The following is a 41757-nucleotide window of genomic DNA, read 5'->3' as shown; positions in this document are numbered from 1 at the left end:
TTCGTGGACGCGGCGCACCAGCGCGGCATGCGCGTGATCATCGACTTCGTCATGAACCACACCAGCGACCAGCACCCGTGGTTCCAGGAGTCCCGGAGAAATCCGGAAGGCCCCTACGGCGACTACTACGTCTGGGCCGACGACGACAAGCAGTTCCAGGACGCGCGGATCATCTTCGTCGACACCGAGGCGTCCAACTGGACCTACGACCCGGTGCGCAAGCAGTACTACTGGCACCGCTTCTTCTCCCACCAGCCGGACCTCAACTACGAGAACCCGGCCGTGCAGGAGGAGATGATCTCCGCGCTGAAGTTCTGGCTGGACCTGGGCATCGACGGATTCCGACTGGACGCGGTGCCGTACCTCTACCAGGAGGAGGGCACCAACTGCGAGAACCTGCCGCGCACGCACGACTTCCTGAAGCGGGTGCGCAAGGAGATCGACGCGCAGTATCCGGACACGGTGGTGCTGGCGGAGGCCAACCAGTGGCCGGAGGACGTCGTCGACTACTTCGGCGACTACGCGGCGGGCGGCGACGAGTGCCACATGGCGTTCCACTTCCCCGTGATGCCGCGCATCTTCATGGCGGTCAGAAGGGAGTCCCGCTACCCGGTCTCGGAAATCCTCGCCAAGACCCCGGCCATCCCGTCGGGCTGCCAGTGGGGCATCTTCCTGCGCAACCACGACGAGCTGACCCTCGAAATGGTCACCGACGAAGAGCGCGACTACATGTACGCGGAGTACGCCAAGGACCCGCGGATGCGCGCCAACATCGGCATCCGGCGGCGGCTGGCCCCGCTCCTCGACAACGACCGCAATCAGATCGAGCTGTTCACGGCCCTGCTGCTGTCCCTGCCCGGCTCGCCGATCCTGTACTACGGCGACGAGATCGGCATGGGCGACAACATCTGGCTCGGCGACCGCGACGCCGTGCGCACGCCCATGCAGTGGACGCCCGACCGGAACGCGGGCTTCTCCTCGTCCGACCCGGGCCGCCTCTTCCTGCCCACGATCATGGACCCCGTCTACGGCTTCCAGGTGACCAACGTCGAGGCGTCCATGGCCTCGCCCTCGTCCCTGCTGCACTGGACCCGGCGCATGATCGAGATCCGCAAGCAGAACCCCGCCTTCGGCCTCGGCACCTACACCGAGCTGCCCTCGTCCAACCCGGCGGTCCTGGCGTTCCTGCGCGAGTACGGGGACGACCTGGTGCTGTGCGTCCACAACTTCTCGCGGTTCGCGCAGCCCACGGAGCTGGACCTCAGTGCCTTCGGCGGACGCCACCCGGTCGAGCTGTTCGGCGGGGTCCGCTTCCCGGCGGTGGGTGACCTGCCGTACCTGCTGACCCTCGGCGGGCACGGCTTCTACTGGTTCCGGCTCCGCAAGGACGCCGTCTAGCCACCGGCCCCGTCCCCGGGCGGGGCGGTTTCCACCGTTCCGCCCGGGGCACGCATCAGTAACCACCCCGAGTCTCCGGGGAAAGGACGCCACGCCATGTCGGAAGCCGTCATACGCACCGTCTCGAGCCCGCCGGGCCTCCTGGCGTCCCTCGACCCACTGCTGCGGGAGTGGCTCCCGCGGCAGCGCTGGTTCGCCGGCAAGGGGCGTCCGGTGACCGGCTTCTCGCTGGTCGCCGCGACCGAACTGCTCCCCGCCGACTCCCGCCTCGGCCTCCACCACGTCCTGGTCCGCGCCCACCAGCAGCAGGCACCGGCCGGGGGCGCGGCCCAGCAGCCCGGCGACTGCTACCAGCTCCTGATCGGCACCCGCGAGGCGCTGCCGCCCCGGCTCGCGCCCGCGCTGATCGGCCACGTGACCGAGGGCCCGGCGGCCGACCGCACCGCCTACGACGCCCTGTACGACACCCGCCCCGCCGAGGTCCTGCTGGAGGCGCTGCGCACCCGGGCCCGCATCGGAGGGCTCCGCTTCGAGCGGGCACCGGACGACGACGCCATCCGCGCGGGGCTGGTGCCGCGGCTGATGACCGCCGAGCAGTCCAACTCGTCGGTCGTGTACGGAGATACGTTCATCCTCAAGGTGCTGCGGCGGATCGTGCCCGGCGTCAATCCCGACCTGGAGCTGCCGCTGGCCCTGGCCCGGGAGGGCTGCCCCCGGGTGCCGGCCCCGGCCGGGTGGATGGCGGCGGACCTGGCCGGCCGGTCCTGGGTGCTGGGCGTGCTCCAGCCCTATCTGCAGGGTGCGACCGACGGCTGGGAGCTGGCGCTGCGCGAACTCGCCAAGGGCGAGGACTTCGTCGCCGAGGCGCGGGCGCTCGGGCGGGCCACCGCCGAGGTGCACACCGCGCTGGCCCGCGCACTGCCGACCGTCACCCTCGGCCACGCCCGGGTGCGGCAGCTCGCCGAGGGCATGACCGGACGGCTGGAGGAGGCCGCGCGGGCCGTGCCCCTGCTCAGGCCGTACGCGCCCGCGCTGCGGACCGCGTTCACGGCGCTGGCCGACCTGGCCGCCGAGGGCACCACCTGGACCGCCCAGCGGGTCCACGGCGACCTGCACCTCGGCCAGTGCCTGCGCTCGCCCGACGGGGAGTGGTCGCTGATCGACTTCGAGGGTGAGCCCGCGAAGCCCCTGGCCGAGCGGCGGCTGCCGCAGCCGGCCGTGCGGGACGTCGCGGGGATGCTGCGCTCCTTCGAATACGCCGCGCACTCGGCCGACGTACGCGTGCCGGGCTGGGCCGAGTCCTGCCGGGCCGCGTACTGCACCGGGTACGCGGAGGCCGCCGGCCACGACCCGCGCACCGACCCGGTGCTGCTGCGCGCCTACGAGACGGACAAGGCGGTCTACGAGGTCCTGTACGAGGCCCGGCACCGTCCCGACTGGCTCGAGGTGCCCCTGGCGGCGGTGCGCCGCCTGTCCGTGCCCGAACCCGCATGACGCCCCCGCCCGCCCCCGTCCCGCCCAGGAGGCTCCTCCCGTGACCCCCCGCCCCTCGTCCAGCGGCCCCGACCCGAAGAAGACGACCGGGAAGAAGAAGACGGCCGGTTCCGGTTCCGGTTCCGGGAAGGGGCCCGCCAAGGCCGCCGCGAAGAAGAAGGCGCCCCGGAAGGTGACCGCCGGCCCCCCCGGGACGGCCGTCGCCGGCTCCCCCGCCCCGGACGCCGCCGACCGGGAGCGGCTGCTCGCCGGCACGCACCACGATCCGCACGCGGTGCTCGGCGCCCACCGGGTGCCCGGCGGGGTCGCGTTCCGGGCGCTGCGGCCGTACGCCCGCGCGGTGACCGTGCTCGCCGGGGAGCTGCGGGTCGAGCTGCACGACGACGGGGACGGGTTCTTCTCCGGGCTCGCGCCGCTGAAGGAGGTCCCGGCCCACCGGCTCCTGGTGGCGTACGACGGGACGGAGCACGAGGTCGAGGACTCGTACCGCTTCCTGCCCACCCTGGGCGAGCTGGACCTGCACCTGATCGGTGAGGGCCGGCACGAGCAGCTGTGGCGGGCGCTCGGCGCGCACCCGACCACGCACGACGGGGTGGCGGGCACCCGGTTCGCGGTGTGGGCGCCGAACGCGCGCGGGGTGCGGGTGGCCGGCGGCTTCAACTTCTGGGACGGCACCGCCCACCCGATGCGCTCCCTCGGCACGACGGGGGTGTGGGAGCTGTTCCTGCCCGGCGTCGGCGCGGGCGAGCTGTACAAGTTCGAGATCACCCGGCCCGACGGTTCGCGCACCTTCCGCGCCGACCCGCTGGCCCGCCGTACGGAGGTCCCGCCGGCCACCTCCTCCGTCGTGCACGCCTCGGACTACGCCTGGGGCGACGCGGAATGGCTGGCCCACCGCGCGGACGCGCCCGCGCACGAGACGCCGATGTCGGTGTACGAGGTCCACCTGCCCTCCTGGCGCCCCGGGCTGACCTACCGCGAGCTGGCGGAGCAGCTCCCGGCCTACGTCGCCGACCTGGGCTTCACGCACGTCGAGCTGATGCCGGTCGCCGAACACCCCTTCGGCGGCTCCTGGGGCTACCAGGTCACCGGTTTCTACGCGCCCACGGCCCGGCTCGGCGCCCCGGACGACTTCAAGTACCTGGTGGACCGGCTGCACCAAGCCGGCATCGGTGTGCTGATGGACTGGGTGCCGGCGCACTTCCCGCGCGACGACTGGGCGCTGGCCGAGTTCGACGGGCGCCCGCTGTACGAGCACTCCGACCCGCTGCGGGCGGCGCATCCGGACTGGGGCACGCTGGAGTTCGACTTCGGGCGCCGGGAGGTGCGCAACTTCCTGGTCGCCAACGCCGTGTACTGGTGCGAGGAGTTCCACATCGACGGGCTGCGCGTGGACGCGGTCGCCTCGATGCTCTACCTGGACTACTCGCGCGAGCCGGGCCGGTGGACGCCGAACGAGCACGGCGGCCGGGAGAACCTGGACGCGGTGGCGTTCCTGCAGGAGATGAACGCGACGGTGTACCGGCGGGTGCCCGGCGTCGTGACCGTGGCGGAGGAGTCGACGGCCTGGGACGGGGTGACGCGGGCCACGCACCACAAGGGCCCGAGCGGCTTCGGCGGGCTGGGCTTCGGCCTGAAGTGGAACATGGGCTGGATGCACGACTCGCTGGAGTACATGGGCCGCGAGCCGGTGCACCGCAAGTACCACCACGGGGAGCTGACCTTCTCCATGGTGTACGCCTACAGCGAGAACTACGTGCTGCCCATCTCGCACGACGAGGTGGTGCACGGCAAGAGGTCCCTGGTCTCCAAGATGCCCGGCGACTGGTGGCAGCAGCGGGCGAACGAGCGCGCGTACCTGGGCTGGATGTGGGCCCACCCCGGCAAGCAACTCCTCTTCATGGGGCAGGAGTTCGCCCAGGGCGCGGAGTGGTCGGAGGCGCACGGCCCGGACTGGTGGCTGCTCGACCCGGAGTACGGCGCGGCGGCGGACCACCGGGGCGTGCGCGACCTGGTCCGGGATCTGAACACCGTCTACCGGGCCACGCCGGCACTGTGGCGGCGCGACACCCACCCCTCCGGCTTCGCGTGGGTGGTCGGCGACGCGGCCGAGGACGACGTCGTCGCGTTCCTGCGCCTCGACGCCGACGGCACCCCGCTGCTGGCGGTGTCGAACTTCGCCCCGGTGGTCCGCTCCGACTACCGCCTCGGCGTCCCCGACGAGGTCCCGGCCTGGCACGAGGTGCTCAACACCGACTCCGCCCGGTACGGCGGCGGCGACGTGGGCAACCCGCACCCGGTCAAGCCGGAACCGCAGGGGTGGCACGGCCGGCCGGCGAGCATCCGGCTGACCCTGCCGCCCCTGGCCACGGTGTGGCTGCGCCCGGCCTGACGGCGGGGTCCCCGGCCGCCAGCGGCGACCGGGGACCCCGCTCCCCCCGTGCGAGGCCCTCCCCCAGGGCCTCCGGCAGGTCAGGAGCCGAAGCCACTGACCACGTCGCTCATGGGATAGCTGAACAGCTCGCGCTCGCAGGAACCGCAGGCGCTCGGCGCGTGCTCGCTCAGCGACCACAGGCGGGGGGCGAAGCCGTCCCCCCTGCCGTGCGCCAGGTACAGGTCCTCCGGACCGATCGCGCTCTGCAGCGTCTTGGGGTTTCCGACCAGTTCCCCACCTGCGGCCGTGGCCTGGAGGAGGCGGCCGTTGCCGTAGGCGTTGCTCCGGTGGAAGTACCACCGCCCCTCGTACCGCAGCGCGCCCTGGATCTTGTGCCACAGCGGCTCGCCGTCGAAGGACCCGCCGGTCGGCAGGCCGTACGCGGCGTCGGCGTCGGCGACCGTGCCCGGCGGGCCCTCGACGGCCGCGACGAGCGCCGCCATGGGGTAGGTGGCGACCCGGCCGTTGCTGTCACCGCCGGCGTTCGTGTTGCAGTACTCGCCCAGCACCATGTGGTCGGTGCCGGTGCGGTCGAGGGAGAGGTAGGACGCCTTGGGGCGCTTGGTCGAGTAGCACTGGTTCTCGGAGACCTCACCGGGGTGCCTGGCCGCCGTGAACTTGAGTGTCGCGACCTGGGGCATGACGTAGCGGTAGCCGTAGGCGTACCAGACGTTGTTCTGCCGACCGCTGCGCTTCTTGTCCGTCAGGTCGCTGGGCAGGCCGTCCTGCATCTCGTCCTGGGTCGCGGAGTCGTTGTCCGGGTTGAGGTCCATGATGCGGCGCAGGTCGAAGACGCGGATGCCGTTGGCGGTGTCGGCCACGTACAGGTAGTTGCCGTACCAGACCATGCCGCCGGCGTGGATGCCGTTCTGCGCGGCGCAGTCCTCGGTCACGACCTCGTAGCAGACGCCCTCGCGCGCGTGCAGGGCGTCGAAGGATATGTGGTCGTAGAAGTTGATGAAAGGCCAGACCAGCAGCACGTGGCGGTACTTCTTGGTTGCCTGGTTGAAGAAGGTGACACGGACACCCTTCTCGTTGCAGGCGTCCGACGCGATCGGGCGTACGCAGCTGTCCCGGCCCGCGCTGTAGTCGCTTCGCCCGGGGTTTTTGTCGTCGTAGGAACCGACCGCGACGGGATCGGAGTCGGAGGTACCCCAGTCCTCGTCCTCCTGCGCGTCGGAGACACCGGTGATCGCCTGGGGGATCCACTCCGTGGAGGTGGCGTCGTCGCTCGCCCAGCACACCCGGTCGGAGAGCGGGAGATCGCTGCCGTGAACGGCGGTCTCACCACAGTCCTCCGCGCCCCGGCCCGAGGTGCGGTTGGCCTGTTCCATCAGTGCGGTCAGCCCTTGCTTGGGCAGTGCCGCGTCCAGTTGTTCCACGAGTCCGGACAGGTCGGAGCCGGCTGCCAGCCGGAAGTCGCCCGGGCGGCCGGCGACCGGGGCGGCCGGGGCGGGGACGGTGGCGGACGAGGTGCCGCCGGGACCTACCGTGTCGTCCTGCTCGCCGGGAGGCTCGTCGTCGAAGCCGTCGCCCGGCACGCCTTGGTGCACCGGCACGGGATCGTCGGCTGCCGGTGCGGCCGCTGGACGACCGGCCGGAAGGACCATGGACATCAGCGCTCCGGTCAGCACGGTGCCGACGGCCAGGCGCAGACGGGGTGATGCTCGCCTCATTCGGAAGCCTCTCGTGGTGCACGCAGGAGGAGCGGACCCGAAGGAGTCTTGACGTGCGGGGCCGCCGCACCAACTGATTCGGGCCGGGGCGAATCCCGGGCGGGGTGAAACGGCCAATCTGACTCATGCATGACAAGGCAGGCGCACGGGAAGCAACCGAACCGGACCACTCCACGCATCAGCCACGGGGGACCATGCCGACGCGACTGCACTTCGACGGGGCCGACTACCTCAACTGCCGGTTCGCCCACTCCGCTCTGTGGGAGGTCCAGGCGGCGGCCCAGATGCTCAAGCGGCCGGACCGCCAGGCCTACCAGCGGCAGTGGCTGCGGCGCACCTACCGGCGGGCGGCCGCGCTGGACCTGACGCCGTTGTGGCTGTTGATGCCGCAGCGTGGTCTGACCCCCGGCTGGCTGTGCCCGCCTCCCACCACCCCGGCGACCACCTTCGAGGACGAGATCTCCCAGGTGCGTGCGACCGAACCACTCACCGCGCGGGAGGACGCCCTCCGCTCACTGGCGGCCACCCCGCGCGCTCTCACCGCCGCCCGGGACCGGGGCTGGCTCCGGGACCCCGCCCGCATGCTGCGCGAGGTCTCCGACGTGCTGGAGCAGATCTGGTCCCGTCTCATCCAGCCGGAGTGGTCCCGGATGCGCGGGCTGCTGGAGGCCGACATCGCCTTTCGCACCCGCCGGCTCGCCGAGAACGGTCTCGGCGAAGTGCTCCCGGAGATAGACGACCGCTGCACCTGGCAGGCCGGCACGCTCACGGTCCGGGGCCGTACCGAACACGAGCGTCATCTGCGCGGGCAGGGCCTCGTGCTCATGCCCAGCGTCTTCGTCTGGCCCCATGTGATCAGCACCTTCGAGGCGCCGTGGCAACCCACACTGGTCTACCCCGCACGCGGCATCGCGAGCCTGTGGAGCGAAGCGGCGACACCGGCGCGGTCCGCCCTCACCCGGCTGCTGGGACGCGGGCGCGCGGCCGTCCTCGCCGCGCTCGACGCGCCGGCCACCACGACCGGGCTGGCCCGGCAGCTGGACCTCGCTCCGTCCTCCGTCTCCTCCCACCTCACCCTGCTGCGGGAGGCGGGCCTGCTCACCGCGCGGCGGCACGGCTACCAGGTCCTCTACGAACGAACCGGTCTGGGCGACGCCCTGACGACGGGAAGCTGACGGAGCGTGCCGCCGGTCCCCGGCGGCACGCTCCTCCCCCACCCACCTAACCGGCCGCGCCCACCAGGCCCTTCGGCAGCGGCTCGCTGTGCAGGACGCCGAGGTGCTGGGTGGCGCGGGTGAGGGCGACGTACAGGTCGCTGGTGCCGTAGCGGCCGGGCTCGACGACCAGGACGGAGTCGAACTCCAGGCCCTTGGACTGGCGCGGGTCGAGCAGGACGACCCGGTGGGTGAGGTCCGGCTCGGCGCCCGCGGTCACGCCGTCGAGCCGGGGTGCGAGCACCCGGTGCAGCTCGCGCGGGGCGATGACCGCGAGGCGGCCCTCCTCGGGGGTCAGCTCGCGGGCGGCTTCGGCGACGGCGGCCGGGAGGTCGGCGGTGGCACGGATCCAGGGCCGTACGCCGGTGGACCGAACCGAACTCGGCGGGGCGAAGGACGGGTCCTCGGCCCGGACCACCGCCGCCGCCAGGTCCATGATCTCGGCCGGCGTGCGGTAGTTGACCCCGAGCCGGGTGTGCTCCCAGCGGTCCTCGACGTACGGGGCGAGGATCTTCGACCAGGAGCCGACGCCGGCCGCCTCGGCGGTCTGCGCCGGGTCGCCGACCAGGGTCATCGAACGGGTCGGGCAGCGGCGCATCAGCAGCCGCCAGGCCATCGGGGACAGCTCCTGCGCCTCGTCCACGATGATGTGCCCGAAGGCCCAGGTGCGGTCGGCCGCGGCGCGTTCGGCGGCGCTGCGGTGGTCGTCCTCCTCCTGGCGTTCGGCGAACCGCTCGGCGTCGATGATGTCGTGGGCGGACAGGACCTCGGCGTCGTCCTCGTCCTTGTCCTCGAACTCGTAGGTCCGGGAGGCGTACGACACGTCGAGCACGCCCTGCGCGTAGGCGATCTGCTGCTCCCGCTCGCGTTCGGCGCGGGTGCGGGCCACCCGGTCGTCCACGCCGAGCAGTTCGGCGGCCTCGTCCAGCAGGGGCACGTCGGCGACGGTCCAGTGCCGGGTGACCGGGCGGCGGACGGCGGCGGCGTCCTCGGCGGGCAGGTAGGCCTCGGGGGCGGCGAGGAGGTCGGCGACCAGGCGGTGCGGGGTGAGCCGGGGCCAGAGCTGGTCGACGGCGGACCAGACCTCGGGGTTCTCGGCGAGTTCGTCGCGGATCTGGGTGATGTCGCTGGGGTCGAGGAGGTTGGTGCCGTCGTAGGGGTCGGTGCCGATGCGTTCGGCGACCATGTCGGTGAGGGTGTTGAGGATGTGGCCCTCGAAGTGCTCGCGGGCCGCGTTGTGCGGGAGCTTCGCGGCGCGGGTGCGCTCGCGGGCGACTGCGACCAGGTCGTCGTCGAGCATGAGGATCTCGCGGTCGTGCTCGATGGCGATCACCGGGTCGGGCAGCGCCTGCCGGTCGCGGACCGCCTCGGCGAGCACGTCGGCCATGTCGGCCCGGCCCTTCACGGCCGCCGCCTGCGGGGTGTCCGTCGCGGTGGCCTTCACGCCGGGGAACAGCTCGCCGACGGTGGCGAGGAGGACGCCGGTCTCGCCGAGCGAGGGCAGCACCTCGCCGATGTAGCCGAGGAAGGCCGGGTTCGGGCCGACGATGAGGACGGCGCGCTTGGCGAGCAGTTCGCGGTGCTCGTAGAGCAGGTAGGCGGCGCGGTGCAGCGCGACGGCCGTCTTGCCGGTGCCGGGGCCGCCCTCGACGACGAGGACGCCGCGGTGCGGGGCGCGGATGATGCGGTCCTGGTCGGCCTGGATGGTCTGCACGATGTCGCCCATGCGGCCGGTACGCGCCGAGTTCAGCGCGGCCAGCAGCACGGCGTCTCCGGAGGGGTCCTCGTGGCCGGTGCGGGTCTCGTCGCCGAGGTCGAGGATCTCGTCGTGCAGCGCGGTGACCGTGCGGCCCTCGCTGGTGATGTGCCGGCGGCGGCGCAGCCCCATCGGGGTGTGGCCGGTGGCCAGGTAGAAGGGGCGGGCGACACCGGCCCGCCAGTCGACGAGGACGGGGGTGCGTTCGGCGTCGTCGGCGCGCAGGCCGATGCGACCGATGTGGTGGCCCTCCCCGGAGGTGAGGTCGATCCGGCCGAAGCACAGGGAGCCGTCCACCGCGTTGAGCGCGGCGAGCAGCCCGGAGCGCTCGGCGACCAGGATGTCCCGTTCCAGCCGGGCCTGCTGGGGGGTGTTGCCCTGCGCGAGCGCCTCGGTCACCGAGACCTCGGCGTCGCCGCGCAGGGCGTCCACGCGCGCGTACAGCCCGTCGATGAATTCCTGCTCGTGCCGCAATTCATCGTCCGGAAATTCGGTGTTTGACAATTCCACTCCCGGCCGCATATACTGTCCCTACTGAACTTCTTCGCGACATCATTCCCGTGAAGTCGCGAATCATCGAATATACGCAGAGAAATCCCCCGAGCGCAATTGCTCAGGGGATTTTTTCGTATGCCGGATCGACCGGTCGGAGCCGCCTCAGACGACCTCGGACAGTTCCTCCAGGAGCCGCCGCTTGGGCCGGGAGCCGACCATCGACTTCACCGGCTCACCCCCGCGGAACACCAGGAACGTCGGCATCGACAACACCTTGTACGCGTTCGTGGTCGCCGGGTTCCGGTCGACGTTCAGCTGCACCACCCGCAGCCGGTCGCCCTCCTCCTCGGCGAGGGCGCCCAGCACCGGCGCCATCTGCCGGCACGGCGGGCACCAGTCGGCGGTGAACTCCACCAGCACGGGCAGGTCCGACCCGATCACCTCCGTCGCGAAATCCGCGTCGGTCACCTCGGGCACCCCGTTGCTCGTCATCCGTGTCCTCCCAGTTCGCACTTGGGCTCCGGACCCCCCGGAACCGCCGCCTCCGCCCGCGTCAGCTGTGCGGCGACCTGCGCGCGCACCGACGAGAGCTGCTCGATCAGCGTGTCCAGCTCCGCCAGCTTGCGCCGGTAGACCACCAGGGACGCCGGGCAGGAGTCGCCCTCGGGGTGCCCGGCGCGCAGGCACTCCACGAAGGGACGGGTCTCCTCCAGGTCGAACCCGAAGTCCTGGAGGGTCCTGATCTGCCGCAGCAGCTTCAGGTCGTCCTCGTCGTAGGTGCGGTAGCCGTTGTCGCCGCGCCGCGCGGGCAGCAGCCCCCGCGACTCGTAGTACCGCAGCGTCCGCGTGGTGGTCCCGGCCCGTGCGGCCAGCTCGCCGATTCGCATGGGGACGAACGTAGGCCTTGACGCGGACGTCAAGGCAAGGAGGGCCCGCGAAGGCGGAAGCCCCGCGCCGGGGGGAGGCGCGGGGCTTCTTCGGGGGACCGGGCGACCGAGCAACGGGGGAGCCCCTCGGCCGCCCGGCGTGTGCGGGCGCCGTACGGCCTCAGGCCCGCGCCAGCTCCTTCTCGCCGCCCTGCTCGGGCAGGTCCGGGGTGTCCTCGGCGTCGCTGTCGGTGGTGCCGTGGGCGTCGTCCAGGAGGGTCTTCTCGTCGAAGGGGATCCGGCCGGCGAGGACGTCGTTCACCCGGTCCTTGTCGATCTCCTTGGTCCAGGTGCCGATCAGGACGGTGGCCACCGCGTTGCCGCCGAAGTTGGTCAGCGCGCGGGCCTCGCTCATGAAGCGGTCGATGCCGACGATCAGACCGATGCCGTCCACCAGGGCGGGCTTGTGCGAGGACAGACCGCCGGCCAGCGTGGCCAGACCGGCACCGGAGACACCGGCGGCGCCCTTGGAGGCCACCAGCAGGAAGAGCAGCAGGGGAATCTGCTCGCCGATCGACATCGGCGTACCCATGGCGTCGGAGATGAACAGCGAGGCCATGGTCATGTAGATCATGGTGCCGTCGAGGTTGAACGAGTAGCCGGTCGGGACGGTGATGCCGACCACGGGCTTGCTGATTCCGAGGTGCTCCATCTTCGCGATGAGGCGCGGCAGCGCCGACTCCGAGGAGGAGGTGGACAGGATCAGCAGGAACTCGCGGCCCAGGTACTTGAAGAGCGAAAGGACGTTGATCCCGGAGACGAGGCGCAGCACCGTGCCGAGCACCAGGAAGAGGAAGATGACACACGTCGCGTAGAAGCCGAGCATCAGCACGGCCAGGCTCTTGAGGGCGTCGACGCCGGCCGAGCCGGTGACGGCGGCGATGGCACCGAAGGCGCCGACCGGCGCCGCCCACATGATCATCGCCAGGACGCGGAAGACCAGCCGCTGGATGTGCTCGACACCGCGCAGGACGGGCTGTCCGGCCTTGCCCATGGCCTGCAGGGCGAAGCCGCAGAGCAGGGCGACCAGCAGGGTCTGCAGGACCTCGCCCGCGGTGAACGCGGAGACCAGCGTCGTCGGGATGATGCCCAGCAGGAAGTCGACGGTGCCCTTGGCCTCCGCGTCGACCTGTGCCTGGCCGGTGTCCTTGACGGCGTCGGTGACGGCGAGGCCCGTGCCCGGGTCCAGGATGTTGCCGACGATCAGGCCGATGGCGAGCGCCACCAGGGACATCACGAAGAAGTAGCCCAGGGCGATACCGCCGACCGCGCCGACCTTGGCGGCCTTGCGGACCGAACCGATGCCCAGCACGATCGTGCAGAAGATGATCGGCGAGATCATCATCTTGATCAGGCTCACGAAGCCGGTGCCGAGCGGCTTCAGCTCGGTGGCGAAGTCCGGCGCGATCAGACCGACGGCGATACCGAGGGCGACCGCGATGATCACGGCGATGTACAGATAGTGCGTGCGGTCCCGCTTGGCTTTGGGTGCGGCCGGTGCGGTAGCGGCGTTGCTGGTCACGGCTGCCCTCCTTGACGACGTCGTCGGAACTCACCGGCGTGCGGCTCACGTCCGGGGTGTGTATCGGGGATGCGGTGACTATCTCCCGGCGTGTGAGCGCGGTCACCCTTGCGTTCATTTAGTTCACAATCCAGCCAAGAGGGAGACTGGCGGCATGCACCTCCGCGTCCCGAGACCCCGCCCGCGCTCGCTGGCCGGGCAGCTCTTCGCCATGCAGGCCGTACTGATAGCGGTCGTCGTGGTCGGGTACGCGCTGTTCACCTACCTCAGCGACCGGGGGCAGGCGGAGGAGGCCGCCGGGCGCCAGGCCAGGGCGGTGTCGCTGGCGATCGCCGACTCGCCGTCCGTGGCGCAGGCGATCCGCACCCCGGACCCGACGGCGCGCCTGCAGCCGTATGCGGTGCGGGTCATGGAGGACACGGACGTGGACTTCGTGACGATCATGGATCCGGAGGGCATCCGCTGGACCCACCCGGACCCGAAGCAAATCGGCCACCTCTTCCAGGGCCACATCGAGCGCGCGCAGCGGGGCCAGACCTTCACCGAGACCTACACGGGCACGCTCGGCCCCTCGGTCCGGGCGGTCACCCCGATCGTGGACGACGGCCGGATCGTCGGTCTGGTCAGCGCGGGGATCAAGGTCGAGGAGATCAGCAAGCGGGCGCAGGAGCAGCTCACGGCCCTGTCGGGGGTGGCGGCCGGGGCGCTGCTGCTCGGCGCGGTCGGCACGTACGTGATCAACGCGCGGCTGCGCCGGCACACGCACGGCATGAACGCGGAACAGCTGAGCCGGATGCACGACTACCATCAGGCCGCGCTGCACGCGGTGCGGGAGGGGCTGCTGATGCTGGACGGGCAGTACCGCGTCGCGCTCATCAACGACGGCGGACGGGAGCTGCTCGGCGTGCACGGTGACGTGATCGGGACCTCGGTGGCGGACCTCGGGCTGCCGTCGCAGCTGACCGGGGCGCTGCTGGCGTCGGAGCAGCGGGTGGACGAGGTGCACCTGGCGGCGGACCGGGTGCTGGTGGTGAACACCTCGCCGGTCTCCGGCGGCGAGCGCCGGGGCACGGTGGTGACGCTGCGGGACGTGACGGAGCTGCAGTCGCTGACGGGCGAGCTGGACTCGGAGCGCGGTTTCACCCAGGCGCTGCGCTCGCAGGCGCACGAGGCGGCGAACCGGCTGCACACGGTCGTCTCGCTGATCGAGCTGGGGCGGGCGGAGGAGGCCGTGGAGTTCGCGACGGCCGAGCTGGAACTGGCGCAGGCGCTCACCGACCAGGTGGTGGCGGCGGTGAGCGAGCCGGTGCTCGCGGCACTGCTGCTGGGCAAGACGGCGCAGGCCAACGAGCGGGGAGTGGAGCTGGTGGTGTCGCAGGACAGCCGACTGGACGACGGACTGCTGCCGCCGTCGCTGCCCGCCCGGGACCTGGTGACGATCCTGGGCAACCTGGTGGACAACGCGGTGGACGCGGCGCAGGGCGCGGTGCCGTCGCGGGTGACGGTGGCGGCGTACACGGAGGCTTCCGGGGACGTCGGCTCCGAGCTGGTGCTGCGCGTGTCGGACACCGGCGCCGGGGTCGATCCCGCCCACGCCGACCTGGTCTTCCAGCGGGGCTTCTCGACCAAGCCGGCCGGTGAGGGCGGGCGCGGGCTGGGCCTCGCCCTGGTCCGGCAGGCGGTGCGGCGGCACGACGGCACCCTGACCGTGACGGAGGCGGAGGGCGGCGGCGCCCGCTTCGAGGCGCGGCTGCCGCTGGGCGACGGAGCGGCACCGGCCGCCGCGGCGGGCAGACCCGGCGTCGGGGGTGCGGTGTGAGCACGGCCGACGCGCAGCCCATCCGGGTCCTGGTCGTCGAGGACGACCCGGTGGCCGCCGACGCGCACGTCATGTACATCGGCCGGGTCCCCGGTTTCGTCGCGGTCGGCAAGGCCCACACGGGCGCGGAGGCCCGACGCCTGCTGGACCGCACGCCGGTCGACCTGCTCCTGCTCGACCTGCACCTGCCGGACGTGCACGGCCTCCAGCTGGCCCGCTCGCTGCGGGCGGCGGGACACCACACCGACGTGATAGCGGTGACGTCGGCACGGGACCTGACGGTCGTACGGGAGGGGGTCTCCCTGGGCGTCGTCCAGTACGTCCTGAAGCCCTTCACCTTCGCCACCCTCCGCGACCGCCTGGTGCGCTACGCGGAGTTCCGGAACGCCGCCGGGGAGGCCAGCGGCCAGGACGAGGTCGACCGCGCCCTGGCCACCCTGCGCGCCCCCGGCCCGGCGGCCCTGCCCAAGGGCCTGAGCGGCCCGACGCTGGAGCGGGTGACGGGCGCCCTGCGCGGCGCGGCCGAGGGCCTCACGGCTGCCGGGGTCGCGGAAGCGGTGGGCATCTCCCGCATCACGGCCCGGCGTTACCTGGAGCACCTGGTGGACGCGGGCCGGGCGGGGCGGAGCCCGCAGTACGGGCAGGTGGGGCGGCCGGAGCTGGTGTACCGGTGGGTGCGGGGCCGGTGAGCCAACGTCGGCTGGTCGCTCACGCGTCCTTCGTGTACCACACGACCAGCGAGGCGAGCGACACGACGGCCAGCGCCTCCAGCACCGAAAGCCCGAGGAGCAGCTCGCCGGCATCGCCGTTCGACCAGAAGACGACCAGCGCCGCCAACGGCACCGCGCAGAACGCCGTCAGGTCGATCACCGTCTGTATCACCTTGCGGGACCGGCGCCGGGCGTCGGTCCGGTGGTACGCCTCCCACCCGAAGGTCGCGAACCAACCTCTGTGCGGGGCGAGTTCGGCCAGCCGGGGCCCCAGGTCGTCCCGGACGTAGAGCCCGATCGCCGAGATCTTCTCGTCGTTGACGAGGTACGTCCACCCGAGGACGACGCACACCGGCGGCAACGCCAGCAGCATCGAGGGCTGCTTCGCCTGCGCCGCGGCGGCGATGACGGCGGCCCCGACGGCCAGCGTCACGTAGAGGAGATTGTCCCGGAAGCCGATCCTCGCCCTCTGCTCACCCTTCACACTCTCGTACTCGGCGAGCAGCAACTGGCCCACGGTGACGTCCTGTTCCGGCACGTGACCTCCTTCTCCCGGCGGTGGCTCCTGACCATGCCGGACGTCCGGCTACCTCATGCCCGGGCTGGCCAAGGAAAGGCCCAGCAAGCTCGCCGTCACGGACATCCGCACGTGACTCAACCGACTCCGCACCACCTTCCAGTACTGCATCCGCCGCATCAACGCCCAGCGCGGCCAGTCCCACTGCTGCGCCGCCGGCCAGTGCTGCCACAAGCTGCTCTCCCTGCTGACGCTCACCTACATCCACTCCGTGCTCGAGTCCGCCCTGGAGCACGCCGTCCGCGAGGAGGAGGTTCCGCGCAACGCCGCCCGCAACGTACGCACCGGCACACCTCGCCCCCGACGCTTCGAACCACTCACCGCCGACGAAGCCCGCCAGCTCCTCGCGGCCACGCGCGGACACCGGTTGCACGCCCTGTTCGAACTCGCCCTCCACACCGGACTCCGCAAAGGCGAACTCCTCGGACTCCGCTGGGAAGACCTCAACCTCGACGCAAGTACCGTCTCACCACGCTGCCCACCAAGACGCGAGCCTCCGAGCGCCGCATCGCCCTCCCCGCCCGCTGCGTCCAGTCGCTGAAGCTCCACCGCGAGCAGCAGCAGCGCGAACGTGAAGCCGCAGGCACGGCGTGGCAGGACAGCGGGCACGTGTTCACCACTGCGCAGGGCAGTGCGATCGACCCCACCAACCTCTCCCGAGCCTTCCTCACGCTCCTTCGCAAGGCTGGCCTCCGCCGCATCCGCTTTCACGCCGTCCACCACTCGACCGCGACGCTGCTCCTGGAGCAGGGAGTCGAACTCGTCGTGATCAAGGAACTCCTCGGCCACGCCCACATCGGCGTCACCGCCACCGTCTACGCCCACGTACGCCTCCCCTTCCAACGCGAAGCCGTGACCGCCCTCGGCGACGCTCTTGAGCGCCCCTGACCCACGCACGGCAACAGCGGCGAACATCCTGGTGTTCGCCGCCGTTGCCATCAACTACTACCGTCAAGGCAGGACGTAATACCCCATACAGGGCACGAAGCGGCCCTGCCTCTTCGCCTGAGCGAAGAGGCAGGGCCACCCCCGTGGAGGGTCAGGCGATTGGCTCGCCCGCCACTCCGCTAAACCCAACGAGACCGTTCCTCTTCGCCATGTTGAGAATCTCTGGGAGATAGTCAAGCTGGCGAACCGAAAGGGTCAGGAGGACGTATTTGGCTGCATCGTCAGGCTCCTCCTCCAGATCAAACTGAGACGGCTCCAGAACGTCAGCCACGTCCGGCCACATAGCCAGCAATTCTTCCCGAAACCGCATCACGTCAGGACTTGCCGCGAGGTCGCTGGTGTCGCCTTCAGCGAGGGCGTCAAAGACTTCCTCGGGGTCCCCGATGCAACGCTTCCAGAAGCCGAAGTCGCTACTCACTGGCCATCCTCCCAGGTTAGGGGTTGCAGATTGGACAATCTGTGCCGCGACGGACTACCGAGGTTTCAAACCCGTACGTCTTCGCTAGCCATTCGTCCTTCCTTCGCTGACCCCTCGTGTAGTTCGATTTATTCACCTTCACCTCATAAAGGTGAAGGTTGCCGTTTGGTTGCATGACTGCGATATCCACTTGACGCTTACCGTAGGGGGTCCAGAGTTCGAGCCCGTTCCCGTAGCTCTCGCTGTAGATATCGGACTTCTTGTAGAACTTCTCGAACGTCGCCGTCATTTCATCAACACCGGCGGCGCCCCGAGCCTTGTCGTGCTTCCGGACACCGCAGTTGCTGTTGTGAACGAGTACCGGCGTCTGTCCTGCCAGCACATAGTACGTGTGCAGGTCTTCGACCGTGAGGTTGTACGTGCGAGCGTGCTTGGTGTACGCCCGGTTGCTGATGACTCGGACGGTGGTGCCGTCAGGGGTCCTGAGGGTGGTGCCGGCGGCAAGGTTGCGGGCCTCGACCCAGGCGCCGATCTCGGGGACCCAGAACGGGTGCTCGTGTGTGGCGGCGAGCTTTTTCGGTCCGTTGGGTGTTTCGATGGTCAGTTCGTTGAAGTGCTTGTCGTCTTCGGCGACGATTAGACGGGTGACTTTACGAAGGCGGGTCTCCCCTGTTTCCGGGTCTGTGGCAACGACCTCGTCGCCGACTTCGATTTTTTCGATTGCCTTGGTCTTGCCCTCGGCCATGAGGACTTCGGTGCCAGCGAGAAAACACTTACATCCCGAGCTGTACTTATTGAGCCACTTCTGGACGGCCTCCTTGCCCTTTTTCACAACGGAATCAGGAACTAGTTTCGCTACCTTCGCGAACGGCAGGTCCGAGACGATGCCGAAGTAGTCCCAGCCGTCGGCCTCTCCGGAAATCGCCTTCTTCCATGACTCCACGTCGGGAATGGCGACGGAGGCTATGAACTTGAAGGCCTTCTTCTGGGCCGACAGGTCGTACGGCTTGATGATGGTCGTTGTGCCCAGCGTCGGATGGTAGCTGCCGGTTCGGGTGACGCTGTGGAGGTCTCCCTCCACGTCATAGACGTAAACAGAGGTTTCGTGACGATAAGACCAGGTGCCGTCACCATTCGAAACCATCCAGTCCCGGTAGGTACTGCCGCCGTCCTGGCAGCCCCTCTCGCAATCGGTGACCGGTCTGAGGCCGTCGGGATCGCTGGTGCTGATGGGGCTGTTCTTGGCGTAGGAGTAGCCGTTCATCTGCAACGGGTCCGTGATGTCCAGGAGCGGATCCGCGCTGATGAAGCGCCCGTTGACCTGGTCGTACTCGCGCGCGCCGATGTGTGTCAGTCCGGTGGCGGTGTCGTCGATGCCGGTGCCCAGGTAGCTGCGGCTGTCCGGCCATGAGGTCGGCTGGGGGCCGCGTGCCTCGCCGAAGGGTTTGAAGGACCGCCTCGTCACGGGCTGGTTGGCGGCCATCTGAATGGTGGTGTTGGCGGTACCCAGGTGGTCGGCCAGTTGGATGTTGCGGGTGTGGCCGGTGCTGGTGCCGTTCGAGGTGCGGACGACTGTCGGGGCACCGGGGTGGACGTAGTTCCGGGTCGCCTTGGTGATCTTCCCGGTGCTGTCGGTGGTGAGTTCGCCGCCGGGAAGGTAAAGGGTGGAGCCTTCGCTGGAGTTCTCGAGGAGGCGTTGGCCGCCCGTGTCGTAGGTGTAGTTGACGGTGGTGGAGCCGGTGGTGACGGTGGCCGGCTTGTTCTCGGTGGTCCAGGTGAAGTTCTGGGTGTCGTTGGCGAGGTCGCGAATCGTGGTGTTGCCGGCGAGGTCGTAGGTGTAGGCGCTGCCGAAACCGGTGGGGGTTGTGGAGACCCAGGCCAGGGTGTGTGGCTGGGTGGTGTCCGGTTCGGTCGTGCCGTTTCCGGCGGTGGTGCCGTAGTTGGAGCGGTAGGTGACGTTCTTGGCCGGGTCGGTGACGTTGTGCTCGGTGAGAGCGGAGCGGTTGCCGATCCAGTCGTAGGTGAATGCCTGGCGGTAGGCGGTGACGGAGGTGGCGACCGTGCCTACGGCCGGAGCGGCTGCGGCGAGGGTGCTGGTCAGCGAGGCATCCGGGCTGGAGGTGTCGCTGGCCGCGTTTGGAGCGTCCGCAACGGGGCCGGACGAGACGGCGTAGTCGGTGCGGTAGCCGAAGGTGGCACCGTTGGCGGTCTTGCAGCCGTTGCCCGAGCCGGTGGGGGCGATGTTGGACGTCCAGGCGTGGACGAGTTCACCGAGGGCGTCGTAGGTGTAGCACTGCGTGTCCCAGGTGGTGCCCGATGCTTCGCTCAGCTTGCGGGCCTGCGAGGTGATGGTGCCGGAGGCGTCGTACGAGTAGTAGCTGTCACTGATGCGGTGCGGTGAAGCGGTCTCGCGGTCGGCGACGGTGCGCTGGAGGCGTCCGGTGTGTGGGTCGATGAAGTTGGTGGTCCACACGCGATAGGGCTGTGAGCCGGAGACGGTGCGGAGGACTTCGCCGAACGGGGAGTAGGTGACGTCAGCGGTGTACCAGCTGGAGCCGGCGGTGGATTCGGGCAGGCCGTCCTCGTTATAGCGGGTGACCACCTTCTCGGAGGCGATTCCCCCCTTCGAAGGGTAGGTAACCGAGAGGGGCTTGCCGGTCGGTGTGTAGCTGTACGTGTACTTGTAGGTACCTGAGAGCCCGGTGGTCTTGGTGTTGGCGGGGATGGTGATGTCCCGCCCGGTGGGCTGGTAGTCGGTGGTGTAGCCGGTGATCCTGGTGACGTAGTCGCCGTCCGGCGTGTGGCGGGTCGAGGCGACCGGCATGCCGAGGGCGCCGACAGCGTCGAAGGTGAAGGACTTGACGGGGTTGGCCGTGGCGGAACCCTCGCGGACAGCTGTCACTCGCCCGAGTGCGTCGTAGCTCGTGTAAAGGGATTTGCCGTTGGCGTCTACGGTGGTGAGGGGGCGGTCGGCACCGTCGTACGCGGTTGTCTTGGTGGTGCCGGTGTCCGGGTCGGTGGCCTCGACCAGGCGGTCGCGTGCGTCGTACTTGTACGTCCACTTGTTGCCGGCCGGGTCGGTGACTTCCGAGCGGTTTCCCCGGACGTCGTAGGCGTAGTGGGTCGACCGGGTGGTCGACTGGTCGGCATCGGTGTACTGCTCGATCTCGATGACCCGGCCGACGGCGTCGGTGGTGGTCCACGTTGCCGGAGAGGTGTTGCCCGGTGGGTCGACGTGCACGGTGTTCGGCCCGTACGAGGTGAAGGCCTCGTACTTGAATTCACCGTCGTGGTAAGTCGCTTGCCGGATCGTGCGACCCATGCCGTCGTACTGGGTCTTCACGTAGCTGGGGATGAGCGTCGTGGACTTGGGTTGGAACAGCGTTGCGGTCGGCTGGCCCGCGGCGAGATAGCCACTGGTGACGATGCTGGTCCGGCCGTGGTCGTCGTAGGAGGTGTCGGTGATGATGCGGCCGGGGCCGTGGGCCTCGCTCTGGGTCTGGACCGGGCGGAGCAGGCCGTCGTAGATGGTGACCGAGGAGGCGTAACTTCCGTCGTCCTTGATCGTCTTGGTGGTGACGGCAGCGGGGCTGGTCCTGGAGGGGGTGGCGGTGGCCTGTTGGTAGCTGATCTGGACGTCAGGGGTCTGACTGCCGCTGGAGCGGATCGGGGACCAGCCCTTGGCCAGGCGGCCGAGGTCGTCGTACTCGTAGCGGGTCACGCGGCCGTTGGGGTCGGTGACCGTGAGCGGCAGGGAGCGACCGGGGTCGAACGTGGTCGTGGTGGCGTGCCCGAGGGCGTTGACGGTCTTGAGGCCGGTGAGCGGGCCGCCTGTGTCGGCTGGTGTGTAGATGTTCTCGGTGGTGCCCTGGTCGGGCCGGGTGACCTTGCGGATGCGGCCGAGCGCATCGTAGGTGGTGGTCGTGACGATGCTGTGTGCGTTGCCCTCGCCGTTGGATTCGGCGACGGCGGTGGGCAGGCCCTTGAGCGGCGTAGCGGCGTAGGCGAGGGTGTCGTAGCTGGTACGGACCGACTTCAACAGGTGCGTGGCGTAGTTCGCGCCGACGTACTGGGCGCAGGGCACGGCGATCGTCCGGCTCTGGGAGATCAGGCCGATCAGGTGCGCGTCGGTGTTGTGGACGTAGGTGTTGCGGGTGCATTCCTGCTCGGAGCGCGCTTCGCCGCCCGTGCTGTCGGGCTTGACGACGAAGCTCTCGATCTCGGTGGCGAGGCCGTAGGTGTCGTCGACCGTGGTGAGGGTCCGCTTGGACTGCCATCCGTCGTCGAGGGACTGGATGTCGTCAGTGCGTTTGATGCCGACGCGGTGGGCGAGGAGCGGTTCCATGGCCGAGCCGTCCTCCGCCTCCCGGGCACGGGAGGCGGTCTGCTTCGACCAGGGGAAGTTCAGGGTGCGCCGGACGAGTTGTTTGTCCGAGTCCTTGTAGGTGAGGGCCTCGGCGACCTGGCCCGCGTACTGGGGGGCATCGTCGCTGACCAGGGTGTAAGTGCCGGTGGTGTCCTTGACCTCGCCGCCGGTACCGAGGAAGTAGCGAGTCTCGGAGTAGGACTGCGATTGCGGGTCGTCGTTGCCTGTCTTGCTCGAGGTGGTCTTGCTGCCCTTGGTCACGGAAACCTGGCGGTATCCCTGCCAGTCGCTGTACGTGCGCAGGGCGGGTCGCTGGAACTCGTCGTCGGACTTGGCCCAGGCCGGGCCCGTGTACTTGTATTTGGTGACGATCGGTACGCCGTGGTTGGTGACCTTGTCGGTCTCTACGACGGAGGCGACGACGTACTTGTTGAACCACGCCTTGGGAGGGGTGCGTTCTTCGCCGTCCGGGGACCAGCGGACGGGGTAGCAGGTCCCGTTCGCCTTCTCCCTGTCCTCGGACGGCGGGGTGGCACAGCCTCCGGTGTATTCGACCTCGATGTCGGCGCCGGCCTCGGTGGCGACGGTACCGATGCGGGGGCGGGTGAAGGCGGGGCGCTGGTCCTTGGGACCGGTGCGGACGAGGTTGGGGAGCTGGAGGTCGCGCAGGCGGGATTGGAGCGGAGAGGAGGAGCCGACGTGGTACTCGGCGAAGCTCACGCCGTCCTTGGACTGCATGGTGCCCGCGGTGTCGCCCGGGCCGTATCCGGTGCGGGTGATCGAGTTGAGCCAGAGTCCTGGGGAGGTGTCGTACCAGTTGTCGGGGAATGACTGGTGAAGGGCGTAGACGTCGACCTTGCCCAGGCCGGTCGCGCCGGGGCGGGCGCCAAGGGTGGTGATGGTGTCCAGGCGCATCTGCGTCCAGAAGGACGGGAAGCCGGGGCAGAGTTTGGACGTTGATTTGCAGTTGAGGTTGCCGGGGGTGTCCCACCAGGGGCGGTAGGCGCCGGGATCGTCGGTCTTGGCGAAGTTCGCCGCGTCACAGGCAGTGGTGGACTTGAGGCACCGCTGTTTGACGCCGAAGCTGACCTGTGCGGCAGGCTTGGACAGGTCGTCCGAACGCATTCCGTAGTCGATGACGGTGGGGTAGGCGAAGCGTTCATAGGCTTCCGGAGTCTTGCGCTTGTCCCGGACGGCGTAGTAGTTCGTCTCCTGCTTCCAATTGACGACCATCACGTTGCCGTGGACGTCGGCAACCTTGTCCAGGCCCCAGCGCCAAGCCTGCTGCTTGCCCGCTCCGCAGCGTGAGTCGGCGAAGGTGGTTGCATGGCAGGGTTCGCCGGGATGGTTGCCGAAGACGGGGACCGTGGAGACCGAGTTCGTGTTGGCGTGGCCGCCGCCGACGTCGTGCCGACCGAAGGTGTACACGGTCCCGTCGGTGGTGGTCACCTCCCAGTATTCGCCGTCGTTGTCACCGTTTGCCGCGTTGGTCTTGAGTGTGACTCGGGTGCCGTCGTCGGACGCGGGTCGGTAGGTGTTGGTGGTGCCGACGCGGACCAGCTCGGTGGTCCGGCCGGCGAGCGACATCACCGCATTGTGCGAGACCCAGCACAGATCGGACGTTTTGTTGGACTTGGCGGTGTTGTTGGGGGCGCCGGCATCAAGGGTCTTCCGGTCGTCCTTGCAGCTGCGGTAGCGACGCTCGATGTGGCCGGGGTCGTAGTCCCAGCCTTCACCGATCCACGAGGCTTGCGGCGAGGAGACGCTGGTGCGGCCGTCCACGGTCTGCGAGTTGTAGGTGAGCGCGATCTTCGGAACGGGGCCGGCCGGGGGCGCCGGGACGGTCAGCGGGTAGGACCAGACGAACGCGCCGGAGCTGCCGGAGTGCGACCAGGAGCCGGTCGAGGCCAGCGGGGTCGCCTTGAACGTGCCGCCGGGACCGGCTCCGGAATCGACCGCTCCTATCACGGTGGAGTCGCTGCTCCCTTCCGCGTTCAGGAGGCGAGAGCCCGCTGACTGCGCGGAGGTGCCTTCAGACGCCGCGGCGACGGTGTCGTCGGCGGCCGGATCCACGGTCGCGGAGACCGTGTTGGTTTCCGGGTCGTTGACCGTCTCCAACTCCGTGTATGCCTGGCACTCCTCGACGTCGGGAGTGGTCAGATAGCACGCAGGGAACTGGACCAACCGCAGGCGAGACCCCCAGTCGGCGCCGTAGAGGTTTTCGAAGGTTCCGTAGTCCAGCGAGAGCGAGACCGGCACCGCCCCCGTGTCCGGCGGATCGACACGAATGACCGCACCGTCCACGCCTTGCATGGTGACGTCGCTGCGGGCATCCACGGTCACTCCCCACACACCGGTGGGGGCTGGCTGCCCCTCGGCCGGTGCGAGCGTGACCGGAGCATCCCCCTGCGACTGGGGCTCGACGGCGGCGGACAAACTCCGTACGGCATCCGATGGGAACGTGACCGTCGCGGTGGATGCGGGAAGTGGTGTGGCGGTGCCGGGTGGCGCCTCTTCCCTGTCCTGCGGAACGTCGGTCTTCAGAGTTTCGACGTCCTGGTTGACCGGGTTGCCGTCGGCTGGGACGACTCTGTCGAGTGACTCGAGACGCAGTGCCTCGCGCCCCGGTCCGTTGACCGGCGGGACCGGCGGCACGGCCACCGATGTGGCCGGCAACAGGCCGACGAGCACTGCGGCGCCGGCTGCTGCAACGACGGCTCTACGGGCGCGCAGGATTCGAGACGAGCGAGTTCGACCGAACACGGGGCCCCCCGGACCACTTGGAGCGGGGTCGGAGAGGGACCTCGCGCAGGACGAAACAGATCGGGCGAATTCTGTGAGAGGTCACCCATGGACCGGAGTTCATCGACAACAAAGCGCAGCTGGCCAAGTACCGCGCCCAACTGGACGCCGCGCAGGATCTCGCACTCGCCCCGCCCGCCTCGCGCGACTTCATTCGCACCCTGACCCGCGACCTGTAGGAGAGCCACCGTGCCTGACATCACCTGGGAAGAACCGTTCTGCGGAGAAGGAGCCAACTGCTTCCGCATAGGCACCGACCCCCAAGGCAACGCCTACATCGCCGTCGCCGGGCAGGAGGACCGTTACCTCACGGACACCCGCGAAGCACTCCGCACCCTGATCCGGGACATCAAGGCAGGCAAGGCCGATCACCTCCTCCAGGGGTAATCCGGCGCACACGCATTGACCTGACCAGACCACCCCTCTTACGTTCGCCGAGCAGCCATCCAGGCCACAGTGTCGTGCGCCCGTAGGAGGTCATGCCCGTGCGCCCCACCGTCCGGTTCACCGCCCTGTTCGCCCTCACCGCGCTCGCCTCCGCCTCGCTCGCCGCCTGCGGGAGCGGCTCCGGCAGTGATCCGGACACGGTGAAGGTCTCCTTCAAGCAGTCGACGGACAACTCCATCAAGGTGATGGACGAGTACCTGGCCGACGTCAAGAAGCAGTTCGAGAAGGCCAACCCCGGCAAGAAGGTCGAGCTGGTGCCGATCAAGGCGCCGGACTCGGAGTACTACACCAAGCTCCAGCAGATGCTCCGCTCCCCCAAGACCGCCCCCGACCTGGTCTACGAGGACACGTTCCTCATCAACTCCGACATCACCAGCGGGTATCTGAAGCCGCTCGACGAGTACCTGGCCGAGTGGAAGGACTGGGACCAGTTCGTCGACACGGCGAAGGCGGCCGCGAAGGGCGAGGACGGCAAGACGTACGGCGTGCCGGACGGGACGGACACGCGGGGGCTGTGGTTCAGCAAGGACGTGTTCGCCAAGGCGGGGCTGCCCGCCGACTGGCAGCCGAAGACCTGGGGCGAGGTCCTCGACGCGGCCCGCACCATCAAGGAGAAGGTCCCCGGCGTCACCCCGCTCAACGTCTACACCGGCAAGCCCGCCGGCGAGGCGGCCACGATGCAGGGCTTCGAGATGCTGCTGTACGGAACGGGGGACGGCGGCGCCGATCCGCTGTACGACAAGGACGGCAAGAAGTGGATCACGGCGGGGCAGGGGTTCGAGGACTCCCTCGCCTTCGTCGAGACCGTGTACAAGGAGAAGCTCGGTCCCGAGGTCTCCGACGCGCTCGACCCCAACTTCGGCACCAAGGTGCGCGGTGAGCTGCTGCCGCAGGGCAAGCTCGGAATCGCGCTCGACGGGTCCTGGCTGCCGCAGGACTGGCTGGAGGGCAGCGGGCACGAGTGGCCCGAGTGGTCGAAGGAGCTGGGGCTGGCCGCCATGCCGACGCAGAACGGGCAGGCCCCGGGGCGCGTGAGCATGTCCGGTGGGTGGACCTGGGCCATTCCGGCCAAGGCGGGCAACCCCGACCTCGCCTTCGAGTTCGTCAAGACGATGCAGACCAAGGCCAACGCCCAGAAGTGGTACATCGCCAACTCCGGCATCGCGGTCCGCGAGGACGTCGCCGCCGACCCCGCCTACGTCGCGGCCCAGCCCGGCATCGAGTTCTTCACCGACCTCGTCTCCGACACCCACTACCGGCCCGCCTACCCGGCGTACCCGAAGGTGTCCGTCGCCGTCCAGGAGGCGATGGAGGGCGTCACGACCGGTGACAAGTCGGTCGAGGAGGCGGCACGCGACTACGACGAGGCGCTCAAGGAGGCCACCGACGACCAGGTGGTGAGCAAGTGACGGCGACCGCGCCGCAGCACGCGGGGCGGGGGGTGCGGAAGACTCCGGCGTCCCCGGCCGCCGGTTCCGGCGGCCGGCCCGGCACCGTCCGCCGGTCCCTCTTCCGGGCCCTGCCCCTCTCCCCCGCCCTCGTCCTGCTGCTGCTCTTCCTCGCCGGCCCGATCGTCTACTGCGTCGTCATCGCCTTCACCGACCTCCAGCTCACCGGGCAGGCCGAGGAGTCCTTCGTCGGCTTCGACAACTTCACCCGCGCCTTCCGGGACGAGGCCTTCCTCAACGCCGTATGGCTGACCCTGGTGTTCACCGTGCTGTCCTCGCTGATCGGGCAGAACACCCTGGGGCTGGCGCTGGCCGCGCTGATGCGGCGGGCGTCGAAGCCGGTCCGCACGCTCACCGGAGGCATCGTTGTCACGGCCTGGGTGCTGCCGGAGGTGGTGGCGGGCTTCCTGCTCTACGCCTTCTTCCGGCGCGAGGGCACCCTGAACGCCATCCTGGACTGGCTCCGCCTCCCCTCCCAGAACTGGTTGTTCACGCTGCCGATCCTGGCGGTGTCCTTCGCCAACGTGTGGCGGGGCACGGCGTTCTCGATGCTGGTGTACTCGGCCGCGCTGAACGAGATTCCCAAGGAGATCACCGAGGCCGCCGAGGTGGACGGTGCGAGCGGCTGGCGCCGGATGTGGCACATCACGCTGCCGATGATCCGGCGCTCCATCGGCACCAACCTCATGCTCAACACGCTGCAGACGCTCTCGGTCTTCGGGCTGATCTGGGTGATGACGCGGGGCGGGCCGAGCGGCAAGAGCCAGACGCTGCCGCTGTTCATGTACGAGCAGGCCTTCCAGAACAGCCTGATCGGGTACGGCACGGCGGTGGCGCTGCTGCTGTTGCTGATCGGCTCGCTGTTCTCGGTGGTGTATCTGCGTCTGCTGCGGACGGAGGTCTGAGAGATGGCATCCACGGTCACGTCCCGTACGGCCCGCACCCCAGCCTCCCGGCGCAACCGGCGCCGTGCGGCCGCCGACGCCGGGCTGCTGGTGGCCGCCGCGGCCTTCGTGCTGCCGTTGGCCTGGGTGGTGCTGTCCGCGCTCGACCCGCACGCGAGCCTCCGCGTCAAGGTCCCCGACGGGGTCACGCTGGAGAACTTCGACGCGATCCTCACCCCGGAGATCACCTTCACCCCGCTGCTCAACAGCCTGCTCCTGTGCGGCGGGGCGACGCTGCTGACGGTGGTGTGCGCAGCGCTCGCGGCGTATCCGCTCTCCCGCTTCCGATCGCGGCTGAACCGGCCTTTCCTGCTCACGATCCTCTTCGCGACCAGCCTCCCCATCACGGCGATCATGGTGCCGGTCTACGCGCTGTTCGTGCGGGTGAACATGATCGACACCATGCAGGGGACGATCTTCTTCTTCGCCGCCTCGCAACTGCCCTTCGCGATCTGGCTCATGAAGAACTTCATGGACGGGGTGCCGAAGGAGCTGGAGGAGGCGGCGTGGACGGACGGGGCGTCGTCGTTCCAGTCGCTGCTGCGGATCGTGCTGCCGCTGATGGGACCGGGCGTGGCGGTGGTGACCGTCTTCTCGTTCGTGATGATGTGGGGGAACTTCTTCGTCCCTTTCATGCTGCTGCTCTCCCCGGACCAGATGCCCGCCTCGGTCAGCATCAACGACTTCTTCGGCAACCGGGGCATGGTGGCGTACGGACAGCTGGCGGCGTTCTCGATCGTCTACTCCACGCCGGTCGTGCTGCTGTACGTGCTGATCTCCCGGCGGCTGGGCGGCGGGTTCGCGCTGGGCGGGGCGGTGAAGGGGTAGGGCGCGAGGACCGTCCAGGAGGGGGCGCGGGGCACCAATCGGGAGGGGGCGCAGGGCACCAATCGGGGGGCGCGGGCGAGTCCGCTTGCGCCCGTGGCTTCCTCGTACGTCCCCCGTACGTTCCTACAATCCGTATCGCTGGCCGAACAGCCCGTAGTCAGCATCGCCCCGTACCTCTACGGTGTGGCGCGTGCGCCGACCCTCACCTCACCCGAGCCATTCGGGCCCTCCGTTCAACGCCCTCGCCGCCCGCCGGCTGCGTGCCGCCCTCAACATGGGGCCCGAGCACGTCGCCCACGGCATACGGGTCTCCTACGGCCTGCCGTACGTCACCCCCGACCTCGTCATCGCCTGGGAGCGGGGGACGGTCTCCCCCGAGGGCCCGGAGCTGACCGCGCTCGCGGGGGTGCTGTGGTGCTCGCCGGGCGAGCTGATCGGACGGCCGCAGTCCCTGCGCGAGCACCGCGTCGCCCGCGGTCTGGCGCCGGAGGACGTGGCCCGTGCGGTCGGGCTCGGGCTCTCCGCATACCGGCGGATGGAGGAGGCGGACGACTGGCGCGGCACCGACCGGCAGTCGGCCCAGCTCGCCGACGTGCTCAGCCTCACGCTGCCCGACTTCGTGACCGTCACCGGGCGCGAGGAGAAGCTGGCCGAGCTGCTGACGAGCGCGGTGACCACCCGCTGGCAGGGGTGTGTGCGCCCGATCGCCAAGCTGGCGCCGCTGGACCGGCGGGTGCTGGAGAACGTCCTCCAGGTGCTGCACCAGGACTACCAGGGGCGGATGGCCGCCACCCTCAGCTGGGGCGGCGGCGCCCCCGGCTCCAGCGCCGGGGGCCGGGACTTCCTCGACCGCATCGTGGACCACTTCTGGTCGGCGGTGGAGAAGCACCCGTAGAAATCCTTCAGCGCGAGGTCCTTCAACGCCTAGAAGACCGACTCCGCCTCGTCCATCCGGTCCTTGGGCACCGTCTTCAGCTCGGTGACGGCCTCGGCCAGCGGCACCATCACGACGTCCGTGCCGCGCAGCGCCGTCATCCGGCCGAAGTCGCCCCGGTGGGCGGCCTCCACCGCGTGCCAGCCGAAGCGGGTGGCGAGGACGCGGTCGTACGCGGTCGGGGTGCCGCCGCGCTGGACGTGGCCGAGGATGACCGGCTTGGCCTCCTTGCCGAGGCGGCGCTCCAACTCGAAGGCGAGCGCGGTGCCGATGCCCTGGAAGCGCTCGTGGCCGAACTTGTCGATGGCGCCCTTGCCGTAGTCCATGGTGCCCTCGGCGGGGTGGGCGCCCTCGGCGACGCAGACGACGGCGAACTTCTTGCCGCGGGAGAAGCGCTCCTCGACCATCTTGACCAGGTCTGCGGGGTCGAAGGGGCGCTCGGGCAGGCAGATGCCGTGGGCGCCGGCGGCCATGCCGGACTCCAGGGCGATCCAGCCGGCGTGCCGGCCCATGACCTCGACGACCATCACGCGCTGGTGGGACTCGGCGGTGGTCTTGAGGCGGTCCATCGCCTCGGTCGCGACGCCGACGGCGGTGTCGAAGCCGAAGGTGCGGTCGGTGGAGGAGATGTCGTTGTCGATGGTCTTCGGCACGCCGACGACGGGGAGGCCGGCGTCCGACAGCATCCGGGCGGCGGTGAGGGTGCCCTCGCCGCCGATCGGGATCAGGGCGTCGATGCCGAAGTTCTGGATCATGTCGCCGGCGTTCTCGCAGGCCTCGCGGAGCCGGTCGCGCTCCAGGCGGGAGGAGCCGAGGATGGTGCCGCCGCGGGCGAGGATGCCGCTGACGGCGTTGAGGTCGAGGGTGCGGTACCGGCCGTCCAGCAGGCCCGCGTAGCCGTCCTCGAAGCCGATGACCTCGTCGCCGTAGTTGTCGACCGCTCGGTGCACGACCGACCGGATCACTGCGTTCAGGCCGGGGCAGTCGCCGCCTGCGGTGAGTACGCCGATACGCATCGTGCTGTGTCTCCTGCTCGCTGTTGACACCGGTGAGCCGGTCCAATTGTTCCACGGCCCGGACGGCGGTGGACGACAGACGGCGGCGGTGGACGCTGACGGGCGCCCTAACCGTCGCCGGAGGTACTGTCAAGAGGATTCCGGCCACCCGCTCGGCCCGACGAAGCAGCCGGCCGAAGTGGCCCGCCACAACAGCCCGACGCAACAGCCCGAGGCAACGCTCACCCCGAGGAAACGGAGTGCCCGCGTGACGCGCAGCGTGTACGTGACCGGTATCGACCGCGGCGACGGCCGCCAGGTCGTCGAGCTGGGGATGATGGAGCTGCTCACCCGGCACGTCGACCGGGTCGGCGTGTTCCGTCCCCTGGTCCACGACGGGCCCGACCGGCTCTTCGAGCTGCTGCGCGCCCGCTACCGGCTCTCGCAGGACCCGGCGACCGTCTACGGCATGGACTACCAGGAGGCCTCCCTCCTCCAGGCCGAGCAGGGCGTGGACGAGCTGGTGTCCGCGCTGGTCGACCGGTTCCACCTGGTGGCGCGGGACTACGACGTCGTCCTCGTCCTGGGCACCGACTACGCCGACACGCAGTTCCCGGACGAGCTGTCGCTGAACGCGCGGCTGGCGAACGAGTTCGGCGCCTCGGTGCTTCCCGTCGTCGGCGGCCGCCGGCAGACCGCGGAGTCGGTGCTGGCCGAGACCCACAACGCCTTCCGCGCCTACGACGGCCTGGGCTGCGACGTGCTGGCCATGGTGACCAACCGGGTCGCACGCGAGGACCGGGACGAGATCGCCGAGCGGCTCGCGCACCGGCTGCCGGTGCCGTGCTGGGTGGTGCCGGACGAGCCCGCCCTGTCCGCGCCGACGGTCTCGCAGATCGCGCACACCCTGGGCGCCCGGGTGGTCCTCGGCGACGACTCCGGGCTCGCCCGCGACGCGCTGGACTTCGTCTTCGGCGGGGCCATGCTGCCCAACCTGCTGGCCGCGCTGACCCCGGGCTGCCTGGTGATCACGCCGGGCGACCGTGCCGACCTGGTGATCGGCACGCTGGCCGCGCACAGCGCCGGCACCCCGCCGATAGCCGGCGTGCTGCTGACCCTGGACGAGGTGCCCGGCGAGGGCATCCTCACCCTCGCCGACCGGCTGGCCCCCGGCACGCCGGTGCTGTCGGTGACGGGCACCAGCTTCCCCACCGCCGAGCAGCTGTTCTCCCTGGAGGGCAAGCTCAACGCGGCCGCCCCGCGCAAGGCGGAGACCGCCCTCGGCCTCTTCGAGCGGTACATCGACACCGCCGAGCTGAACCAGCGGGTCTCCGCGCCCAGCAGCGACCGCGTCACACCGATGATGTTCGAGCACAAGCTGCTCGAGCAGGCCCGTGCCGACCTGCGCCGGGTCGTCCTGCCGGAGGGCACCGAGGAGCGGGTGCTGCACGCGGCGGAGGTGCTGCTGCGCCGGGGCGTGTGCGAGCTGACGCTGCTCGGCCCGGTCGAGCAGATCCGCAAGAAGGCCGCCGACCTCGGCATCGACCTGGCCGGTGCCGAGCTGATCGACCCGGCCGCCAGCGAGCTGCGCGACTCCTTCGCCGAGAAGTACGCGGCCCTGCGCGCCCACAAGGGCGTGACGGTGGAGCTGGCGTACGACGTGGTCTCGGACGTGAACTACTTCGGCACGCTGATGGTGCAGGAAGGGTTCGCCGACGGCATGGTGTCGGGGTCGGTGCACTCGACGGCGGCGACCATCCGCCCGGCCTTCGAGATCATCAAGACCAAGCCGGACGCGGCGATCGTCTCCTCCGTCTTCTTCATGTGCCTTTCCGACAAGGTGCTGGTCTACGGCGACTGCGCGGTCAACCCGGACCCGGACGCTGAGCAGCTCGCCGACATCGCCGCCCAGTCGGCGTCGACGGCGGCGCAGTTCGGGGTGGAGCCGCGGATCGCGATGCTGTCGTACTCGACGGGCACGTCCGGTTCCGGCGCGGACGTCGACAAGGTGCGCGAGGCCACCGAGCTGGTCCGCTCGCGCCGCCCGGACCTCAGCATCGAGGGGCCGATCCAGTACGACGCGGCGGTCGAGCCGTCGGTGGCCGCGACCAAGCTCCCCGGCTCGGCGGTCGCCGGGCAGGCCAGCGTGCTGATCTTCCCCGACCTGAACACCGGCAACAACACGTACAAGGCGGTGCAGCGCTCGGCCGGTGCCATCGCGGTGGGCCCGGTGCTCCAGGGCCTGCGCAAGCCGGTCAACGACCTGTCGCGGGGCGCGCTCGTGCAGGACATCGTCAACACCGTCGCCATCACGGCGATCCAGGCCCAGCAGTCCCCGACCGAGAAGGCGTCCGCCCAGTGAGCCCCACGCGTGTCCTCGTCCTCAACTCCGGCTCCTCGTCGGTGAAGTACCAGCTGATCGACATGCGCGGGGGCGAGCGGCTGGCGGTCGGGCTGGTCGAGCGCATCGGCGAGCGGACGTCGCGGCTGATCCACACCCACGTGGCCGCCGGTGACACCCGGGAGCAGGAGGGCCCGATCGCCGACCACGAGGCCGCCCTGAAGGCGGTCGCCGCGGAGCTGGGCCGGGACGGTCTGGGTCTGGACTCCCCGGAGCTGGCCGCGATCGGGCACCGGGTGGTGCACGGCGGCGAGTTCTTCAGCGAGCCCACCCTCGTCGACGAGACCGTGCTCACGGAAATCGAGCGGCTGATCCCGGTCGCGCCGCTGCACAACCCGGCCAACCTCACCGGCATCCGCACGGCGCAGGCGCTCCGTCCCGACCTGCCCCAGGTGGCGGTCTTCGACACCGCGTTCCACACGACGATGCCCGAGTCCGCGGCGCGCTACGCGATCGACCCGAAGATCGCCGACCGGTACCGCATCCGCCGCTACGGCTTCCACGGCACCTCGCACGCGTACGTCTCGCGCGAGACGGCGCGGCTGATCGGCCGGGCGCCCGAGGACGCGAACGTGATCGTGCTGCACCTGGGCAACGGGGCGTCCGCCTCGGCCGTGCGGGGCGGGCGGTGCGTGGACACCTCCATGGGGCTGACGCCTTTGGAGGGGCTCGTGATGGGTACGCGCTCGGGGGACATGGACCCGGCCGTCATCTTCCATTTGATGCGTGTTGGCGGAATGTCCGCCGACGAGATCGACACTCTTCTCAACAAGAGGAGCGGCCTGTTCGGTCTGTGCGGAGACAACGACATGCGGGAGATCCGCCGCCGGGTGGACGAGGGCGACGCGCAGGCGGCGCTGGCCTTCGACATCTACATTCACCGGTTGAAGAAGTACATCGGCGCCTATTACGCCGTTCTCGGACGGGTGGACGCGGTGGCCTTCACGGCCGGGGTCGGCGAGAACGCGGCGCCGGTGCGGGAGGCTGCCGTGGCGGGCCTGGACGGACTGGGCCTTGCGGTGGACGGCGAACTGAACGCCGTACGCGGCGACGAGGCGCGGCTGATCTCGCCCGCGGACGCGCGGGTGGCGGTGGCGGTGGTGCCGACGGACGAGGAAATGGAGATCGCGACGCAGAGCTACGCACTGGTGAATGAGCCGGGGAATCAGAATCTCACCTGAGCGGCATCCCGCCCTTTTGTATTTTCCGCCAGACGGAATATTCCGCGCCGAAACAAACCGATAGGATGGCACCCATGCGCCGTTCGAAAATCGTCTGTACCCTCGGCCCCGCGGTCGACTCCCACGAGCAGCTCGTCACGCTGATCGAAGCCGGCATGAACGTGGCCCGCTTCAACTTCAGCCACGGCACCCACGCCGAGCACCAGGGTCGTTACGACCGGGTGCGGGCCGCCGCCAAGGAGACCGGCCGGGCCATCGGTGTCCTCGCCGACCTGCAGGGCCCGAAGATCCGCCTGGAGACCTTCGCGGAGGGTCCCGTCGAGCTGGTGCGCGGTGACGAGTTCACCATCACCACGGAGGACGTCCCGGGCGACCGGACGATCTGCGGCACGACGTACAAGGGCCTGCCCGGTGACGTCACCAAGGGCGACCAGGTGCTCATCAACGACGGCAACGTCGAGCTGAAGGTCACCGAGGTCGAGGGCTCCCGGGTCAGGACGATCGTCATCGAGGGCGGCGTCATCTCCGACCACAAGGGCATCAACCTGCCCGGCACCGCGGTCAACGTCCCCGCGCTGAGCGAGAAGGACGTCGAGGACCTGCGGTTCGCGCTGCGCATGGGCTGCGACCTGGTCGCCCTCTCCTTCGTCCGGGACGCCAAGGACGTCGCCGACGTGCACCGCGTCATGGACGAGGAGGGCCGCCGCGTCCCCGTCGTCGCCAAGGTGGAGAAGCCGCAGGCGGTCGAGAACATGGAGGACGTCGTGATGGCGTTCGACGGTGTGATGGTCGCCCGTGGCGACCTGGCCGTCGAGTACCCGCTCGAGAAGGTCCCCATGGTGCAGAAGCGCCTGATCGAGCTGTGCCGGCGCAACGCCAAGCCGGTGATCGTGGCGACCCAGATGATGGAGTCGATGATCACCAACTCCCGGCCGACCCGCGCCGAGGCCTCCGACGTGGCCAACGCGATCCTGGACGGCGCCGACGCGGTCATGCTCTCCGCCGAGTCGAGCGTGGGCGCGTACCCGATCGAGACGGTCAAGACCATGTCGAAGATCGTCACCGCCGCCGAGCAGGAGCTGCTCTCCAAGGGCCTCCAGCCGCTGGTGCCGGGCAAGAAGCCGCGCACGCAGGGCGGTTCGGTGGCCCGTGCCGCCGCGGAGATCGCCGACTTCCTGGGCGGCAAGGGCCTGGTGGCCTTCACCCAGTCCGGTGACACCGCCCGCCGGCTCTCCCGCTACCGCGCCTGCCAGCCGATCCTGGCCTTCACCACCGACGAGTCCACCCGCAACCAGCTGACGCTCAGCTGGGGCGTGGAGCCGCACGTGGTGCCGTTCGTGAACAGCACGGACGGGATGGTCGACCTGGTGGACCAGGAGACGATGCGCCTGGGCCGGTTCAATGACGGCGACATCGTCGTGATCACCGCCGGTTCGCCCCCCGGCGTGCCGGGCACCACCAACATGGTCCGCGTGCACCACCTGGGCGAGACCCGGCGCGGCTGACGTCACCGCGCGGCCCCCGTGGGGCCCCTGTACGGCGCTGAGGGCGCCCCCTGTCACAGGGGGCGCCCTCAGGCGTTGTAGGCGCGCGCGGCTCCCGACGGGGCGCGCGGGCGCGTCAGTCGGTCACGTACTGGTGCAGCCCCGGGATGTGCAGCGTGCCGCCGAACTGGCCGGCCTGGACGACCGTCACCTTGGTGAAGTAGATGAGCGGGATGTCCAGCGGCGGCGGGTTGTCGGGGTCGAAGGTGATCGGGATCAGCCCGAGCAGGTTGCCCGAGATGCTTTCGGTGTACATCACCGTGTCGCCGTCGCGGATCGTGGACGTCGAGCCCTTGGCCGCCTGCACGTGGTAGGTCTTGCCGGCCTGCTTGTCCTTCACCGTCTGGTGCAGGTCGCCGATGTCGGTGCCGTCGGATATGACGTACTTCAGCACCTTCTTGGTGGTGCCGTTGGCCGTCTTCACCTGGACGATGCCCTCGTAGGAGGCGCCCTTCAGCAGCAGCGAGCTGGCGTTGAGGTACCAGGGGTCGTCGGGCAGCGGCACCTTGTTGTCGACGCCGCCCTCGTCGTCGGTGGCGACCGGGCAGTCGTCGACGTTCGTGCCGGTGCTCTCGGAGGCGCTGGGGGTGGGCGTGGCGGTGGCGGCGTCCTCCTTGGCCTTCGCCGCGTCCTCCTTCGCCTTCTCGGCCGCCTCCTTGGCCGCCTCGGCCGCCTTGTCCACCGACTTCTCGGTGTCCTCGGCCGCCTTCGACGCCGTGTCGGTGGCGCCCTCGACGGTGTCCTTCGCGGCGCCGGTGACCTCGTCGGTGGTGTCCTGCAGCGCGCCGGTCGCACCGGACGGGCTCTCGGACGCCGAGGGGGTCGGCGTGGGGCTCGGGCTCTGGTCGGCCTTCTGGCCGCCGGTGAAGATGTCCTCGAGCGTGTTGCCGAGGCCCTCCAGCAGGCCGCCCTTGGACTCCGACTCGGAGGGGGACGGCGCGGCGGTCGAGCCGGACGCCTCCTGACTCTGCGAGGGGGAGGGGCTCGGTGCGGCCTGCTCGTCCTTGGCGCCCTTGTCGTCGGAACCTGAATCCGACGAAGAGGAGTCGCCCTGGTCCGTGCCGGCGTCCGTGTCCGCGTCCCTGCCCGAGTCCCCGGTGGACACCGAGGGGTCGGGCTCCTCCGCGTCGTCCTTGCCGTCCTCGGCCCCGTCGGTCGCCGAGGGCGAGGGGGCGGGCGACTCGGACGGGTCCTTCTCGGCGTCCTCGATGGCCGCCACGCAGTCCTTGTACTCGTCGGCCGTCAGGCTGTTGGAGGGCGGCGAGGCGTCGTTGCCGTCTGCGAGGGCGAGCGTCGGCGTGAACCCCATGCCCATGAGCACGGCCGTCGGCATCGCCGCGATGGCTATCGCCTTGCCGGCCGGCATGTGGAACCTGGTGAACAACGGCTTCTTGGGTGCCGCGTGGCGCGGCCCGGTTCTCACACGGGACGACTCCACGTCAGTCCCGCGGGTCACCTCGTCAGCCGGCACTGTGCCTCCCGTTCGCCCCGTTGGCCGGGCTCGTTCCTGACAGATCGTGCGCCCCCGGTGCCGTGAGGGCCTGGGAGGGCTCCCCGTCGTCCAACCCGCCCCGCGGGCCCGGCACCGCGGGGCCGGACGCCTGGGTCCCGGGCTCCGGGAAGCCGGGGAACGCGGTGTCGTCGGCGGCGGGGACCACGCCCTCGGGCGCGTCGTCCGTGGCCTTGCCCTCCAGCGGCGGCTCGGCCTGCGGCGGCTCGCCCGGCACCCACGACACGGCCATGGCCCCGCCGACCAGCGCGAAGAGGAAGCCGATGAGGAAGCCGCCGAGGTTGGACACGGGGATGGACACCAGCGCCAGCAGGATCGCCGCGACACCCGCGAAGACCCTGACGTGCTTCTGGAACCACAGGCTGATGCCCAGGACGACCAGCAGCACGCCGATGATCAGGGACCCGGCGCCCGCGGTGGTGGACATCGCCAGCGTCAGGTGACCGATCTGGAGGTTCGCGTACGGGAAGTAGGCGATGGGGAGTCCGCCGAGGGCGACGAACAGGCCGGCCCAGAACGGCCGCGCGCCTCGCCAGGCACGGAACTGCAGCCTCCGGCGGGTGAACTGGCCGGCTGCGGCAGGAGTCTCGGCGCTCATGGAAAACAGCTCCCTGGTACGGCTTTGCTGTGGTGGAGACGCGGTCCGCGCGTGAAGGCACGGCCGGAGAGTGGACGGGCGGGGGCGCCACCGGCTCCCCCGCCCTTCAGCGAGTGCTTAGTAGCACTCCTTGACACCCTTGGACAGCGACATCTTCAGACCGCTGAGCTTGAAGGTTCCGGCGGTGGTCGCCCACGCCGTCTGCTTCACGCCGATCAGCGTGGCCGAGTCGGCCTGCTGCGAGAACCCGTACGGGTTGGTGGTGTCGCCCTTCTTGATGCCGGGACCCTTGTTGGCGTCCTTGGCGGCAACACCGATGTCGATGCCGCGGAACGTGGCATCGGCCTCGAGGTCCGCGACGTCGATGTACAGGTTCTCCGCCTTGACCGGGGTGTCGCCACCGCCGGCCTTCAGCATGAGACTGACCGAACCGATCAGCGGGATGTCCGGGGTGACCACGGACTGGCACATGTTCTTGATCTTCGCCGAGTCGAACGCCGAGACCGCGACGGGGTGAGCCGTCTTCTCGCCCTTCAGCGTGTAACCCGAGTCGATCGCGCCGTACTGCATAAAGCCCGTGCCGTCGAGCCGGTCCGCCGTCACCTTGAACGACTGACCCGACACGCTGAACGACGCGGCGAGAGCGCCCTGCGCGAGCGCGACGCCTATCGCAGCCGTGGCGGCGACGCTGGGCACCATCACCACAGCGAACCGCTTCCATCTGGTCCCGCCACGCACCTGGGACTCCATATTTCCTCCTTCTCGGACGTACATCTCCTGGCCTCGGCCGGCCGCCGGTTCGGCGGCCCGGTCTGGCAGGGATGGGAGAAGTGCTACGTCCTCGGGAAGGAGAGCGCCCGCACTCGGCGGCACGTACAACGCGCCCGAATAACCGGCGATCACCCCCGAGCGACAACCACTGGTCGCGCCTGACACGCATCACGCACAACCCTGCTGGGCAGGCTTCGCCGGATGAGCGAAGACCCCCCTGCCCATAGGGCCGGCATCACTGCCGCCGACCCTGCTCGGTGGGGACCCAGGAACCCCCGCGACCCGACCGGCTGTCGGGGTACGGGAATGGACCGAGCGTCGCCGATCGTGGTGCATTCTCGCCGCCGACACAAGGGGGTTCGTTACTGGCTAGTAGCGGGCGTGTGACCGCGGGGCGACGCACCGGGCCCGAACGGCGACGCTGGGTGCGTCATGGGGGCGGAACAAAACTATTGATCGATGGACAGAGTCCGACAGATCGACGCCGTCGACTTACTGGCAGTAACAGCGGCCGCGATTACCAAGTTTTGGTAAAGCGCGGCCGCAATGACGCCACTTCGACAGCTCCTTCACACGCGCCACACGTCGATGACGTTTAGGCCGCCGATCCCGGCGCCGCCTAGAACAGGGCGCGGGCGAGCGCCCGGCGCGCCGCGGTGACCCGCGGGTCGTCGGCGCCGACCACCTCGAAGAGTTCGAGCAGCCGCAGCCGTACGGCGTCGCGGTCGTCGCCCGCCGTGACGCGCACCGTGTCGATGAGCCGCCCGAAGGCGTCCTCGACGTGACCGCCCACCAGGTCCAGGTCGGCGGCGGCAATCTGCGCCTGGGCGTCGCCCGGCTTGTCGGCCGCGTCCTGACGGACCTTCTGCGGATCGGCGTTCTGCACCCGCTGGAGCAACTCGGCCTGGGCCAGGCCCAGTTTGGCCTCCGTGTTGCCCGGCTCCTCGGCCAGCACGTTCTTGTACGCCTGGACGGCACCGCCCAGATCGCCCGCGTCCATCGCCTGCACGGCGGCGTCGAGGGCCGCGTCGTGCGGTCCGGCGGGGCGCTCGGGGGCGGCGGGGCGCTCGGCGCCCGGCTCCGCCTCGGGGTCGACGACGAGACCGGTCAGGCCGAAGCGCTCCTCACCGACCTGCACCAGCTGGTCCAGGGTCTGGCGGATCTGCGCCTCGCCCGCGGCCCCCTGGAAGAGGGGCAGCGCCTGTCCGGCGACGACCGCGAACACGGCCGGGATGCCCTGGACGCCGAACTGCTGCATCAGCATCTGGTTGGCGTCGACGTCGATCTTGGCGAGGAGAAAGCGTCCGTTGTACTCGACGGCGAGCCGCTCCAGGACCGGGCTCAACTGCTTGCAGGGCTCGCACCACTCGGCCCAGAAGTCGATGACGACCGGGACCTCGGTGGACCGCTGCAGGACGTCGCTCTCGAAACCGGCCTCGTCGACGTCGATCACGAGGTCGGCCGGGGAGACGGCACCCGTCCCGCCGCCCTGGCGGGCCGCCTCGGCACGCGCCTGCTCCGCCTTCGCCTTGGCCTCCTGGGCCTGCTTCACCGCGGCGAGGTCGACGACCCCGCTCATGGACATGTTCCGTGGCTGCATGGGTCTATCCTCCCCCGTACGGCGCGCGCGTGTGAAAACCGGGTCGAAAGGCCGCCCGGATGTGTGCTGTTCGGCGCCGGGTCCCCACCCCACGCCCGTGGTCGTCGCTGGGGCGCGGGCGGACCCGCGCTTTCGCTACGCGTCGTAGCGTAATGCCATGAGCGCCCGTCGGAACACCCCGCCCCGGTGATCTGTCTCACGGCGGACCCCGTGTTACCCGCCGGTTAAGGTCGGGGGATGCAGAGCAGCACCCCCGCCGGCCGTGCCGGACGCCCGCGCAGCGCCGCGGCGGACACCGCGATCCTGGCCGCGACGCGGGCCGCCCTGGTCGACCTCGGCTGGTCGAAGCTCACCCTGCAAGACGTCGCCACGCGGGCCGGGGTTGCCAAGACGACGCTCTACCGCCGCTGGGCGGGCAAGAACGAGCTGGTGGTGGACGCGGTGGCGGAGCTCTTCGACGAGCTGAAACTGCCCGACCGCGGCTCCCTCGCCGACGACATCGAGGGCGTGGTGCTCCAGTTCGCGGCGATCCTGGCCCGTCCGGAGGCCAGGAGCGGCCTGATGGCGGTGGTCGCGGAGTCCACGCGCGACGACGCGCTGCGCGAGCGCATCCGCACGTCGATCGTCGAGCGGCAGAAGCGCCTGGTCCTGGAGGGCAGGGCACGGGCCCAGGCCCGGGGCGAGCTGCCGCCGGAGCCGGACGCCGCGGAGGCGGCCCGCACGGCGGACCTGATCTTCGACATGGTGGCGGGAGCGGTGGTGCACCGCACCCTGGTCAGCGCTGAGGCCGCGAACGGCGACTGGGTCCGGAGCCTGACCCAGGTCCTGCTGTGGGGTCTCACCTCCCGCCCGACCGCCCCGACCGACGGGTGACCTCGCGGCCGCCCGAACCCGGCGACGGGCGAACTTCCCGGCCCACCGAACCGACCGACGGGCGACCTCCCCGCCCACCGAACCGACCGACAGGCGACCTCCCCGCCCACCGAACCGACCGACCGGTGACCTCTAGGCCGACCGAGTCGGGTGGTAGGTGGGCATAGGACCGGGGGCCCAGGGGGCGGAGCCCCCTGGTGACGTCCACCGGAACACGCGGCGCCTAGAACCCCGCAGGCTCCGTGTACACCCCCCACTCGTCCCGCAGCACCCCGCAGATCTCCCCCAGCGTCGCCTCCGCCCGCACCGCGTCCAGCATCGGCTCGATCATGTTCCCGCCCGACCGCGCCGCCGCCAGCATGGCGTCCAGGGCGCCCCGCACCGCCGCGTCGTCCCGCGCGGCCTTCCGCTCGCCCAGCACCCGCACCTGCTCACGCTCGACCTCGTGGCTGACCCGCAGGATCTCCAGGTCGCCGGTGACGGAGCCGGTGTGGACGTTGACGCCGACGACCTTCTTGTCGTCCTTCTCCAGGGCCTGCTGGTAGCGGAACGCGGACTCGGCGATCTCGCCGGTGAACCAGCCGTCCTCGATGCCCCGCAGCAGACCGGAGGTGATCGGCCCGACGGGGTGCTGCCCGTCGGGGTGGGCCCGCAGCCCCCGCTCCTTGATCTGCTCGAAGATCTTCTCCGCGTCGGCCTCGATCCGGTCCGTCAGCTGCTCGATGAACCAGGAGCCGCCCAGCGGGTCGGCGACGTTGGCGACGCCGGTCTCCTCCATCAGCACCTGCTGGGTGCGCAGGGCGATCTCCGCGGCCTGCTCGCTGGGCAGCGCCAGGGTCTCGTCGAGCGCGTTGGTGTGCAGGGAGTTGGTCCCGCCGAGCACCGCGGCCAGCGCCTCCACCGCCGTACGCACCACGTTGTTGTACGGCTGCTGCGCGGTCAGCGAGACGCCGGCGGTCTGCGTGTGGAACCGCAGCCACTGCGCCTTCTCGCTCTTCGCCCCGTACACGTCGCGCATCCACCGCGCCCAGATCCGGCGCGCCGCACGGAACTTGGCGATCTCCTCGAAGAAGTCGAGGTGCGCGTCGAAGAAGAAGGAGAGGCCGGGCGCGAAGACGTCCACGTCGA

At 70.1% G+C, this 41757-nt stretch carries 30 protein-coding genes and 1 pseudogene (1 of these 31 only partly in view); 17 read left to right on the top strand and 14 right to left on the bottom strand.

Going from position 1 to position 41757, the window contains the following annotated elements; all coding sequences use genetic code 11:
• The 3 genes from treS to glgB form a co-directional block, all read left to right on the top strand.
• On the top strand, window positions 1–1398 hold a 1398-nt coding region (gene treS, locus AB0P07_RS21915), incomplete at its 5' end, for a maltose alpha-D-glucosyltransferase (RefSeq protein ID WP_365552918.1).
• Window positions 1399–1494: 96 nt separating this feature from the next.
• The gene (locus AB0P07_RS21910; protein WP_365552916.1) at window positions 1495–2892 is read left to right on the top strand and encodes a maltokinase; all 1398 of its coding nucleotides are present in this window, start codon (window positions 1495–1497) and stop codon (window positions 2890–2892) included.
• Window positions 2893–2932: 40 nt separating this feature from the next.
• Window positions 2933–5284 carry a 1,4-alpha-glucan branching enzyme gene (glgB, locus tag AB0P07_RS21905; protein ID WP_365552914.1) on the top strand — a complete coding sequence of 784 codons (2352 nt, stop codon included), beginning with the start codon at window positions 2933–2935 and terminating at the stop codon, window positions 5282–5284.
• 80 nt (window positions 5285–5364) lie between these two features.
• On the opposite strand, the gene AB0P07_RS21900 is transcribed toward glgB, so the two are convergent.
• Entirely contained in the window at window positions 5365–7002 is a 1638-nt protein-coding gene (locus tag AB0P07_RS21900; protein WP_365552912.1) for a hypothetical protein, read from the bottom strand.
• A 194-nt stretch (window positions 7003–7196) separates the two neighbouring features.
• Between AB0P07_RS21900 and AB0P07_RS21895 the strand changes: the two genes are divergently transcribed.
• Entirely contained in the window at window positions 7197–8177 is a 981-nt protein-coding gene (locus AB0P07_RS21895; RefSeq protein WP_365552911.1) for a DUF5937 family protein, read from the top strand.
• A 46-nt stretch (window positions 8178–8223) separates the two neighbouring features.
• On the opposite strand, the gene AB0P07_RS21890 is transcribed toward AB0P07_RS21895, so the two are convergent.
• The 4 genes from AB0P07_RS21890 to AB0P07_RS21875 all read right to left on the bottom strand — a co-directional run bounded on the left by AB0P07_RS21890 (window position 8224) and on the right by AB0P07_RS21875 (window position 12915).
• A complete protein-coding gene (locus tag AB0P07_RS21890) occupies window positions 8224–10494 on the bottom strand; it encodes an ATP-dependent DNA helicase (RefSeq protein WP_365552910.1) in 2271 nt (756 codons plus the stop codon).
• A 135-nt stretch (window positions 10495–10629) separates the two neighbouring features.
• Window positions 10630–10944: a thioredoxin domain-containing protein gene (locus AB0P07_RS21885; RefSeq protein ID WP_365552941.1), complete on the bottom strand. Its 315-nt coding sequence runs from the start codon at window positions 10942–10944 to the stop codon at window positions 10630–10632.
• 11 nt (window positions 10945–10955) lie between these two features.
• On the bottom strand, window positions 10956–11354 hold the full coding sequence (locus tag AB0P07_RS21880; protein ID WP_365552908.1) for a MerR family transcriptional regulator: 399 nt from the start codon (window positions 11352–11354) through the stop codon (window positions 10956–10958).
• 160 nt (window positions 11355–11514) lie between these two features.
• On the bottom strand, window positions 11515–12915 hold the full coding sequence (locus AB0P07_RS21875; RefSeq protein WP_365552906.1) for a cation:dicarboxylase symporter family transporter: 1401 nt from the start codon (window positions 12913–12915) through the stop codon (window positions 11515–11517).
• Window positions 12916–13069: 154 nt separating this feature from the next.
• Between AB0P07_RS21875 and AB0P07_RS21870 the strand changes: the two genes are divergently transcribed.
• Together AB0P07_RS21870 and AB0P07_RS21865 are read left to right on the top strand one after the other, a co-directional pair.
• On the top strand, window positions 13070–14734 hold the full coding sequence (locus AB0P07_RS21870) for a sensor histidine kinase (protein WP_365552904.1): 1665 nt from the start codon (window positions 13070–13072) through the stop codon (window positions 14732–14734).
• A complete protein-coding gene (locus tag AB0P07_RS21865) occupies window positions 14731–15423 on the top strand; it encodes a response regulator (protein ID WP_365552902.1) in 693 nt (230 codons plus the stop codon). Before AB0P07_RS21870 ends, AB0P07_RS21865 begins: the two co-directional genes overlap by 4 nt.
• Before the next feature lie 19 nt (window positions 15424–15442).
• Here the strand turns inward: AB0P07_RS21865 and AB0P07_RS21860 are convergent, their stop codons facing one another.
• Entirely contained in the window at window positions 15443–15982 is a 540-nt protein-coding gene (locus tag AB0P07_RS21860; RefSeq protein ID WP_365552900.1) for a hypothetical protein, read from the bottom strand.
• A 49-nt stretch (window positions 15983–16031) separates the two neighbouring features.
• Here AB0P07_RS21860 and AB0P07_RS21855 point away from each other — a divergent pair.
• Window positions 16032–16909: pseudogene (locus AB0P07_RS21855) on the top strand (site-specific integrase); the annotation flags it as partial.
• 151 nt (window positions 16910–17060) lie between these two features.
• Here the strand turns inward: AB0P07_RS21855 and AB0P07_RS21850 are convergent.
• Both AB0P07_RS21850 and AB0P07_RS21845 read right to left on the bottom strand, forming a co-directional pair.
• The gene (locus AB0P07_RS21850; RefSeq protein ID WP_365552898.1) at window positions 17061–17387 is read right to left on the bottom strand and encodes a hypothetical protein; all 327 of its coding nucleotides are present in this window, start codon (window positions 17385–17387) and stop codon (window positions 17061–17063) included.
• Between the two features lie 16 nt (window positions 17388–17403).
• Window positions 17404–24090 (bottom strand): polymorphic toxin-type HINT domain-containing protein, encoded by a 6687-nt coding sequence (locus tag AB0P07_RS21845; protein ID WP_365552896.1) that lies wholly within the window; start codon window positions 24088–24090, stop codon window positions 17404–17406.
• A gap of 527 nt (window positions 24091–24617) precedes the next feature.
• On the opposite strand from AB0P07_RS21845, the gene AB0P07_RS21840 reads away from it, so the two are divergent.
• The 6 genes from AB0P07_RS21840 to AB0P07_RS21815 all read left to right on the top strand — a co-directional run bounded on the left by AB0P07_RS21840 (window position 24618) and on the right by AB0P07_RS21815 (window position 29117).
• Window positions 24618–24734 (top strand): hypothetical protein, encoded by a 117-nt coding sequence (locus AB0P07_RS21840; RefSeq protein WP_365552940.1) that lies wholly within the window; start codon window positions 24618–24620, stop codon window positions 24732–24734.
• Between the two features lie 10 nt (window positions 24735–24744).
• The gene (locus tag AB0P07_RS21835) at window positions 24745–24942 is read left to right on the top strand and encodes a hypothetical protein (RefSeq protein WP_365552894.1); all 198 of its coding nucleotides are present in this window, start codon (window positions 24745–24747) and stop codon (window positions 24940–24942) included.
• Window positions 24943–25034: 92 nt separating this feature from the next.
• A complete protein-coding gene (locus AB0P07_RS21830; protein WP_365552892.1) occupies window positions 25035–26411 on the top strand; it encodes an extracellular solute-binding protein in 1377 nt (458 codons plus the stop codon).
• A complete protein-coding gene (locus AB0P07_RS21825) occupies window positions 26408–27355 on the top strand; it encodes a sugar ABC transporter permease (protein ID WP_365552890.1) in 948 nt (315 codons plus the stop codon). The genes AB0P07_RS21830 and AB0P07_RS21825 overlap by 4 nt, the downstream gene beginning before the upstream one ends.
• A gap of 3 nt (window positions 27356–27358) precedes the next feature.
• Window positions 27359–28222 carry a carbohydrate ABC transporter permease gene (locus tag AB0P07_RS21820; protein WP_365552888.1) on the top strand — a complete coding sequence of 288 codons (864 nt, stop codon included), beginning with the start codon at window positions 27359–27361 and terminating at the stop codon, window positions 28220–28222.
• A 181-nt stretch (window positions 28223–28403) separates the two neighbouring features.
• On the top strand, window positions 28404–29117 hold the full coding sequence (locus AB0P07_RS21815; RefSeq protein WP_365552886.1) for a helix-turn-helix transcriptional regulator: 714 nt from the start codon (window positions 28404–28406) through the stop codon (window positions 29115–29117).
• Between the two features lie 29 nt (window positions 29118–29146).
• Here AB0P07_RS21815 and AB0P07_RS21810 read toward each other — a convergent pair whose 3' ends face one another.
• Window positions 29147–30172: an ATP-dependent 6-phosphofructokinase gene (locus AB0P07_RS21810; protein ID WP_030402682.1), complete on the bottom strand. Its 1026-nt coding sequence runs from the start codon at window positions 30170–30172 to the stop codon at window positions 29147–29149.
• Window positions 30173–30419: 247 nt separating this feature from the next.
• Between AB0P07_RS21810 and pta the strand changes: the two genes are divergently transcribed.
• From pta to pyk, 3 genes are all read left to right on the top strand, one after another.
• The gene (gene pta, locus AB0P07_RS21805; RefSeq protein WP_365552884.1) at window positions 30420–32513 is read left to right on the top strand and encodes a phosphate acetyltransferase; all 2094 of its coding nucleotides are present in this window, start codon (window positions 30420–30422) and stop codon (window positions 32511–32513) included.
• Complete coding sequence (locus AB0P07_RS21800) at window positions 32510–33733, top strand: acetate kinase (RefSeq protein WP_365552882.1); 1224 nt, start codon at window positions 32510–32512, stop codon at window positions 33731–33733. Before pta ends, AB0P07_RS21800 begins: the two co-directional genes overlap by 4 nt.
• A 74-nt stretch (window positions 33734–33807) precedes the next feature.
• Window positions 33808–35238, top strand: coding sequence for a pyruvate kinase (gene pyk / locus AB0P07_RS21795; RefSeq protein ID WP_365552880.1), 1431 nt, complete (start codon window positions 33808–33810; stop codon window positions 35236–35238).
• Window positions 35239–35353: 115 nt separating this feature from the next.
• On the opposite strand, the gene AB0P07_RS21790 is transcribed toward pyk, so the two are convergent.
• The 4 genes from AB0P07_RS21790 to AB0P07_RS21775 form a co-directional block, all read right to left on the bottom strand.
• Window positions 35354–36748 carry a hypothetical protein gene (locus AB0P07_RS21790; RefSeq protein ID WP_365552879.1) on the bottom strand — a complete coding sequence of 465 codons (1395 nt, stop codon included), beginning with the start codon at window positions 36746–36748 and terminating at the stop codon, window positions 35354–35356.
• Window positions 36738–37385, bottom strand: a complete 648-nt coding sequence (locus AB0P07_RS21785) for a DUF6114 domain-containing protein (protein ID WP_365552877.1) — start codon at window positions 37383–37385, stop codon at window positions 36738–36740. Before AB0P07_RS21785 ends, AB0P07_RS21790 begins: the two co-directional genes overlap by 11 nt.
• Window positions 37386–37502: 117 nt before the next feature.
• Window positions 37503–38135 (bottom strand): DUF6230 family protein, encoded by a 633-nt coding sequence (locus AB0P07_RS21780; RefSeq protein WP_365552875.1) that lies wholly within the window; start codon window positions 38133–38135, stop codon window positions 37503–37505.
• 640 nt (window positions 38136–38775) lie between these two features.
• Window positions 38776–39756 carry a tetratricopeptide repeat protein gene (locus AB0P07_RS21775; protein ID WP_365552874.1) on the bottom strand — a complete coding sequence of 327 codons (981 nt, stop codon included), beginning with the start codon at window positions 39754–39756 and terminating at the stop codon, window positions 38776–38778.
• 237 nt (window positions 39757–39993) lie between these two features.
• Between AB0P07_RS21775 and AB0P07_RS21770 the strand changes: the two genes are divergently transcribed.
• Window positions 39994–40629, top strand: coding sequence for a TetR/AcrR family transcriptional regulator (locus AB0P07_RS21770; RefSeq protein WP_365552873.1), 636 nt, complete (start codon window positions 39994–39996; stop codon window positions 40627–40629).
• 223 nt (window positions 40630–40852) lie between these two features.
• Here the strand turns inward: AB0P07_RS21770 and AB0P07_RS21765 are convergent, their stop codons facing one another.
• On the bottom strand, window positions 40853–41757 hold the 3' portion of the coding sequence (locus AB0P07_RS21765; protein WP_365552871.1) for a methylmalonyl-CoA mutase family protein. The gene runs 796 nt beyond the window's last position; the window shows 905 of its 1701 coding nt (coding positions 797–1701); the start codon falls outside the window, past its right edge; its stop codon occupies window positions 40853–40855.

The sequence above is a fragment of the Streptomyces sp. NPDC085944 genome (genome assembly GCF_040686295.1).
Taxonomy (GTDB): Bacteria; Actinomycetota; Actinomycetes; order Streptomycetales; family Streptomycetaceae; genus Streptomyces; species Streptomyces salinarius.
This window is presented reverse-complemented; position numbering and strand designations above follow the sequence as displayed.

Bases quoted from the DNA above. Each gene is read 5' to 3' on its own strand.
- AB0P07_RS21810 (WP_030402682.1), bottom strand. From the start codon at position 30,172: ATGCGTATCGGCGTACTCACCGCAGGCGGCGACTGCCCCGGCCTGAAC.
- AB0P07_RS21770 (WP_365552873.1), top strand. From the start codon at position 39,994: ATGCAGAGCAGCACCCCCGCCGGCCGTGCCGGACGCCCGCGCAGCGCC.
- AB0P07_RS21820 (WP_365552888.1), top strand. From the start codon at position 27,359: ATGGCATCCACGGTCACGTCCCGTACGGCCCGCACCCCAGCCTCCCGG.
- AB0P07_RS21900 (WP_365552912.1), bottom strand. From the start codon at position 7,002: ATGAGGCGAGCATCACCCCGTCTGCGCCTGGCCGTCGGCACCGTGCTG.
- AB0P07_RS21780 (WP_365552875.1), bottom strand. From the start codon at position 38,135: ATGGAGTCCCAGGTGCGTGGCGGGACCAGATGGAAGCGGTTCGCTGTG.
- AB0P07_RS21880 (WP_365552908.1), bottom strand. From the start codon at position 11,354: ATGCGAATCGGCGAGCTGGCCGCACGGGCCGGGACCACCACGCGGACG.
- AB0P07_RS21775 (WP_365552874.1), bottom strand. From the start codon at position 39,756: ATGCAGCCACGGAACATGTCCATGAGCGGGGTCGTCGACCTCGCCGCG.
- AB0P07_RS21890 (WP_365552910.1), bottom strand. From the start codon at position 10,494: ATGCGGCCGGGAGTGGAATTGTCAAACACCGAATTTCCGGACGATGAA.
- AB0P07_RS21895 (WP_365552911.1), top strand. From the start codon at position 7,197: ATGCCGACGCGACTGCACTTCGACGGGGCCGACTACCTCAACTGCCGG.
- pyk (WP_365552880.1), top strand. From the start codon at position 33,808: ATGCGCCGTTCGAAAATCGTCTGTACCCTCGGCCCCGCGGTCGACTCC.
- AB0P07_RS21870 (WP_365552904.1), top strand. From the start codon at position 13,070: ATGCACCTCCGCGTCCCGAGACCCCGCCCGCGCTCGCTGGCCGGGCAG.
- AB0P07_RS21785 (WP_365552877.1), bottom strand. From the start codon at position 37,385: ATGAGCGCCGAGACTCCTGCCGCAGCCGGCCAGTTCACCCGCCGGAGG.
- AB0P07_RS21910 (WP_365552916.1), top strand. From the start codon at position 1,495: ATGTCGGAAGCCGTCATACGCACCGTCTCGAGCCCGCCGGGCCTCCTG.
- AB0P07_RS21830 (WP_365552892.1), top strand. From the start codon at position 25,035: ATGCCCGTGCGCCCCACCGTCCGGTTCACCGCCCTGTTCGCCCTCACC.